This is a genomic window from Paenibacillus sp. N3/727, assembly GCF_022637315.1.
Classification (GTDB): Bacteria; Bacillota; Bacilli; order Paenibacillales; family Paenibacillaceae; genus Paenibacillus_AQ; species Paenibacillus_AQ uliginis.
Map to the genome: position 1 here is coordinate 6,259,042 of NZ_CP093336.1, position 57,671 is coordinate 6,316,712.

The window sequence follows — 57,671 nt, forward strand, 5'->3', positions numbered from 1 at the left end:
TTAAAATATGGACCATTACAAAAGCTTCTAGGGGTAATAGCTACCAACTCGCCATTTCGCTTTAAAAGACGCATCGCTAAGATTACGAAGGCAGAGTATAAATTGGAAGTTTCTATATCGATTCCTTTTAATAACTTCCGTTCTAACGAATTACTATGAAGTTTACGATAGGGTGGATTTAAGATCGCACAATCAAAACGTTGAAATTGTAGAACTTCAACTTCATTATTCCTTAGAAGAGTTATACTTTCTTCAATAAAATCGCGATTTAATATCTCCCAGTTCAGCTTTACCCCTATTTGTTTGCAAAAATGATTACAAAATTCCCGAGTTTTAAATAAAAAAGACAATAATATCGGGTCTTTTTCATATGCAACAATAGATATCTCTTTAGGTTTAATTTCTCCACAACACATTTCTACAATAAAAGCCGCACTTAGAGAACCTACTCCCGCTCCCGCATCGAGTAATCTTACCGTGCGTTTTCCTTCGTTAAACATAGATGCCATAAGACTTGCAATTTTAGAACTAGTAAAGAACTGTCCTAGTTCAATTTGTTTATCTGGATCTATCACAACACTAGACTCTCTGCGAATCTGGTCAACAAATTCAAGTAAACTATTTTTATCAAGCGTTTTGTTTTCCAAGTGCATAATCAACCTTCTCCTTACAGACAAAGAACCAATATTATTATACACTAAACATAAATTTTCAGTATTTGTAAATTTATCTTGACAAAGTACACTTTCACCCTACTTATGGTACGGTTCCCCCAATTAATCTTCACCGCCCGGTAAATTTGCTCCAACCAGCACCAGCCGCATCAGCTGGTGCGGCTGCGTCATGCGCCCGAAGCTCAGTTTGGTCTGGGTTCGCTTCAATACTTCCTCGGATAGCCCATTAGAGCTGCCGATCATAGGTGCCAAGCTTATCGATATGTGCAGCCAGATCCTCGCTGGATCACAGCTGGCCGCCGATGGCTAGGGCGATGACATGGGTGTCCTGCGGGCCGTCCAACCAGAAATAGCTCACCAGATTGATTTCATCGTGCTTGCTTAGCCTACCATCCACTTTGTATGGCTCTGTACGCAGCACTTCCCGTCCCTGAATGGTTATGGCTTTGAGCTTAACATTATTCCGTTCGCCATCAATTCTCGAAAAAGAAACCTGGCCGTTCTTTTTCATATTCTGATACATATCCCCGTTTAACATCTGATTAAATGCAACGCTTTGGATTCCGGAGGCAGCCTCTTTTTTCTGATCTTGATCGCCCCGACTATAAGAGACCTGAAACATCTTGCGCATGGAATCCTCATCATTTTCCACATGATTAAAATTCGCTTTACGGGAAACATAGGAACCGCTGGCGGCAAAATCCCTGGGCAGCTTTCGCGGAAAAGCTGCTTTACATGAACGCGCCGGATGTCCTCGGTATCATACAAATAGTTCAAGAATTTGCCGTGATATTCATTGTTTTCATGGAGCTTGTTCAGCTCCGGATCAGGATGCTTCATTGAAGCGATGATTTGCTCCAAATCGTCGCTGGACAACCCGTGGGATCTCAGTTGATAGCTTATGTCTTGATCCTTCCAGAGATAATAATATCTTTCCGGCTGCCCTTTCCAGGCGGTCATGCGAATCGTAATTTTTAAGCCTTCATTAATACCAGGTAAGGATAGGGATTTTTTCTCTATAACTCTCCCACCATTCTTCTGATCCGCTCCATCTTCCTCTATTTTGGCAATCGAATCGTAAAGCTCCTGAAGATCAGCGCCTTACACTATGTTTAACATGATGTTGCCAGAACTTCTGTTTATGTTAGCCTTAACGTACTTTAAGTTGACCTCCGGATGTGAAGAATATTTGAGCTGAACGCTGAGACCGCTATAAGCATATCCCTTCGGCAGGACAGATGGAACTTTATATTTAAACGGCGCCACCCGTGCCCCTTTTTCAAGGTTATCGTATACCCGAAATCCTTCATTCGCAAATAGCGTTTCATTCCCGCCGTCTTCGGCATGAACCCAGGCGGAAGATCCCGCCTCTGATACTCGTGCATTTGTCAGCGTTGCCGTACCAATCAAGAACACGAGGACAACCGCCATTATTGAAAATTTATAAGAACCCTTTTTAAAAGATTGAATCATTCGAATCCTCCTCATTATCTCTTTTTGACCGTCCAAACCTTTAAAATATAGAAGATGCGGCTGGCTTCTCCCGGCAGAATACCGTTTCAGAAATCCTATAATCGTCATGCCGTAAGGCACAGCCTCCTCTTCCCCAAGCACCTCTAGGACATAGGCATCACATGCCAACTCCCGGTCGGCCTTCATTTGCTGCAAAATGAACCAAACAAGCGGATTCATCCAATGAACGGCAAACACCAGGCTGCCGAGCATATTACAGTGATACATTAGATACCCTTTTTGGGCTTCGACTGGTACAATGTGCCTATATTCTCTTTTTCTGTTCTGCTATTGAGATGTTGTCCTTCTGAGAATCAGAGCTGATATGGACATAGCCAATAACAGATTTAATTGTTAGTTTCATAGAGTTCCTCCCATGAGTGATTTCTGCATATTTTCATATGCGAATCGTACTTAGTAGGAGATTCTTTGTGACGTATAAATCATTTGGACAATAATTTTTATGGGGGAGTCGTCTCTGTATGAAAAAAGAAGAACTCTTTGAAATATTAACGAAAGATAAAAACATCGTAGAAAAACTGCATAGGAGAGCAGTATATAAAAGAGTATTTGCCTTACTTATGTTAATATTTAGTTTGCTAGTATTGACTACACTTATTCAAACTATGTACTGGGGTATTTTTTTAGATAGTGATAAAAAGAACTATTGGGGCATGACTTTCATGGGGATTTGGATAATAACAATTTTCGGCCTAGTGATGTCTGACAGCTACAACCCATTATCAAAAGTAGGTAAATTTAATAATCAGTTTTTTGTTCTGATAGAAGTACTTATTTCAGAAATAGAAAAAAGCAAACGTTTGTCATATAACGTAAATGAACAAATGCTGCTTTTTAAAAGATACCTGCATAAAATGAACGAACATGCAAAATCACTTTATATATTTGAAAATTCTGAAATAGCTTCAATCACATCTAAACTTTCAAGTATTCCAAACAATAAGTTACGTAATATGTCTGAGTACAATAAAGATATCATATTGAAATTTTTAAAATCTTTAAACATCCTCTACGAGTGTAAAATGAACGAAAGACCATATAATGAGCAAGAGTATCAATTTCTAATAAATAACATAAAAGTAATCAATAATTTTGAACCGGCTAGGGTAAGTACTAATAAGCGAGGTTTCCAGATACTTGAGATTCTGCAGAAAAACAAAAAGACAGGTCTGATTTCAACTATTGTTGTATTTGGATTGTTTGGCTTGACGTTAAAGTTGATGGGTGCAAATGATTCGAACTACATTGATTATTTTATGTACTCAATTACGATCGTTAGTGCTATTTTAACAGTGCTTTCGTTAAAAGATAAGGAATAGCTGTTCAAATAATTACAATTATCAGGACATTATGATAGCGCGGTAGCAGCAGACTAGGCTTAGCAATTGGCTTTATATTTACTGAGATGGTACAGGTAAAACTAGCTATGACTTATTCAGATGAAACAAACTAACATTGAGGGGGCCTAATAGGCTCCCTTTTACGTGTATACGACCAAGCTTTTTAGGAACTACGGATTATTTATCGATCAGGTTGGTCACTTTCAGCATTCTTGCGATTCACTTTATTCCACCTGTATGTACATGAAAAGTTACCCTTGTTCCTGTACCTAACGTACTTTTGATATGAAGTCCTGTTCCAAAGTGCCGTTTTAATCGCTGATCCGTATTTATCAATCCGACTCCTGACTTACCATCTGCTTTTCTTTCTAATATTCGTTGCAATTGAGCCTCATCCATTCCGATCCCATCGTCTTCAACTGTTATTTCTGCATGCGATTCATAGACAGAAATCCGAATAACAATCTTGCCTCCGCGAATGCGCTTCATAACACCATGTCTTATCGCATTTTCAACTAGAGGCTGGATCGTAAGAAATGGGATTTTTAATTCCTCGCAGTCATCTATCTCCCAAATAACCTGCAGCCTTTCTTCAAACCGAACCTTTTCGATATATAGATAAGAGCGCACTAGACTTAGCTCCTCTTTGATTGGAACAAGTCCATCCATATTTTGAAATTTAAATTTATTCCTTAAAAAATTGCTGAACTCATCAAGCAAATTACGCATCTTATCCAAATTAATGTCACTTAAAGCTGTTACAGCATTTAATGCATTAAATAAAAAATGAGGCTGGATTTGCGCTTGAAGCCATGCAGCTTCTAATCGCAATTGTTCCCGAACGAATTGTTTAATCGTAATTAGTGACTCTATCCGCGATTTTATTTCTATTGCTTCCACTGGCTTAGTCACATAATCGTTTGCTCCCGCTAAAAATCCACTTTGAATATCTTTCGGTTGGCTTCTTGCGGTAAGGAGCAAAACAGGGAGCTCCGTGAGTGTAAACCGCTCACGAATCATTCGTGTCAGCTCGTAACCAGACATCTGCGGCATCATAATATCAGAGATGACTAGATCCCATTCCTTTGTATCCAGTATAGCCAACACTTCTTTACCGCTCGTTACCATCGTTACATTATATTCATCTGGTGGTAGTATTGCTTCAAGCACTTGAAGGTTAATAGGATCATCATCAACTATTAATATAAGCGGACGGTCACGATTCACTTCTAATAAAGTTGTTGGTTTCGTAGCCGGAGGGATATCCACCTTTTCCGAATTTATCGAGACTTTTTCCTGAATCGGCATAGATTGTATTACTAACTGTTCGAATAAGTTAGAAACATCTTCATCTTCATCTTCATCTTCCTCTTCCTCCGCTTTCAAACCTGCTAGCTTTAACGAAAATGTAAATTTTGAGCCTTCTCCTAAAACAGAGGACACATCTAACGTACCTCCATGAAGCTCAACCAGTTGCTTGCTTATACTTAAGCCTAACCCAAAGCCGCCTTCAATCATTGTCTCACTCGTGCTGGCTTGCTCGTACGGACGGAATAGGCGCTTAAGCATGTCCTCATCCATTCCGATCCCGGTATCAGTAATAACAATATAAGCTCTTCCGTCCTTTGCAAAAGCTTGAATCGAAATTATCCCTTCGTTCGTATATTTCACAGCATTATGAAGTAAATTGAAAACGATTTGAATAACCCGATTTTCATCCGCATTTACTGAAGGAAAATCTTCAGGAATTTGATTTACAATTTCTACAGACTTCACTTCTGCGTTAAATTGCAGCATATCAAGCACTCCAGTCACGATGGGCTGAATCAATATGACTTTTTTCTGTAGACGCGGATTGCCTTCCCGTAAACTCATCACATCAATCAAATCGTTCAATATCAATGTCAACCGACGTCCTACGGATAATACCGTTTCAAGCTCCTTGATGCTCCGTTCCTGCAATAAATGCTGTTCCCTTTTTAAAACGGATTGTGACATGTTAAGCATGCTATGCACCGGATTTTTAAATTCATGCGATGTGTTTGCCAGAAATTGATCCTTATGGTCATTCATTCTTTGCAAGGTTGCAGCAAGCTCTTTGGTGTTCGCATGCATGATAAAGTAGCCCTTAAACCATTCAGAGGCTAAACAACCCATCGCAATAATCATATCGAACGGATAGTAGACAAGACTCAAACCGCTATCCAGCAAGATTAACGACCAAAGAGAATGGTTCATCAACGCAAGAAAAGAGAAAAGCAGTAAAAGATTGCTCTTTAAACCTTTGATTACTTTTTTAAACATTGTAATCAACGTGATAACTGCAGCAATACCAACTAATAGATAATAAACCGGAAAGAGCATAATCACTTGAGATGGATCTAAGAACAAAATGATGCCGGCAGTCCCTAGATTCATTACTTTATAGACAGGGTACATCCTACGCCAATATGGAAGCTCGCGATGATTCGTACACTGGAGCAAAGCATAGGCTGCAATAACGAAAGCAATATTAGCCAGCCTAAAATCCCAATTAATTCCAATGTAAAATAATTGATGGAACAACTTCTCATCCGTACTAAAGACACTCGTGATCGTTACACATAATGCAAGCAAACTGAAATAAAGCAGCTTCTTTTCCTTATTTCCTAGTAAATACAAAATAAGTGCATAGACAGCATGCATAATAAATATAATCGCTGCCAAAAACTGCATAGAAACGGAAGCTTTCATCTCTTTGGCAATGGCTTCTTCTGAACCAAATTTAATGGATCGGACAATACCCCCGCTTCGACTATCCACATAATTTGCCGCCTGAATGACGAGTTCGATTACACCGTTTTCGTCTGCTGTAAAGGTTGTAGAATAAGGTAGGTCCTTCGAAATATATTCATCCTTTGTTGTCGCCACCTGTCCGGATTTAGTAAGCAATCGACCGTTTACATATAATTCTGATGCAGTGCGTACGCTGGGTACACGAATACTATAATTAAGGTTCTTTTCCGGATCCACCAAAATACGCAGGCGATAGGACGCGAATCCATATGGAGTCGTCTCTTCACCATGCCAGGCTTCATTCCATCCCCCCGGAACCGAAATCAGCCTGTGCTCCAGCTCGCCCGGTACATCCTGTCCGCTGCCATCCAGCAGCCATTGTGAGGGATAAAACTCCCATTCCCCGTCAAGTAAGAGAATGCCGCCGTTTTCTGCATCCCAATCGCGCAGATCGAGATGCCCATTCGTAATGGATACCTGCCGTTGATCAGGAAACACTTCCACCCACAACATGCGCAGGCCGGATAGAATAACTAATAATAAGCCTATTAACAATATAATATGGCTCTTTTTCATTTGGTTGCTTGGTGAGTCATTTGCCAAGAAGTATTCCTCTCCTAATCCGTTCTCTAATGTAGGGGCGATACTCCATAATTTACCACAGCCTTCATGAAAGAGAAATGGATGCTGGAGATGTCTTTATGTCTATTTTAGGGCTATATCTTCTTAGTAGACTCCTTTTCACTTTTACTTTCAATAATTATCCATTTGTGCTGATTTTTTGTATCTCTGTGGCAAAATAAAGCAGAGCTACGACCGGGAAAGCTATTCCCATCCATAACGCGGCACTCCAGCCCCCCGTGGCGTATATCCACCCCCCAATTGCGGATCCGATGGCACCGCCAAAAAAGAAAATAGCCATAAAAAGCCCATTCAGACGACTTCGAATTTCGGGACTCAGCGAGAAGAGCGCGCGTTGTCCAAGCACAAGATTTGCGGATACACCGGCATCCAACAATATGGCTGAAACGACGAGAACGGCTACTCCAATGGATGAACCCGTACGGATCATAAGCGGCAGCAACATCGAAATGACGACCGTAGCGAGTGCAATCCCCGTAGCGGGTTTAGTCCAGCCGCGGTCGGCCAATCGTCCAGCCATAGGCGCAGCTATTGCACCCGCGACTCCGGCAAGCGCGAACAACGCAATGGCTTTCTGGGAGAAATGAAAGGTCGGGCTGGATAATAGTAACGGAGCTGTTGTCCAAAATAAGCTGAACGTCGCAAACACACATGCATGATATGCAGCCCGACGACGTAAGAGCGGAGTTGTTCGCAGCAAGTGCCACATTGAACCGAGTAGAGCTGTATAGGATGTGTCTGAAGAAGGCCTTCTTGCAGGCAACACCTTCGACAGTACGATTGCCAAGAGAAAGACAGCTGTGGCAGACAAAGCGAATACGGCATGCCAATCAAAGAAGTCGGCTACCAGGCTCGACAAGGGGCGCGAGAGCATGATTCCAAGCAATAAGCCGCTCATGACATTGCCGACAACGCGACCGCGGGAAGATTCGGATGCAAGGTATGACGCAAAAGGGACGAGCACCTGCGCAGCGACCGACCCTAAACCGATGACAAATGAAGCGGCTAAGAATGGAACAGCTTGTTTCGATAATGCAGTGAATGCAAGGGCAACTGCTGTGAGAAACAAAGAAACGACAATCAGCCTTCGATTCTCAACGATATCTCCCATCGGTACGATAAATAACAAGCCGACGACGTATCCCATCTGCGTTAACGTCACGATCAAGCCGGAACTGTTTGCGGACAGCCCGATTGAGGAGCTAATGACCCCAACCAAGGGCTGCGCATAGTAAAGATTAGCTACAATGATGCCGCATGCGGCAGCCAGAAGTATGGTTAACCATGCCGGGATATTTTTCTCGATGGTTTGTTTTTTTAAATCACTCATCATGAGTTCCTCCTCCACATTTAAATACTAGACGTATAGTTTATTAATTTTATATGTGAATAATATACTGAACGTTTAGTTTTGTAAATAGGCGAGCACAACTTTATTTTTTATCCGTAATTGGTATACTGAACGTATAGTTTATTTTTGTACGTTAAGATATGTATTGGACGAAAGAGGATGATGACGATGAATGGAAAAAGAGGCAGGCCGCGTAATGTGGAGGCGCAAAAGTCGATCCTTTCCGCATCTTATGAGCTATTGCTGGAAAGTGGCTTTCAAGCCGTCACCGTTGATAAAATTGCCGAACGTGCCCAAGTTAGCAAGGCTACGATTTATAAATGGTGGCCGAACAAGGCTGCCGTGGTCATGGATGGTTTCCTGCATGCCGCTACGGCCAGATTGCCCGTGCCTGATACGGGTAAAACATTGAACGATATTCTAATTCACGCCACGAATTTAGCCGGGTTTTTGATAAGCCGCGAGGGGACCATCATTACGGAGTTATTGGGCGAAGGGCAGTTTGACTCGGGATTGGCCGAGGCCTACCGGGCTCGTTTTTTCCGTCCCCGCCGGCTTGAGGCAAGAGGTCTTTTGGAGAAAGGGGTTCAACGCGGGGAATTGAAACCTCATCTCGACATAGGCATCTGCATTGATCTCATTTACGGTCCGATTTTCTATCGTTTGCTTGTGACAGGCGAACCGATCGACGACTCCTATGTACGGCATTTAGTAGAAAGCGCATTTGAAGGAATCCGCTCTACCTGAAGCGGCAATTCAAGAATCTCATTGCATTGTGGATGCCATATAGAGTGACGATTAGTCACATCATGCCAAAAAAGAGCGTTCCCCCACTTGAGGGAAACGCTCTTTTATAAGTAAACCGTATTATTTCAAGCCCAGTACCTCAAAATCATAAATCCGTGTGGCCGTATCCCCGCCCTGAGTCGCCTTCTCGATCTGAAGACGCACGTACCGCGCGGAGGTAAGTTCGATGGCATGGCTGCTGATCGCTTTCGTATTGTCTTTGACCGATACGGCATCCTTCCATTCCTTGCCGTCCGAGCTTACCTGAATGGAGAATGCGTGCGTGTTGAACGCGGCCGGCTCGCCTCCGGCTTCCGCATGCTTAATCACGAATTCGCTGAGCTTATGCTCGGCTCCCAAGTCCACCGTCAGCGAGTGCGGCCCGTCTCCGACGGCACACCATTTAGTGGCGGAATTGCCGTCCACCGCAAATTGTGGCGCTTCCTTCTCGTTCACGAAGCTTGACGCGGACGTCTTCTTGCCAAGGGCAAGGTTTCCGACGCCATTCTCGGCTTCCCGGGTAACCGTGATAAGCTTCTTCTGAACCCTATCCTCGCCAACGCTGTTTTTAGCGGTCAACGTGACTTCGTACGTTCCTTCCTCGGGATATTTCACTTTAGGATTCTGCTCCGTGCTGGACGCCGGCTGTCCGCCAGGGAAGCTCCAGCTCCATGACTCCGTCACTTCTGAAGAAAGATCCGTGAATTGTACCGTTTCTCCCGGCGCAATCAAGGTCTTATCCGCCTTGAAGGCTGCATTCGGCTTCGGATATTCCGGCCAGTCAAAACTTACAGCGGCTGCTTTTCCCTGTTGGTAATGCCGGTTTACCGGAATCACGACCATTTTGGTTGCATTCTCCTTAAGAAGCCGCTTCATCTCGGGTACGTAATAAACGGTATTTCCCGTCATGCCCATCAACTCGTACTTGCCGTCCGGATGGACGCGATAAACCTGGTAGTACAAAACGTCTTCATCCTGTTTTGGCGCCTTCCACGACAAGCGCGCATCACCATATATCCCGTCGCGGAAATCGTTTTCGATTACCCGCAAATCAGTCACCTCGTGCGGCTTCTTCGCCTTGTCGTTCACCTGCGTAACCGCCAGGCGGCCGATATTGGCCCGATAATCCGCCAGATCCGCCGCGGACTCGAATTGAAGCGAGATTCCCGCAATCGTGCGGCCTTTATACTTGTTCAGCTTGACGCTTCCCTGCTTCCAATTCTGATCCGCGCCCGTGCTGGTCCACTTGCCCGGCTCGAAAAATTCGTACCGATCCGGCGCATCGGAGAATGCCAAGCCGATCTTCACCTTGGCGTCTTTCGCATTGTCCGTATAAACGACCGATATTTCCGTGGTGGGTTCCACCGGGATATTCGCCTTGTACAGCTTTACATGGGTGGAAGAGCCTTTGCTTACGGCACCTGCCACCTGAAGCGAGCTGCCTCCGTAATAGGATTTGCCGAAATCAAATCCCGGTTTCAGGGCCTCGCCTTTGCCGTTTATCTCCGTGATCCAGCGCCAGGTCGGCAAAATATCCTGCAGGCTCCGGTTGCTCCAGTCGCGGCTCCGCATCACTTTGCCGTCCACCGCAAACATATGGCCGTTACCGGTATTGAAATGGGTAACGAATTCGGAGTCGGTCAGCACGGTTTTTGCAACGACATCATGGGCAATCCCTCTCCAGGCGAGCGGATCGGTCCCCTCAGGCTGCGAGGTATTCGCCGGATTCATTCCGGTTCCCACCCAGAAAATCTGCTCCTTTTTCATGTACTCCTCATGGGTTTCGGAGCTGTTGAACGCCCAATCGGGACGGTAAATGCCAAGGGAGGTCGTAGCTCTCTTGCCCTCCGGGAACAGAACTGGCCAATTAAACTTGCCTTCGTAGCCTTTCGCCTCCACATCAATGCCGGCGTATAGATCATACGGGCTGCGGCCAAGCTCCGCCGCTTTGGCCGGGGAGTTCAAGAACGGAGTAATGTAATCGTATTTGCCGTTCTTCTCATCTTTGAACTGCCAGCGGAAATCGATAAACATATTGTCGGAAACCCGCTGATTTCCTGCCTGGAAGAACATCTCGTTCTTATTCGTCAAGGCCCCCTGCCACTTCACCGGTCCCTCCTGAATCATGGAATCGTACCAGATCACTTCCATGCCCGGCGCTTTCTTCTGCTGCAGGTAAGTCAAAAACTCAGCCATCTTGGCGGCATCTTCCGGAGTTCCGCCCTGGGTTTCCTGATTGATAAACCAGCCGTCAAATCCGTAATACGTCGCTACCTCAATCAGCTTGTCGGCAACCGGGAAAGAGCCGTCCTCCCGCTGCTTTAACAGATCATGCAGCCACTGGATTTTGCCCCCATGCTCGGTTTGCGGCAAGAAAACGGTTCCAAAAACGGGAACCCCATTCTTGTGGGCCGCATCGATCACGTCGCTGCTTGGAGGAACGATTAATCCCTCGCCTGCCGAGCCGCCCCACATCACCAGCTTGTCGATATACTGCCAATTGCTGAAGGTATAGGTATGGAACTTCTCCGAGCCTTGGGAAGGAGCTCCGCTTGTGCTTGGATACATGGAAGCAATCGATAAAACCTTCACTTCCTCCTTGGCATTGCTGTTTACCTTGCTGCCTTGGATACGCTGATCCTCCAGCTTAACCGTTCCCCGGTTAAAGCGAGCATCCTGATCCGTGGACGGCGACCATTCCAGCAGCGTGTTCGGATACCAATACGACGAGTGAGGCTGTGCCGCTTCGGCTTCTCCGGCAAAGCCCGTCAGGGATGTGGCAAGCAAAGCCGTGCTCATCAATAACGCCATTTTGCGCTTCCACTGGGTTCTGGTCAAATAATCCGGTTTGATTCGTTTCAATGGAAAAACCTCCTATGTTTACGATGACTTCGTAGTGAATCATGAATCTTTTCCAGCAAAAGAAGGAATGACAGAGAGAGACGGCTGTAAGGAACAGCCGCTTCTACCCTTCATACACTTTACGGATTACTTGTTTTGAGCCTTCCACTCATCAAACTGTTTTTGAGCTTCAGCGATAACTCTGTCGATCCCGGCATCCTTGAACTTTTGTTTTGCTTTTGGCAGATATTCGTCAGGATCTACGGAGCCGGTGTACAGCGCGGGAATAAATTCCTTGGCTACGTTCGTGATGGCCGCAACCTCCGTTTTTACCGGAGCCGTGTCGAAATTAAAGCCGAACGTAGGGGCCACTACAGCAGATGTGTTGAATTTCTCGAATGCTTCCCATTTGTCCTTAGGCTCGCCTTCGTGAAGGTAAGTCAGGAACATGTTGCCCAGCGCGAATCCAGGCATCGCGTAGTTCTCCTGCATCGCAGGCATATCCTCGATGTACGGCTCTTCAAGCTTCTTGTAATGCGTCCCTTCCAAGCCGGATTGAATCATATTCCGGAGTTTCACATCCGTGTTAAGCAGGTTCAGGAACATCATCGCCCGCTCCGAATTTTTGGAGTAAGAAGAAATAGCCATCATCGAACCTGCTGCGGAACTGGTGTAAATGACAGGATCATGCATCGGTCTCGTCACGATGTCATAACCCGCGTTTCTGGACCAGCCGAGCTCCGCGTATGGCTGCGTAATCTCGCGGTCCACGAGCCATTTACCGGTTTTGATGTTGTCAATGCCGTCCAGCGTCGCAACGTCCTCGCGCACGTAACCCGCTTTATAGTATTTGCGCATGGTCGTCAGAGCCGATTTCAGTTCAGGTGAATCCAGCAAATTCACAAATTTAAAGTCCTTGGTGTCGATGTACATACCGATCGGAATTTCATCGCCAAGCGGGAAGTCGAACGGCAAGTACGGCTTAAAGCCTTTCGGTACGGCAAGCGGTGTAATATCCGCAGGCTCGTTCTCTTTAATCGTTTTCAGAAGCGGCTCCAGATCCTCGATTGTCGTCACCTTGGAAATGTCCAGGTTGTACTTATCCAGATACTTTTTGTTGAAGCGCCATACAAACTGTTGTGCCAGTTCCTTGTTGGCCGGGATACCATAGTTCACGCCGTTAACCTTCGTTCCTTCCAAGAAACGGGGATCCAGCGCTTCCTTAATGCCTTTTCCATATTGATCAAGCAGCTCATTCAGCGGCTTAAACGCGCCCTTCGCCGCATTTGGAAGATAATCGAACGCCCACGAGCTGGTGAAGGCGATGTCGTAATTCTCGCCGGAGCTCGTAATGACCTGCATTCGCTGGCTGTAATCGCCCCAGTCGATCATGCTGATTTCGATCGTTGCATTGATTTTTTCCGTCAGATATTTATTGATTTCCTCTTGAACCATAGGCAGGTCCTTCTGGTTAGGCCCGATCATGTACATTTTTAGTTTGACCGGATCCAGCTTGGAGGCATCGACCGTGCCGTCGCTTTGAACGGCTGCCTCTTCCTTCGCAGGTTCGTTCGGCTTATTGCCGCCTTCCTTGCTGCCGCAGGCCGACAGTACAACGGTCAGCAGAAGCACAAGAGCAAGGGACAGTATAGAAACCTTTTTCTTAAACATGTGTTTTTCCCCCTGTATCACTTAATGGTTAATGCTATATTGACACCGCTTACACACTTGATGCATCAAAGCCGGATTTCTCCGGCAGTGTGCGATGCGGGTACAACCTTATGAAATTATCCTTTGACCGAGCCTACAGTCAGGCCTTGGACAAAATATCGCTGGAAGAACGGATACGCCATGACAATCGGCAGCGTAGCCAATACGACCATCGCCATCCTTACCGTCTCTGTCGGCAAGCCGGCTGCTACATCGAACGATCCGATATTCTGCGCATTCTTTGTTAGAAAGTCCATGTTCTTCTCGATCTGCATGAGCATGAACTGCAGCGGAGGCGTTGACTGTGGATTGTTATAATACAGCAAGGCATTAAACCAGTCGTTCCAGTAACCCAAAGAGCTGAACAAACCGATGGTTGCAATCCCCGGCAGCGAGACAGGCAACACGATTCTGATAAAGGTCAGAAATTCGCCGGCGCCATCGATTCTGGCGGACTCGATAATTTCATCCGGAATCGTCGTTTGAAAAAAGGTCCTCATGACGATGATGGAGAACGCGCTCAAGGATAGAGGAAATATCAGCGCCCAGATCGTGTTTTGCAGATGCAAGAACTGGGTCATCACGATATAACCAGGTACCATACCGCCCGAGAACAACATGGTGAAGAAGGCCAGAAAGCTGAAAAAACCTCTAAATTCAAAGTTTCGACGAGACAATGCATACGCATAAGTCGTAACCAGAGCCAGACTCACCAGCGTCCCCAGCACCGTGACCAGGAGCGTTAAGCCGAATGAGGACAGCAATTCGCTTCCCGTTTCGAAAATATATTCATACGCCGCCGTACTGAACTGGCTCGGCAGCAGCCTGAAGCCTTCCAAGACCAGTGTCTGTTCGTCCGTCAGGGAGATAATAATAACAAATAGGAACGGAAAGATACAGGAGAACGAGAAGATGCCGATCACGATATTGAAAATCGTATTCCACAACGGGGAGATGGCGTTATAGTCTCTCTTTCTTGAACGCTTTGCCGGCTGATCGGCGGTTTGCGTTGATAGCTGCGTCATTGAAGTTACACCTCCCTCGGATTAGAAAATCGCATGATCTTTTTCAATTTTTCGAACGATATAATTGGCGACCAGAATCAGAATCAGCCCTACAAACGATTGGTACAGGCCCGCTGCCGTGCTCATTCCGATGTCCCCCATATTGATCAGCCCGCGGTAGACGAAGGTATCGATTACGTTCGTAACTGGGTACAGCGCACCCGAATCCTTCGGAAGCTGATAGAACAATCCGAAATCGGAACGGAAGATGCCACCGATCGCCAGTATAGTCAGTATGATCATAAGCGGTTTCAGCAGCGGAATCGTGATGTACCGCACCTGCTTCCACTTGCTGGCTCCGTCGATGACGGCCGCTTCATAATAAGACTTGTCGATCCCTGTAATAGCCGCAAGATAAATAACGCTGTTGTAGCCTACGCCTTTCCAGATGCCGACAAAAATGATGATGAAGGGCCAATACTTTGATTCCGAATACCAACTGATCGGCTCTCCTCCGAAATAAGTGATGATTTGATTCAACGTCCCTTTGTCCACACTCAGAAAGGTGAACGCAAAATAACTGATGATAACCCACGACAAAAAGTGCGGCAGAAACATGCCGGTCTGATATACCTTGGCCGTCCGCTTGTTGACAAGCTCGCTCAGCATGATCGCAAAGCCGACCGCAATGATCAGGCCCAGGATGATAAAGGCCAGGTTGTACAGGATCGTATTCCTCGTAATGATATAAGCATCATTGGTTGTAAACAGATATTCAAAGTTTTTGAACCCTACCCATTCGCTGTTGAACACGCTGGCGAAAAACCCGTCCGGGCTTATACGGAAATCCTTAAAAGCGAGAACCGTGCCAAACATGGGCAAGTAAGCAAAGACAAGAAACCAAATGGTTCCGGGCAGTATCATCAGCAGCATAAACCGGTTGCGTATAACCTTTTTGATGAACCCCGACATGAGCACTCCTCCTCTTCCCCGTTAAATACAAGTGATGCGACTGTTATTGAAGATCCCCATGACCTTTGTCATCGCGGATTTTCTTATCACTCGCCCTTAACTAATATAATTGTGCCAAGAAAGCGCTATCGCCCTCAAGTTGAAAAATACTAGAACGGGATGGATAAATTAAAGAATCCTCCAAAAACAAACAACAAAAGAACAGGCCAAAGCTTATTAGCCTTGAGCCTGTCACAAAGGGTTCACTGTTTATTAGATCCGATAGATGGACCTCATCTCGGTTGGAGACACGCCCGTATATTTTTTGAACTGCCTGTAAAAGTACGAGCTGTCTGTATAACCTACGCTGAAAGCAATATCCGCCGTCTTCTGATCCGTATGTAAAAGGAGCTGCGTCGCTTTCTCGATGCGGTACTGGTTCAAATAATCCGAGAAGCTTGCGCCAACCTCCTGCTGAAAGAGCTGCCCCAAATAATTCGGATGCATCTGCAGCCGCTGGCTCAGCGTCTTCAGGGAAAGCTCTTCCGGATAATTGTGCTGCACCTGCTCCACAAGGAACGAAACATGCAGGCTATATCCCTGATCCGCTTCTTGCAGGCGCTCGAGGCTGCGTTCGACGATACGCCATACATGATTTCGGAGCCCCTGGAGCGTATTGATCCGGTGCATTGGCGTAAATACCTCGCTGTAATCGGGGTTTTTCTCCATATCCTTCGCCGCAATCATCAGTTGGACAGCCGCATTCAAGCAGGCTCCCCTCGGTACCGTCTGCGCCCCGCTGCCACCGCCAAGAACGGATTCTATATAGGCCTGCAAAGATGAAACGTCTCCTTCGATCAGCAGCTTTGCATAGGTATCCGGACGGACGGACGGCGAAGAAGCCTGAACGGACTCCGGTTCCGCAGGCGGATTATAAAGGGTCTTTTCATCTCCTGCAATCAGGCAGGCGTTGAAATGGCCTTTCCCTTTCCTGTAGCTCTCCTGAATATCTTTAAAATCATTGACTCCCGCATTTCCTTCGGAGCACCACATGCGCAAGCCGGTCAACTGCCGCAGCTTGGCCATGGAACTTCTCATACCCTCCCGCGCGGCATCCCTCCGCTCATTCATCGCGACAGACAAAACGACGATGTCGTCATCCGCATCGGGAAAACAGATCACCTCATGTTCTCCCCCAAGCTCTTTCGAAAAAGCCCGGCATAATTCATCGGCTAGGTTGGTCAAGCGGTAGAGCTGGGATACCGGACGTTCGTCGGATATGAGCCGCAGAACATAAACCTGGTAAGACACATAATTCAGCGGAATTCCGAGAAGTTCGGCTCTTTGTTTTAATTCCGAGCTTTTGATTTCGCCGTTAACCCATCGCTGCAAAATATTGCTACGGAGGATCTTCCAATCCTCCTCGGAGCGAAACCGTTTCAATTCCTCGCGCTCCCAATCACCCCGGATATGCTTGATAGTCGCTTCCAGCTCCTCGATGTTGATCGGTTTCAAAATGTAATTTTGAATGCCGAGCGTGATCCCTACCTTCACATATTCAAATTCTTCGTACCCGCTCAGTACAATAAATTTGGTGCGAGGATTTATCTCTTTTACCTTCTTGATGAGCTCGAGTCCGTTCATTCTTGGCATCATAATATCCGTGATCAGCAGATCCACGGGCTCTTCCCTCAACTTCTCAAGCGCCTGTATACCATCGTTGGCCGAACCCGACACGTGCAGATCGTACTCCTGCCAATCCACAATGGTGGCCAATCCCTGAGCAATCAAAGGCTCATCATCAACAAAAAATACCCTCCTCATGTCGTCTCCCCCTTGCGAAGCATCGGTATTTCCATGCGGACCTCGGTTCCCTGTCCCTCCGTGCTGTTTATGGTCACTCCGTAATCGTTTCCGTAATTCAGAATGATCCGTTCATGTACGTTCATCAGCCCGATCGACCGGTAACCCTTGTCGGGAGGCTGAAGTTCTTTGTCGAGTGTCTGGCGGATTTGGGTCAACTTTCCTTCCGATATGCCCGTTCCATTGTCCGAGACGATGATAACGATCCGTTCCCCTGCCCGATAGGCTCGGACTGAAATTTTATTGCTGTCTTCGAGCGGACGGAATCCGTGGACGATATAGTTTTCCACGACCGGTTGGACCAGAAGCTTGATGATGCTGCAGTTTAGAATTTCCGGGTCCACCTCGATTTCCGCCTCCAGCCGTCCGTCATAGCGGATGCGGAACAGGTCCAGATAGACCGAGCACATGTCGATCTCCTCCTCGACGGTAACAATCGTGTTCTTTTTCACCATGCTCTTGAACATGACCGACAAGCTGTATATCATTTGGCCCACTTCCTTCGCCCCCACGAAATATGCCTTCATGCGTATCGATTCCAGCGTATTGTATAGAAAATGGGGATTAATCTGGGATTGCAGTGCAACCAGCTCGGCGTTCTTCTGCTTGATTTCCGAGGTATACATTTTATCGATATATTGCTCCAAGCGGTCACCCATGTCGTTAAACCGGTGGGAAATCTGCTGAAGCTCGTCTTCTCCGGACATCTGGATACGCGTCGACAGATCCCCTTCGCCGATCCGGTTCATGGAGCGGATGATCCGCTGAACTTTTTTGGAATACTTCCGGATGATCGTAAACGTAATCGCAAAACTGGCCACCATAAACACGAGGGTGACCAGGATCAGCCCGGTCCTTAAACTCTCCGTGCTCTCTTTGATTAAGGATTGCGACACAATCCCCACCACCGACAAGCCCGCATTTCCGACATTCAGCATGTTCACTTTGGAAGGCTCGTCCAGCTCAACCCAGTCTCCGGATTTTTCCTGATCTAAGTGATAGGGATAGGTTTGACCGTAGTACACATCCTCCGAGTCGTAAATAACGGTTCCCTGGGCGTTCAACACCAAAATCCGGCCTTTTACCGAAGCGCGGCTCTCCAGCCAGGATGAAATTTGCCGGGCGTCGAACTCCACGTTCAACATCCCCACCCGATTCAGGGTCCAAGGGTCCTTCAGCTCTCTCGAGTAGGAATACGATCTTGGACTGGAACCTGCGGATGAATTTGAAAACTCGTTTTGCGGCATGGTATCCCAGCTGTGCTGCTCCCGGCGGGCGAACCAGGTCTCCCACTTGTTTTTGGAACCGGATTCATTATTCAGCTGCTGGTTGGTCCGGCTGATATACATATAGAAATTGTTCGGATAACTGTAGATGGACACGCTTTTGGCGCTTAGCTCCTGCTCCAGGTAATTTTTCAGCAAGGTATTGAAAGACCTCAAACGCTGCTCCCCCGTCTTGGTGTACAAATCCAGACGGTATTTCAAGTAACTCTCATATTCGTGGTTCAAAAAATAGATCAGCTCGTCGCTCAACGTGGCATCACCGTAAATCTGCTGAAATATATTCTGTATGCTCTCATACTGCCTGCTCAAATAGATATTCAGGACATGCGCGGATTTGAGATTCGCATCGGTCTGCTCACGGAGTATGCGCTGCGTCTGGTATTGATAAACCAAGGTCGCAGCAATCGCGAACAGCACGATCATGACGGTCGAATAAAGCACGACGATTTTGTTGAACATTTTTCGCTTCAGATGGTTTAAATAGAATTGGCGCAGTCTGAAAATATGAAACACACCCTGTTCTATAATGGTCACTTCGGCACCCAGTGTACACCGTTTCCGTAAACCCGGCAATTGAAATTTGCACCTTTACGAAAGAGCACCGTTTTACTGTCACAGCATTGATGATTACGCAGGATACGGGGGACGGCATTCCGTTCGTCCTGACCGAACGCGGTATGGAACCACTATACTACGAACTGGACTGAACAAGTCGGCCCAGCTCACCCGCATTTATGATATCGAAAGCAGCGGGAGGTTTTGGCGAAGGGAACGCGCGGCAACGTGCTACAGATTTTCGAGGATAAACACTCGCCAATGAGGCATGGGATTGCGCTGCTTCGAAGTATCGTCCATCTATAGACTAGAGGAATGGTTTCCTTTCTTGGTTCACATCACAGCCCAATGATCGAGGTACTTGAACAGCTACTGTTTCATTAGATTTCATTCCTCACTCCATGAGATGAAAAACATTGTCGTTTCTTGCATGTATAAAAAAGCCCCTAAGTCAATTTAAGGGCTAGAATTTCTTATAAATCATCGATCTTAATAAGTATTCGGGTAGAGTTGAAATGAAGTATAGATTTCGGGAAGCAGACAGGGTTATCTGATTTGAATCATTTACATGTAGGTGGTCGATTCGAAGTCACAATTATTTTATAATCATTATGTAGAACAATTATATTAGGGTGAAAAATTTATGAAGAGTCAATTAAGAAATATTACCATTGATAGTCAGGCATTTGTTTATTGGTATTCGGGTGGGAAAAGTTTCACATTAAATATTTCTCCAAAGGAAAACAAAAATATCAAAATCACACTTATTTTCGAATCAAATCCACCAGATGAAGATCCTCTTACATTCTGGGCTTTTTACAATATTACAGTACAAAAAAATGATTTAGAAACAACAATACACCTAGGCAAGCCAAAACATATAGCTGAGATTATTTCATATCTAATGAAACAAAGAAAAGAATTATTTACAAAAGGACAGCCTCATATTTTAAATAATGCATGGGATTTATTAATGGAAATGGGATATTCAAATTTTAATCCGGTTTGGGTTGGCGAATGGTAGAACATCGTCAGGAACGATGGTTTTTTAGCTTAACGGGTCTATCGGTGAAAATGAGATGAGAGTTCCGTGCGGTTAATCGCTGATCCGTATTTATCAATCCGATAGAGGAATTTTGGGGCGCTATTTCCGGACGAAGCGGCTGATGGACCTCTGTCAAGAAAGTGGACACCAAATAACGTTGCCAAGCGATGCTTTTGTAATACGCTGCTTCAAACCGGTCTGGGGATAAATGGCCCAGTGAACTGTGGATTCGCTTCCGGTTTGTAAAAGAGCTTGATGTACTCAAAAACCTCTTGCTGCGCCTGGGCTTTTGTCCGAAATTTGGTGCAGTAAATAAACTCCTTCTTCAACACATACGCTGGCCAGATAGAGCCGTCCCTCACGGCAAGGGATGTACGTAATGTCCGTTACCCATACCTTGTTCGGCGCTGTCGTGGCAAAGTTCTGGTTGAGCACGTTAGGCGCAATCAGGCTCGTGTGATTGGAGTCCGTCGTGGTGACTTTGAACTTCTTGGATACGCAGGAGCGCAGACCGTGCTCGTTCATGATTTTACCTACTAGTCGCTCAGATACGCTCCATCCTTCACGGCGTAGAAGCTGTGTAATCTTCGGGCTGCCGTATCCGCTTGTGGGAGTCCAGGAAGAGCCAGGTAATGCGCGCCAGCAACGTTTTACGACGGCGTTGGTAGCTATTTTCATTATTCTTTTCTTGCGCCCATTTGTAATACCCGCTTTTGGACACTCCGAGAACGCTGCACATCTTCTCCATTTGAGCGGATCGGGTCTTACTCTCCTTGGTATTCAACAACAAATCGAGGGGCGCTGAATTATAAGCGCCCCCCTAAAATCATTTATATTATCTGCACTAGAACTTGTTCCTACATTTCTTCTTCAGTGTTAACGCCCTCCGCTATTTCCCGGGATATATACTGCATAAACTTCGTGAAGTAGCGTTCGGGCCTCCCAGCGTTTAGAGTCTAAATAAGAAATGTTCTCGCGCCCGTATGCGCCTGACAAAAACGATAATACTTGGAGCCATCCCAGAACCCGTCGTTTTCCTCTCCTGCCGGATCCAATGCCCGAATCATAGGGTGCTGCAAAACTTCCTTCAAGTAACGCCTATCAATGCCCGGCAAATACAGCTCGGCCACATTGACGCAGGTTAGCAGCATGATCCAGTAATAGGTAATGTCGGACAACTGCTCCTGTGGCTCATCGGTAATGTCCTCCCATATCGCCCCTTCATCCGCCGTTTTTCTTTGCAGACTAACGGTTTGCTCTTCTTCTAGGTAAATAAAATAGTCGTTACGGTCATCCGTAATGTAAATGCCAGGGTTCAGTTTGCCCGCCTCCGCATCAACATGCTCCCGATTAACTTTGAAGTAGGTACCTTGCTCCTCAAAATCAAAATAATGCTTGTCATCCGGCATCAACACACACCGGGTCAGTTTCGTTATATTGTCTTCATTGAGCGTGCTATCGGTAAAGCATAGCTGAACAGCCCTCTTTCTCTGGAGCGCCTCATTCAGACTTTTTAACGCAGAGCGGCCTTCTTTAAGAATGACAATAAGCATGCCGAATGAAAAACCGACCTCTTCGTCCTCTATATCCAGGAAAACTTCGTCGACGAGCACTTCCCGAATGTCCACAGGAAGCCCCTGACAAACGCCGTCCCCCTCCCAGACGTTTACCGTACATACGATCCATTGTTGTCCGCTCGTCTTGAACCGGTATTCGTCATCTTGGATTAACGCCGTTGCAGTTAGATTGCCTTTAACGATGATTTCTCCATGGTTATAGGAGCCGTACAAAATTTCTTCGACCAACAAATTGCCCCTGATGTAGATTTCCTGGCCGCCCACCGCCATATTTTTAGCAGTCAGGTTCCCCATCACCATAAGCCCTATGGCGCCATGACGATCAGACAAACTGAAATTTAGTTTGTTGTCACATATCCAGCCTTTTTCTAATTTCGTTGTTTTTAATAGGGTAGATTCTTTCTATTGGTAAATTTTTAGAGTTTAGTTTTCCCTGCTTTCGCTGTACATTCCATTTCTTCACAAGCGGTGTCAAATCCTCAATGCGGTAAATTCCATCGGCCAGAAATTCTTTTAAAGTGGTTCCTTTTAGACCGATTTGAATTGCTGCACGATTTATGGAATTGCCATTCACATTTCTATCGGGATCCCATTGGCAATAAACTGTTGTTTCCTCAAATGCTTTTTCCCATTGAGTTGAACCTTTGTAAATCATTGAGTCTGGTGAAGTTAGCACCGCTTCCCTCAACAATTCATTAAATTTTTCCATATATACATCCAAAGCCAAAATACATTCCTGATTTTTCTTTGTTCCCCAATTAGACCGATACATCATCCACAAAAAGGAAGGTTTTATCCATGTCATGCGATTGAGATTAAAGTTTTCGCCAAAAGTCTGTAAGGCAACTGCTTCTTTTGCAATTACTGGATTATAAGCCTGATAAACCCGAATACATTGTCTATCGTATTGTGCAAATACCTCTTTTATATATTCCATGTTGTCTCCCTAAATTCCGATTTGTCGCACTGCGTCTTATCTGCCTTATGTGTAATGTGTCTATCCTATCAAAAAAGTCAAAATCGGCTAAACGCTTTTTCTCACTCTCGACAGCTTTCAACTTTTTCTTTGGTGGAGCTAGGCGGAATCCAAAAGCAGACTGAACGTAGCAAGCGACCTGTCTTCCTCCTAAACTATATCCACTTATGTAGGGTAACCCCTTCGCTACTAACAAGACGTATTCTCATGCTAAACTAAGATTTAGAAATATGGCTTAGGCGTTCCCTTGGTAAATGTAGCTCTAAATCACTAAGTTCTCACCAGCAACACACAGCACTCCACGTGTATCGAGTATGGTTATACCTAAGCCCCAATCCACAGATTCAGTATCGTAGTCTCTACCATCAATTCCATTCTCCGCTTTGCCTCTACTTATGATACGGTTCACCCCGATTTATCTTAACCGCACGGTACACCTGTTCCGTCAATACCAACCGCATGAGCTGATGGGGCAGCGTCATGCGCCCGAAGCTCATGCGCTGCTGCGCGCGGCGCATGACGTCATTGGCAAGCCCGTGGCTCCCGCCGATGATGAACACGACATGGCTCGTCCCGTAGGTGCCCAGCCTGTCCAGCTCAGCGGCAAGCTCTTCCGAGCTCCAGAGCTTGCCATCGATCGCGAGCGCAATGACATGCGCCTCGCTCTTCACATGCGCGAGGATGCGCTCGCCCTCGCGTGCCTTCACAGCCAGTACCTCCGCCTCACTCATCGTCTCCGGTGCTTTCTCGTCGGGTACCTCCACGACTTGAAACTTAATATAAGGCGTCAGCCGTTTCGCATACTCGGCTATACCCTGAACCAAATACTTCTCCTTCAACTTACCTACCGCAATAATTTGAATAAACATAACTACCTCCTAAATATATAAATACGCCCCTATATGGCGTCTTCACTTCTAAGTTATTTTCCGGCTTATTATATCACGAATGCGAATAAATCATCTTCCCGTCGCACTTCATATTACAACCGTCCGTAAAAAAAAGGTTACCCCTGCGGCATATACGGCCTTCGGAATAACCTTCATTTTTGGCTTTACTCACTCTCTTGAACCAGCATTTACCCCTTTTCAAAGTCCCGTTCATCTATTCTACATGACTACCATTATATGCTGGCAGGTTCTCATCCCTTATCTAAGTCAAAGTACCTCGCTTACAGCAGTCTTGTTGTTTTGAATTCGAAGACTCCTTCTCTGGGTCGTGAATAATACGAAGTACCCCAGCGTTGCGAAGATACAGATGATGACGTCAACAACGATCAAGTTCTGATAATTTTGAAAATAATCGAAGAATATGCCTCCTATCAGTGCGCCCAATGCAGCGCCTCCCTGATGGAAGAGAAGTAGAAAACCGGTTTGTTTCCCTTTACCGTTTGCAAACTCATTGATAATAAGGAGGCCCCCCGGTATTGCGCTTAAGTAGGTAATTCCGAACGCTATAGCAAAAAGAATAGGTGAAACTCCCAAGTGCATAAAGAGAAAGACAAAGCCCATAATACGTATGCCATACAGAATGGACATCATGATTAATTTATTGTATCGGTCCAGAAAATAGCCAAAAGTGAGCGTCCCCGTGATTTCCATAATGCCAAGTATACTCATGGATAGGGCGATCATGCTTGGTGATACATCTGCCAACTGATGTATGGCTACCAAATTCATCTCGACAGTTCCCATATTGAGACCGCAGGTGAACAGTGCAATCGCGACCACGATAAAGATAGAAAGATGAACAAATTTCTTGGGCGATGGAATGACATTAAGTGGTATAGCTTCCCCTTCGACTTCTATTGAACTATCCGCTAAAGCTTTCTTCATATTTTCTTGTTGTGGACCCTTAATTCCCAGCCAAATTACAGGGAATGTCACAAGAATACCTAGAGCAAAAGAAGCCATAAAGGCATCATTCCAAGTCAGCCAGCCCACCGATACGAAAATTGGCGTAATAACCGCTAATCCTACAGAGGAGGCGCTCCCTAGTAGTGCCATTGCTTTAGCCCGATGATGACGAAACCATTGAAACATCAACATATAATTCGTCGTCGTCCCAATACCAGCCAAACCACAGATAACACCGTATCCAATAAAAAAAACGATAGGATGATGTCCTAATATGACAATGCCAGTGCCCAATGTACTCATGGCTGCACTTAACAACAGTACCCTCTTAGGACCATAACGATCCACGAGCCAGCCCCCCAAAGGTGCACATAAGGCTGTAATTAATAAATTGGTTGACCACGCCATCGAAATGAATCCCCGGCCAATCTGTAAATCCTCTGATATTTGCACCTGAAAAAAAGCCATGCTGAATCGAGTCAATCCACCAATAACTCCAATAATCCAGAGTGATCCTAATCCAATCCAAGCATACCTAGATTCCTTGAACCATGTCATGGCCATTGTTCTTTCCACCTTCGCCGTTTATAAAAGATACCGATCGGTATCTTTTATAATAACATAGAACCGTTCTTTTGCAAGAGCGCAAATTCATTTGATATACTACATGTACAAATACGATTAAATACGGAGGCTCACGATGGAAAAAGGTGAAAAAACTCGTAAATACATCATAGCTAAAGCCGCTGAACTTTTTAACCAGAAGGGATATTCGGGCTCATCCTTGTCTGATATAACAGAGTTGACAGGCATCAAAAAAGGCGGCATCTACCGTCACTTTTCCAATAAAGATGAGATTGCTTATGAAGCCTTTAGCTATGCGGGTAGTATTGTCGGGGCCCAGCTTGCCCATGCAATTAATCAGCAAGAAACGGCCTCTGGGAAGCTATTAGCTTATTTACATGTGTACGAGAACGTAGTTGAAGCGCCGCCCTTCATCGGAGGGTGCCCGCTCCTCAACACGGCTATTGAAAGCGACGACTGTCATCCAGGCTTACGAGAAAGAGCTCAACAAGCCCTAATAGGTACGCTGGAATCCCACAAAAGGATTATATCCGAAGGTATACAAAGCGGTGAATTCAAAGCAGACCTCGATATCGATGCGCTAGCTACCTTCGCCCTTTCCATCATGGAGGGTGGCATCATGATGAGCAAACTCGAAGGCAATAATCGACATATACGCATGAATATAAAGAGCTTTGCTACTTATTTAAAAATGGTATGCCTACGCGAACCCAAGTAATGCTCACCATAATGAGGAATCTTTGTTTTAGGACAAACAACGTTTCTCTATTAGCGACTGTTATAGGTGGGATCGCCCACTTGCATCGAGCACTTGACCGGTTACCCAGCGGACCTTATATTCGTTTGGAAATTTCAAAGAATATATTACACATCTAATGGGAGGCATACTGCTATGAAAGAACATGACGCAAAGTACTATGTATCAAAACTTGGACTGAATCCACATCCAGAGGGTGGATATTATAAAAGAACATTTGAATCTCAGGAACAAACTTCAGATCAAGAATTAACAGTAGATTTTGAAGGGAAGAGAAAGCTTTATACGAGTATCCTCTTTCTATTAGGTTCTAATGACATCTCACATTTCCATCGTTTGAAATCCGACGAATTATGGTATTATCACGCTGGAAGTCCTTTAACGGTTCATGTTATTGAAGAAAATGGAGATAAATTAGGAATAAACTTGGATATAGGCGAAGTCCCTCAAGTGCTAGTTCCAAAAAATTGTATCTTTGGTTCATCTGTTACGGATGAAGATACATTGAACCATCAGCGCTACTCACAACTTCCGTACCAAATTGAAGCGTTCCTTTGCCATCAACAGTATCTTTGATAACTTGTACGCGCTGGCCCGCCACCACTAAATCCCAATCCTCACTTTTGGCGTTCGGGACAAACATTCGTAATTCCTCCATACGCTTTTCTTTAGATAACATAACTTGCTGGATCAGGTATTTTGTCAATGGAACGTTTTTTACCCCTGATGCCAACATAGTTAAGAGATTATCCGGTTTTATGGAAGTTATCAAATCAAACATGGAGCCGGTTTTTAAGAACTTTGGTGAGAAACCTGCAAATGGTCCAAAGAGCAACGTTTTTTTGTTATCGATAAATCTTGTGTCAAGCTGCGGAATAGACATTGGAGGAGCACCAACCGCAGCTTTACCATATACTTTTGCGTGATACCCTGCACCAGATACTTCTCCTTCAACTTGCCAACACTTACAATCTGTATATTCATAGCGCTACCGCTCCTTAACTCTGCTGTTATGACGTTCATTCTAACATGATTTTTCACTAATTCTATCTTCTAAGCCCATCTCGGTGCGGATGACACAACAAAGCCATTGACAAATACTTACAAGGATGATGAACTAGGATTAAGTGAAACAAGTAATGGAATGGAGTTGATTCGATGTTGGACAATATATCTCTAAGCCCGATTGAGATAAATGAGAAAGAATTTCGAGTAGTAGGTACATTCGTAAAAGGCTATGAAATGGATGAAGTCAACGAGTACCTCGATACTATAATCAATGATTATGATATTTTTATTACAACCATTACGTCATTACAAGCACAGATCGACGAGTTAACCCAAGCCCTATCCGGTCGTGCAAGTACAGGTACCGCTAATGTGGAGCAGCTAAACTACAGGGTTACGCTTTTAGAAAGAGAGCTATCCTATATTAAATCTAGGCTGTAGCCTAAGTAATAGATCGGGAATCGCTAACACTGCTCGGCTGGCTCTATGAATAGAAAAAGAGTCACTCTTCACTGAGTGACTCTTTTCTTGAGCGTGAAATCATCACGCTTCCTCATCGGTTTCATCTATTCAATAATAAAATATTCTCACACAATCAAATATTCCGCATGCTTCTCGCACTCCGCGCACTTCACCGGTGGGTCCCAGTCCGAGAACTCCGTCTCCTTCAAATCGACAATATCCGGGGCATCCTCATATTCATCCACGAAATTCTCGATCGCTAGCTCCACATGTTCCTTGCATACGACGTACATTTAATAAGCATCCTTTCTGTCTTTCGCATCCTGTTATGCACCATGTCCTCTAATCTTAAAAGTATGGCCACTATTCTGTTCTACCACACTATGTGAAAAAAAGAAATGCTTTTGTCGAAACAGCCAAGAACTCCGCAGGATTCCTGCATTTTCCCTGTACACCCTTCCTCTTATTCCCCTGGCTTCTCTTCCAGTGGCACCTTCAAGCTCTGTTCCTTCCCGCCACGATAAAAAGTCACGTTCAGATCGTCGCCGATCTTCGTTTGCTTATAGAGGAATTTACGCAAATCCAGCGTTGTATGAATCGGCTTGCCGTTGAACTTCGTAATGACGTCATTCAGCTTGAGGCCCGCTTCCTTTGCCGGTCCCAGAGCATCGAGCACAATAACACCTTCCGTGACCGTCTTCGGTAGCTTCAGATCCTTCATTTCCTGCTTGCTCATCGGAACATAAGGATTGCTAAGGTCTATGGTATACACGCCAAGATAAGGACGCGCGATCTTCCCTTTCAACATCAGTTCCTTCACGATTTCAGTCACATCGTTGGTAGGAATCGCAAAGCCAAGCCCCTCTACGCCCTTATCGGCAATCTTCATCGTGTTAATCCCGATCACTTTACCGTTTAGATCTACCAGTGCGCCGCCGCTGTTGCCTTCATTAATCGCCGCATCCGTCTGGATTACCTCGGTCTCCCAGTCGAACACACCATCCTGGTTCAGCGATACGGGGATAACCCGGTTTGTATAACTGATAATTCCCGATGTTAGCGTATCTCCAAGACCAAGCGGATTACCGATGGCAATGACCGTCTCACCCAGGCGCAGCCTAGAGGAGTCACCAAGCTCTGCTACTTCACCAATACCTTTGCTGTCGATCGACAATACAGCAAGATCGCTGACGCGGTCTGTTCCAACAAGCGTTGCTTCTTTGGTGTCCCCTTTCACGGTTACCACTTCAAGCGAATCGGCACCTTCAATGACGTGGTTATTCGTAATGACGTAAGCCTTACCCTCAACTTTTTTGAATATAACGCCAGATCCCAATTTCGATTCATCCAAACCGCCACCGAAGTCTTCACCAAAGTCAAAGTCAAAATCTTCGCCTAAATCGAAATCCTCAGGCAGTTCTTCCGGCATGTCACCTTCTTCAGGGATAATGCCTTCTTCCAATTCACTGCTATCTTGCTCTTCCGGAATGATTGGCTCCGGATCCTTATGAGTAACGACACTAACGACCGCAGGGCGAACCTTCGCTGCTGCATTCACCAGGCGCTCATACGGATCCCCCTCAGTCTGTGAAACCGGCTGGCCATTCATTATTGCTATTCTCGACGAAGTGGACGGATGTCCCGTCAGCAGACTGAACAAAAGAACGGCGATTAGTGCACTGCATACCGAACTGATCGCTGAGATCTGAAAAGTAGACAGACTTTTGCGCCGACGGCTTGCACGCCACTTGATCCGCCCAGGACGTTCCTCGCTGGTCTTTTTACTGCGTCTGGATACTTTCGTCGAATAAAAATCATCTTTAAACAATCCCATTGCGATCCCTCTCCCCTTGTCGTTACACGCCAAGACACCACTGCAGCTCGAGAACTCCCGTTATATCCGACTGATCATCTTGCCCATATAACAACCCTCACCTTCGGGACCCATTAATCCACTCTCCAGGTCCCACCATGGCCCAAGACCATAACTGAGGTTCAATTGTAAACACCCTATATAGTTATAAACACTTATGTAAGCAAAAAAGTTGCACTTAACGGTGAGTTAAGCACCTTATCAGCCATAATTATTTAAAAATCTAAAAAATTACATACCTATTTATACCACCATGCCAGGTACTATAAACGCCTAATTTGATCAATATCCACAAGAAGGATGCACTCTACTCCGATGTTTATTCTTTCTTATCTCTTGAAAAAAAACAATTTTTTTGCGAAAAACAAGAATGATTTTCCACAATGGGGACTACAATAGAAACAAGCCTCTATGAATGGCGAATGAGAGACTGCCAGATTCATAGATTGTGACCCGCGTCCTTCGTTCATTGTAACATAATGACGGGGGTTCAAGTCATCTATTATGGGTAAATTAAAAGGAAAATTAAGGTGGTTGGAGAGGCTGAAGTATGATCCTGCAAATGGACTTATTATGCTTCCGTATGATTCATAAAAGGAGGAATAAATCGTGGAACGTTATAGCCCAGGTACGGCTATGGACATCGTACATATGGCAGCAAAACTAGGGGATTTAAAGGACGAGCATTACCGCAATACCCTCGCCCTAAGCACGATCATCGAATTACTGATCGACAAAGGCCTCCTGACCCGCGAAGAGGTAGAGCACAAAGCCGAAGAGTTGAATCAGTTCATGTCGCATCCATCGTATCCAAGCGTATAGTTAACGTACGTGAACATCGTTTGATCCTAAGACAGACCGTGTTCAGGCTGAGGTTGTTTTGCAATATATATGAACACAGGCCTGCACAGGATATCTCTGCCTAATCTTTCAGCCTGTCCCAAGGAGTAGAGCGGTCATAATAGGTATCACACAATTTAAATTCGCTGTCTTTGAAAAAGCATCCGTTATCTTCCATCGTATCGCGCACCGTCATTTTGGCCAAGTCCATCATGTTGTGATCCCGACTGAGGTGGGCCAGATATGCACGCTTGGTATCCCCAGTCAGCAGCTCGCTGAGGGTATCACCGGCCGACACATTTGATAGGTGACCCATATCGCCGAGAATCCGGCGTTTGGTGTTCCACGGATACCGTCCCATACGCAGCATCTCAATGTCGTGATTAGCCTCAAGGACCAACACATCCGAGCCTTCAATCGCTTTTTTCACCTTGTCGCTCACATAACCGAGATCTGTCGCTACACCCAGCTTCTCGTCTCCGTCATAGAAACAATAACCCACCGGCGCGGCTGCGTCATGGGAGATTTCAAAAGGCTCCACACGTAGCGTCCCGAAATCCTTCACCTCATGGCTATCCAGCACAATCCGATTCTCCTCTGCAATTTTGCCGACAGACCGGTTTATCGCTTCCCATGTCTTCTCGTTGGCGTAAATCGGCAGATTGTACTTACGTGCCACCGCTCCAAGTCCTTTAATATGATCGGAATGCTCGTGTGTGACCAGAATCCCGTCAATTTCTTCCCCGGACATGTCCCGTTCCTTCAACAGTTCGTCAATCCGCCGCGCACTCAGCCCGGCATCAATTAGAAGTGTCGTATCCCCGTTGCGAACAACTGTTGCGTTGCCCGTCGAGCCGCTCGACAGCACGGTAAAAGATATCCCCATAGGTCCGTTACTCCTTTATTTTATCCGTCTTGGGTGTGAACACATCTCCACTAATCCCCTGAACGTATATCATTTCTCCATTATCCAGCGTAAACCGCCATGCCGGTGCCGCCAGCTCCACATCTGTGTTAAACATCTGCCCATAATAACCGAGCTGTATATCTTTGACCACCGACTTCGGCGGAATGAAATTCCGTTCAATAATCGTTCCAAGTGCCTTGGATGCAGACAATACCTTTTGTTCCTCCACTTCGCTAGTGGATTGAATTTCTAGCACCGGCTTACGGTAATACTCTATCTTTTGACTCTCATAGAACAGCTCCAACTCGACATTAAACAACGGCCATTCCCCGTTTACCAGCGGACGGAACACAAAGGCGTTTTCTTTATCTGACAGCGGATCATGACGGAACTGGTTCAGGTTCGGAATTTGTCCGGCCAGTGCGGTCTGCAGCTCCTTTTGATCCGAATAGATCAGCTTGGTGTCAACCGGCTGGTTCAGCTTGACCGGCTTGCCTTGCGCCCCGACACTATACGTATAAGCGATCTTCGGCAGCTGCGGTGTCTCCGGCGGAATCGGGCTCAGTACCTGAATCCGATTCTCTTCCATAACCCTCTGCGTACTTTCAGACAAGGAGGTGAAGTCCAGACTGGAGCCTATCTGCTCCCGATAGTCGATCCACAACTGGTAACCCAGCACCATATTCAGTAGCAAAAACGCATAGATTAACACATTTTTGGCCCGTCCCCAATCCATGTACTTCCCTCCTTCACGTTTTATCTATTCCAGCACCTGCATACTTCCGTTCAGAAGCTGAACGGCCCATACCGGCTTAAGCCGCAATCCATTCTCGTTTACGAACGGCAAATAGGCCGGTTCCAGATCCACAATTTTCATGCTATCAGGCAGCTTGTCCAGCTTCTCCCGCAGCTCATCTCCTGCAGGAAGCTTCACGATTTTTTTCTTCTGTTCTTCTGTTTTTACGTACAGCAGTGAACGCTCATAAGAGGTTACCGTGCCCTTCTGCAGCTCCAGCTTCATGATACCGTAATTGAAACCAAATGTATTCAGAATCGGATAACCCCGGTGATACTGTTGGAACTCTACCAACGTCCGGTCTTCGTTATCCTCGGATTGGCTTAACCGGTAGCTGCCGTTCCAACCACCATGCTGGTTCACAAAATCAATCGCTGACAGCACATCCTTGCCGGGGCTGCTTTCACCCGATGGCGGCGCAGCCGGATCTGTGTAACTCATCCAGTTCTGCCCTTGATCGACCTGCAAGCTGCGTTTGCTGTCCGTATAAATTTCAGAACCGTCCCGCTCCCGGATATTCCGTGTAATGCTCGGATCAAAAAATAAGCTCCGCTGCATCTGCTCCACCGTGTACATCCCGATTGGCATCTCCAGACTTACCATATCAAACGGTTCCTCCGGCATATAGAACGATGTTCCTTCCTGCAGGGTGTACGGGACCCAGTCCAATCCGAAATCGACAAGCTGATGAATGTCTTGTACCGTCAAGTCAGCTTGGGCGGCCTCGTAGACGACATCCCCCTCCGTGCTGAAGAACAGCGCATGCACCTTAGGTTCTCCTTCTATGCTGTACAACCACATTTTGTGGATGCTTTCCCCTTCGAACAGTGAGTCTGGCGTAATCTGCATCACTTTTTGAAGAAGTGTCACCGGTATACCGGAACCAAAGCTCAGTTCAATGCCCTTACTGCTGGCACGAAGCTTGGACCAGTCCATATTGTTCAACGTCCGGCGCTGAAAACTTTCGAACGTCCGGCCCTTCAGCCGGTTATTGACAAGATCATAGAACATTTGACCAGGATAGAATACCGTATGCTTATCCTCACCAAGATGAATAATCATTTTTTTCGGATAAATCAGATTCTCCGCCTTTGCTTCCGGCCCCATATCTTCCGTCTTGATGTAAGAATTCTCGGACTTCACAACAGAGCCGCTGCCAGGGAGACGGTAAATAAGAAAATAACTTTGTACCAGACTACTCAGTACTAACACAAGCAGCAGCGCGGTTTTTAATCGTTCCTTCACGTTGTCTCCCTCCCTTCCTCATTCAGAGGCAGCGTGAAGGTTACCTTCGTGCCTTTTTCGAGCTCTGACTGTAAATATATAGACCCACCATGTATCCTTACAATTTCCCGGGCAATGGACAAACCGAGTCCAGTGCCGCCCATATTCCGGGTTCGGGCCTTATCCACTCGGTAAAACCGTTCGAATATCCGGTCCAGATCCTTTTTCGGTATGCCAATTCCGGTATCTGCTACAGACAGAGACAACATACCGTCCTCTGTCACATCAGCCTCCATCGTAATTGTGCCGCCGTCTGGCGTATATTTAAGTGCGTTCGAAATTAGATTGTCGAGCACCTGGTCGATTCCGTCCCGGTCAAGCATGGCGACGGATACAGCCGGTCTCGCATCAATGACTGTATGCACATTTTTCTGCTGCATTTGAAAAGAGAACCGGTCCTCTACATCCTCGAGCATCTCCACAATGTCCACCGGCTGTTTGCGCATCGCAGCCTCCTTGGAGTCGAAGCGCGACAGATGAAGCAGATCGGTGACCAGTCGGATCATCCGGCCTGTCTCATTTTGGATGACACCGACAAAACGTGGCGCCAGCTGCTTGTCTTCCAGCGCTCCATCTTCCAGTGCCTCGGTGTAACTCTTGATCGTTGTCAGCGGCGTCCGGAGTTCATGCGACACGTTCGCTACGAATTCCCGACGTGAGGCCTCCAGCTTCTCCTGCTCCGTAACGTCTTGCAGTACGGCAATCGTACCAGTGATGCCAATCTCCCGCCGATGAATGGGCGTAAACGTTACTCGCATCATGAATGGCTGCCCGCCTTCGCGAGGTGTAATATCCAGCAGCTTCGAATCGCTGCCACCGCGAACCAGAGACTCGGCTTCCAACTCCTCCAATCCAAGCAGTGAGACAATTTCCCGGCCTGCCAGTTCCTCCCCTTCCACGCCAAGCATCTGCCCAGCACGGCGGTTCATCAAGATAACCCGCCCTGCTTCGTCCGTCGCAATAACTCCGTCACTCATGTTAGTGAGAATGGATGCGAGCTTTTCCTTCTCTTCTTCATTCTGCGACAAAGCCTCACGCAGTCGGCTAGTCATGTAATTGAACGTTTGGCTCAGCTGTCCAATCTCATCGCTTCCGAATACCGGCGCCTTCTCTGTAAATCGACCTTCTGCTACCGCCCTTGCATGGCGGGTCAATTCCTTGATCGGATGGGTAATCGTATGGGACAAAATGACCCCGAGTACCGCGGTCAGACCAAGAGCCAGCAAGATACCTGAAATAAATATGCTGTTAATCCGCTCCATGGTCGCATACAGCTCACTCATACTTGCTACGATATAGATGGCACCGACAATTTTATCGTTATGGATGACAGGCTTTGCTACCACTTTTTTGCGAGTTCCATCGTCGTCAATAATATATTCCTCGTTATCGACAATGCCCTGAAGCGCCCGGCTGACGACCGTCTGTGTGTTTTTTTTGTTTACATAGTCTGAGTGCGACAGCATTGACGTTATCAGTACCTTGCCCGTAGCATCCAGAACCTGAATCTCAGCCCCGTTCATGTTGAACAGATTGTTGACCATGACTTGTAGGCTCTCATTCCGGTCCTCATCCGAGTCCACTTCGCCAGCCAGCGTCTTGGCCGCAAGAACGGACATCAGCTCCGCACGCCCCTGTAAATCAGTCGTAAAATTACTCGTTAAAGAGTTCTTCATGGCACTCACAAAATAGACGCCAATCAGCTGCATGGCGATCAGAATCAGCAGCACATAAATGATGATGACCTTCGCCTGAATGGTCCGGAAGAAGGACAGCCACTTCATTATAGGCCTCCGTTTTTGGAACTTCGCATCAAATAGCCAAGCCCTCGCCGGGTCAAAATATACTCCGGCTTACTCGGATTTTCTTCGATCTTCTCACGTAGCCGGCGTATCGTCACATCAACCGTGCGTACATCCCCGAAGTACTCATAACCCCATACCGCCTGCAGCAGATGCTCTCGAGTCATCACCTTGCCGGCATTTTTGGCCAAATAATAGACCAACTCATATTCGCGGTGCGTCAAATCGAGCGCTTCTCCGCTTTTATATACCATATACATGTCTGTATCAATAAACAGCTCAAACAAACGAAGTCCCTGCTTGGCTTCTGCATCTGCGGACCCGCTCGCATCCGCCAGACTATCACTCTTGTGCTGACGCCGCATTTGCGCTTTGACCCGCGCCAACAGCTCACGTGTGCTGAACGGCTTGGTTACATAATCGTCTGCACCGAGCTCAAGACCCAGTACTTTATCGATCTCTCCATCCTTCGCAGTCAGCATGATGATCGGGATATGCAAGTTCGCGGCACGTACCTCACGGCACACGTCCATTCCGTCTTTACCTGGCAGCATCAGATCGAGCAGCATCAGGTCAGGACGCTTCGAGAGCGCAAGTTCTACGGCACTGATTCCGTCAAATGCGCAAATAACCTCATAGCCCTCTTTTTCAAGATTAAACTTCAAAATATCGGCGATGGGCTGTTCGTCATCCACCACCAGAATGGTTCCCTGCATATAACTTCTCACCTCATACCTTCACTTGAACGATCTTCGTTCTATTTTATCATACCTAGCGTTCCGGTACATCTGCCTACCGTCGCAGTAAACTCCCGAAACAATAACATGGCCGCTCCGTGAAGGAGCGGCCATGTTATTTATGATATATGAACCAATAATGGCTTATGTCGTCATTGATAAACCCAGTATAACATAGGATTATAAATATTTCATCGGGTTTTGCTGAACTCCATTTTTACGAATTTCGAAATGGAGGTGAACCCCGGTCGAGCGGCCCGTGCTGCCCATAATGCCCAGCGTGCTGCCTTGTCCGACCGATTGTCCGTTACGGACAGAGATGCTGCTCATATGACCGTACAGCGTCTGATAACCATTGCCGTGATCAACGATGACGGCGTTACCGTAACTACCTTGGTATCCGGCGAATACAACCGTGCCGCCGGCTGCGGCCATAATTGTACGACCGCCAACCATATCCGTACCTTCATGGGTACGACCCCAGCGCTGACCATACGAGCTAGTAATGCGCGCGCCGCTGACCGGCCATGCAAACATACGACCCGAACTCTCGGATACCGTCGCTGATGGGGTTGCTGGAGTTACTACCTTTTTCTTCTCTGGAACTTTGGTTCCTTTATATACAACCTCAGGTAGAGAAGGCTGCACAACCTGTTGGCCTGTCCACTGCTTGGAGACAATCTCGCCATTCTCCTTGGTCACCACATAGTCGACCGTCTTCACTCCGTCACGTCCAGAGCGAACTACTTTACGTTTACCCAGCGGTAGCTCATCGCTTTTGCGAACAATGGTCTCAGGTTTGCTGGCCATCTTCTCCGTTACTGTTTCGACCGTGCGAACTGTCAACGGAGCGACGGGTCTGCTCAGCTCAAGCTCTGATCCGATCTGAAGGTATTTCTCCTCCAATCCCGGATTAAGTGCCATAACCTCAGCACGCTTCATGTTATGTGACTGTGCGATCGAAGAGATCGTATCTCCTTCTATCACTGTATAAATAACGGGTTCCTCTTTGGTGCTGGTCAGTGCCTCAGCAGCACCCTCAACATCCAGCACTTTATTCGGATCCGTCTTCGTAAAAGAAACGGTAATATCTTCTTTAATCTCAACAGACTTTACGCTGTCGCTTTCAGTCGCACTTTTCTTTCCTGCGAAAGCCGAGGTTTGCTTAATTACAGGTTTTCCGGTCTTCGCAACTGCTTCTGCCGGAGCATACTTTTCCTTAGCCGCTTGAACTGCAGCCTGGGCGGCCTTCTGATCCTTGACAATAGCAACCGTTTCACCGTTAACTTTCAGTTCTACCCCGCGCGCGTACGCCTTCAGCATACCATCCAGCTTCGCCAGCGTTTCCTCACTCTTCACAACCGGCTTATAATCCCGGTCTGCTTTCGTTGTGACACCGTCGGTATTCAGAACCATCATGGTATCCGGGTATTTCTCCTGATAATACTTCTGTTTCGTTTCAAACAGCTTGTCTAGCTGTTCATCATCCTCGATGGTGCCTATATTCTGCCCGTTTACATATACGTGATAGAACGGCAATGTATTTGCGTTTACATATTCGCGTCCGGCGAAAAAGACCGATCCTGCAACAAGCACTGCACCTGCTGGGATCAAGATCCACTTGCGGGACGAAATCCATCCTTTTTGCTTTGTATCAGCCTGAACGTCGGATTCATGTCTGGAGTTTTCGTTATCCTTGGCGGAACGGCCAGCGTTAAGACTTTGCTTAATGCTGTTATACCACCTCGTATCTTTAAAACCTTTCATGTTCTTCTCCTTTTTCAGTCCTATGTCCTTATGTACGAACCAGCTATTATGTAGGTATACGACGAACGGACAATATTTTTACCACATCTTGTATAAATCATCATTTTATGATTCGTCAAAAGGTTTCAAAATCTTAACCTTTTCAACACCAGTTAACTTTAACATAGCTTTTACAGTCTGATCAAGTCTCCAGATCGCAGAAAAAACCCGCGCAGGACGCGGGTTTCGTCAATATTCCTTATTTTGTAATTTTATTCTGGTGACAAAACAATGTCAAACCTAAGCCTGCAGGCAACTACAGCCTATTTTTGAAGCATGGTCATCAATTTTTCAAACTCGTCTTTGCTCAAATATTTGGAAATGCCATTCTCGATCTCATCCAGCTCGGAGGCTGTCAATCCGTCTTCCATGGCTTCGGATATTTTTTGCATCTCCGCCTGCGGCAGCTTGCTCATCAACAGAGTAAAAATCTCTTCCTTCTCTTTCGTGGTAAGACTGCTTTTCTTATCAACCATTTCATCTGGGGTCATCACTATCTGCTGATCCCCTTGACCGGCTGCCGATTCACCTGCACTTCGGCCCATTACTGGCAGAGAATCTTCCGGTGGAGCTTCCCCCTCTACCGCCCGGTCATCGCCATTCTCATTGCTGTCATCAGAAGCTTCTCCGGTCGCTCCAGAATTTTTCCCTTCCATATCGTTATCCTGCTTGGAGCTTCCTTCTGACGAGGAGCGGTCCTTTTCCTGCGTACTCGATGAGCCGGATGCTGCGTCGTTACTTTGGCCTCCAGCCGAATTATTCTCCACGGTACCTTCTGTACCTGTGTCTACCTTGTCCTGTCCACTTGAACCGTTAAACCCGAGTAAATTTTTCATGATGCCTCCTACCCCCATCGGCTGAGCCTCCAACTGGATATTAAAGCTCGCCAGTACCGATTGAAGATAGCTATTCACAACAATACCTGTGGTCAGAATCGTTAGTGTACTTATAAGCACTGCCGTAAGACTGATTTTAAGCAGCCATTTCATCAGCTTCATGTGCTCTGCCTCCTTCTCATGCATGTTCCGAAATGACATGATCATCATTTACCTACTTTATCCAGTATGGACGGCATGCCGGAGGTTCAACCTCTTAAAATGTCCTCTCTTCAACATTTTTATAACACTTTTCTACGGACATCCCTTATGCTTTATATGGTTTTGGGCCAAACTAGGCTCGTGCTATGATGACTATGATTATTTCATACATACCATTTTAGGGGGTCTGTCCAGCTATGGTTCACATTTTAATCGCAGATGACGATTCTCATATTCGGGAATTACTACGATACCACCTTCAGCTTGAAGGCTATACCGTGTTTGAGGCGACCGACGGAGAAGAAGCCTCTGCCTGTCTTGTCAAAGAACAAATTCATCTGGCCGTTGTCGATGTGATGATGCCGAATAAGGATGGATATCAGCTTACTGAGGAAATCCGGAATGACTACGATTTTCCGGTGATTTTACTTACAGCCAAGGACCAGCTCCTCGATAAGGAAAAGGGCTTTGCCGTCGGGACCGACGATTATGTAACCAAGCCCTTTGAACCAAAGGAATTGTTGTTCCGCATCAAGGCGCTTCTGCGTCGCTATCAGATGGTCAGCGCCGACAAAATCCATCTTCACGATACCGTCATCGACCGGAAAAGCTATGAGGTATACGGCCACGGTAAGGTACTGATGTTGCCGATGAAGGAATTCGAGCTGCTCTCTCAGCTCGCAAGCTATCCGGATCGCACATTCACACGCGATGAGCTGATCCAGCTCATTTGGGGCTCCGATTTTGACGGCGATGACCGAACAGTAGATGTGCATATTAAACGGCTAAGAGAACGATTCGCAGATCGAAGCAGAGACTTTAGTATCCGCACAGTGCGGGGGGTCGGGTATAAGCTGGAGGTTGGTACCACGTGAAGACTCTCTATTCCAGGATCGTCGTTACAACGATCTGCATTATGGTGCTAAGCAGCGTATTCGCATTTCTTTTGTCCAATATGTATTACCAATACAATTTGAAGGCTTATAATGACCAGAAAATTACGGATATGGCCTATGATATCGAAAATTTTTACAAGCATAATCCCGAGGTTGGTATTGAAGACTATCTGACTCACGTCGGAAAACTAGGTTATCAGATAGTTCTTGCGGACGGTGATGGACACGAAATGTTTTATGGCGGAGAGTTTAGTCGTAATTCACTAGAGCCGGAGGTGATTAAGGAGGTCGTAAGCGGCGAAACTTATCACGGGATTCTGAACTTCCCATCCAAACTGTTCATTACCGGGTTCTTTGATAATGATCTGATGAACTCGATCGGTGTTCCTATCGTAATTGACGGGGTCACCCACGCCCTTTTTCTCAGACCGGATGTGATGGTCCAGTTCGGCGAGATGCGCATCTTTTTCTCGATTATTATGATCATTTCCATTCTGCTGAGCATACTGCTCGTCGGTATTATTACCCGTCACATCGTCAAGCCGATCGTACATCTGACGGATGCTACCAAACAAATATCCCAAGGCAAATACAATCTGAAGCTGAACGTCAAACGGCGGGATGAAATCGGTAAACTGGCCGAACACTTCTCTCATATGGCCAAAGGCCTGGAGCAGTTGGAGCAGATGAGACAGGAATTTGTGTCTAACGTTTCGCACGAGATCCAGTCGCCGCTTGCTTCTATTCAGGGATTTTCTCAGACTCTGCAGACGAAGAACCTCTCAGAGGAACAGCGAAACCGTTATTTATCGATTATTGAGGAAGAGAGCCGGCGAATGTCCCAACTGAGCAAACAGCTGCTTATGCTTGCTTCACTGGATAAAGAAGAACACATCTTAGAGAAATCAACTTTTGATCTGGCCACCCAGATCAAACAGGTGCTGCTCGTTACGGAATGGAGCTGGCGCAGCAAGGATTTGGCGATTGATATGGAGCTGCCGTCACTTTTCATACATGGCGATCAACAGTTGCTGCATCAGGTGTGGACCAATCTCATTACAAACAGTGTGAAGTTTACCGATTCAGGCGGATCGATCTCTTTACGCATTTCACGCCTAGACGATATGTGCTGCATCGAAATATCAGATACAGGCATCGGCATAGCAGAATCGGATTTACCGCATATTTTCAACCGTTTCTATAAAGCAGATACCGCCCGCGACAGGAAAGAAACCAGCACAGGTCTCGGACTGTCCATCACCCAAAAAATTATCGACCTGCATCGCGGTTCCATTGAAGTTACGAGTCAATTGGGCAAAGGAACGACGTTCCGTGTGCTTCTTCCCGCTGTTTAATACGTTGCTCAGGCTCCGTTCATACTCCGTTCACATTGGAATCCTACACTGTAGTCATAGCCGAGTTTAACTTGGCCGTATCTACAAGAATGGAGATGAAGCAACCATGTTTCTTGCTGTGCGTGAGCTCAAACATTCGAAGCTGCGATATTTATTAATCGGGTTTATCATGGTCCTGATTGCCTGGCTCGTTCTGTTTGTAACCGGTCTGGCCCAAGGGCTAGCATCAGATAATGCATCCTCGATCCAAAATATGAAGGCTGACTATCTCGTCGTACAAAAGGAAGCTGACCAGCGTCTAAACCGCTCGGTTTTGACCGAGCAGGATTGGAACGATATCAGGGAACATACCGGTGAACAAGCGGCTACCCCGTTAGGTGTCCAGATGACTACTCTAACACGGAGTAACTCTACCGCTAAGGTGGATGCCGCATTTTTTGCTATCGATACGGAGCAGATGCTAGCACCTACCGTGGTGGAAGGCTCGATGATCAGCCAGACCAAAGCTGACGAAGTGCTGGCCGATCGCTCTTTGAAGGAAGAGGATTTCAAGCTGGGTGACCAGATCATCGATCAAACTTCCGGCAAAGCCTTTACTATCGTTGGTTTTACCGAAGGTCAGTCCTTTAGCCACGCGCCGGTTCTTCATATGAACTATAAAGGCTGGGAATCCATTCACAACACGGACTCAGGCCGCGGGATGTTCTTTAACGCCATTGCATTGAGTGCAAGTTCGGATCAGGCCGACCAGCTGGTCCAGCAGGTTCCAGGCATTGATGTCATTAGTAAAGACCAGGCCCTGCAAGGAATTCCGGGCTATAAAGAAGAACAAGGGTCGCTCATGATGATGATCGTATTTCTGTATATCATTGCCGCCTTTGTGCTCGCTGTATTCTTCTATGTCATTACCATTCAAAAGATGAACCAATTCGGCGTGCTCAAGGCTATCGGAGCCCAATCCGCTTACTTGGCCAGAAATCTGATTTTGCAGATTATGTTCCTGTCCGTTGTCAGTCTGATCATCAGTATTGCCCTTACCTACGGTGTAGCGGCTCTAATCGGTAACAGCATCCCGTTTGATCTGTCACCGTCCGTTGTGCTTGGTTCGGCTGGGCTGTTCCTGTTCGTGTCTCTCATCGGTTCTCTGTTGTCACTTTATCGGGTTGTCAAAATTGATGCTATCGAAGCGATCGGGAGGGCTGCATAATGGGTGATAAACTGATACTCGACCATGTAAGCAAAGAGTTTGGAGACGGGGATACTTCCGTTAAGGTTCTGGATGATGTTTCACTGCAGGTAAAGGCAGGCGAGTTCGTAGCGGTGGTCGGCCCTTCCGGCTCCGGGAAAAGCACCTTTCTATCGATTGCGGGGGCACTCCTATCGCCCACAAATGGCCGGATTATGATTGGAAACAAGGAAGTGGGCAAGTTGTCGTCCAAACAGATGAACAAGATTAGGCTGGACAATATCGGATTTATTTTTCAGTCTTCAAACTTGATTCCTTATTTGACTGTTCGAGACCAACTGCTGCTCATTCCAAAGCTTGCGGGGAAACCTAAACGCAAGAGTGAGGAAAGAGCTGATGATCTTTTAAAAAGGCTCGGTCTTTCGCATCGTATCGATCATTATCCGGAAAGCCTGTCAGGCGGAGAGCGTCAGCGTGTGGCCATTGCTCGGGCATGGATGAACGATCCGGAGCTTATTCTGGCAGATGAGCCTACGGCGAGCCTGGACTCGGAACGCGGACGGACTGTCGTTCAGATGCTGGCCGATGAAGTAAAGCTACGCCAGAAGGCCGCTGTTATGGTCACCCATGATAAGCGTATGCTTGGTTTGTGCGACCGTGTCATCTACATCGAGGACGGCAAGCTTTCCGAGAAGCCTATATGATGAATAAAATAAACAAGCCAGTCTTCTTGAGCATAAGAAGACCGGCTTGTTCTGAATCTACAGCATGGATCGTTATACACAACGGCAAGCGGCTTTCCGTGGGATCCCCAAATCCATCGTAAACATGTTAGCCTGAACCGCTTGCAGCGTCTGTGATTGGTATTGCTCCCCGTCTTACAGCCCAGGTGTGATATACAGAAAGTAACTGGGTTAAGCGCTTTCAAATCATCACCCTCAAACGGAGTTATATACTACATTATATTTCCTATACTACTTTTTCCCAAGGGGTACTTTCTCCATGTGCTGGGATAAATTCCTCTATTTCCACCTTGTCACAGGATCTCATCTAAAAAAAAGAAGCCTGCCAATTCCCCTGGCAGGCTTTAAAAAACATATCCATTCCATTACTTTTCCTCACCGCGTGAAAATCCGATTAAACCCTCTGGTGTTACATGGCGGCGGTCAACCCTTGCTTATTCGTAAATCGGAAGGACCTGGTTTGTCTGTTCGCGGTTCCGTCCTACTGAGAAGATCGCAATCGGAATCCCTGTCAGTTCAGATACACGCTCTACATAACGACGCGTATTCTCTGGCAGATCCTCCAGTGTCTTCGCACCGGTAATATCCTCATTCCAGCCTGGCAGCTCTTCATATACTGCTTCGCACTCAGCCAGCATTTTCAGGCTTGCCGGGTAATGTGTAATTTCCTCACCGCGGTATTTGTAAGCTGTGCAAATCTTCACGGTTTCCAGACCGCTCAGTACGTCAAGTGAGTTCAGGGACAAACCTGTAATCCCACTTACACGACGGGCATGACGTACAACGACGCTGTCGAACCAGCCCACACGGCGTGCACGCCCAGTCACTGTACCGTACTCATGACCTTTTTCACGGATATAATTGCCGATCTCGTTATTCAGCTCTGTCGGGAATGGGCCGTCTCCGACACGCGTGGTGTAGGATTTAGCGACGCCGATCACCTGCTGGATCTTTGAGGGTCCAACACCAGAACCGATACATACGCCGCCGGCGGAAGGATTCGAAGATGTAACGAACGGATACGTACCTTGATCGATGTCCAGCATTACGCCTTGCGCACCTTCGAACAACACTTTTTTATCCGCATCGATTGCATCATTAAGAATAACGGAAGTATCGCGCACATAACAGCGGATTTCTTCAGCATAAGCAAGATACTGAGTCAGCGTTTCTTCGACATCCAGCTCTTCACCGCCGTACATTTGCTTGATCACATCATTTTTCTCTTTCATCATGTGACGCAGCTTTAACTCGAATTCCTCGGCATCCATCAAGTCAGCAATTCGGATACCATTCCGTGCCGCTTTATCCATGTAGCAAGGTCCGATACCTTTGCGGGTTGTACCGATCTTGTTAGGGCCTTTACGATCTTCCTCAAGTGCATCGAGTACCGTATGGTAAGGCATGATAACATGCGCGCGGTCACTGATGACCAAATTGTCAGTGCTAAATCCATTATCATGAATGTATTTAATCTCTTCAATAAGTGCGGCCGGGTTAATAACCATACCGTTACCGATCACACAAGTCTTGTCTTTATAAAATACTCCGGATGGAATTAAGCTGAGTTTGAACTTTTTACCGTCAATCAGAATGGTATGGCCGGCGTTATTACCGCCCTGGTAGCGGGCCACCACGTCAGCGCTCTCCGCCAAATAATCCGTGATCTTCCCTTTTCCTTCATCTCCCCATTGTGTTCCCACAACGACTACCGTTGACATATTCATTCCTCCGCTCGGTGATTTAAGAAACCACCCTAGATTATCTCACTTCACCTATTATTTCACTTGGCTTCAATTCTTATGAACTGCTATACAACTACTGCCCCTGCGGCAGCAATCTAAGTTTAACAGCCCCTTTTTTCAAAGTCAAATAAAAAAACGAACAATCATACATTAACGCATACGATTGTTCGTGATTAGGACGACTTATATGAGGAATAACCCTCGCTTATGTCATAGTATTATGAAAATTGATTAATTCGGGTGTTCTAACCGGCAAAAGCATCGGCATGCGTTCGTTCATAATTGACGAACTTGTTAAAGTTCTTCAAGAACACCAGCTCTACCGTACCTACCGGCCCGTTACGCTGCTTGGCGATAATAATCTCAATGATATTCTTCTTTTCTGTTTCCTGATTATAGTAATCATCCCGATACAGAAACGCGACGATATCGGCATCCTGCTCGATCGAACCCGATTCCCGCAAGTCACTCATCATCGGACGTTTATCCTGACGCTGTTCCACACCCCGGCTGAGCTGTGACAGTGCAATAACCGGCACTTCTAACTCACGCGCAATCTGCTTCAAGGTACGGGAAATTTCCGATACCTCCTGCTGCCGATTCTCGCCAGCCTTACCGCGCCCGTGAATGAGCTGCAGGTAGTCGATGAGAATCATACCAAGTCCCTTCTCCTTCTTGAGACGGCGACATTTGGCGCGGATATCTGCTACAGTTACGCCTGGCGTATCGTCAATATAAATCTCCGCTTCTGACAAGGCGGCAATGCCCATCGTCAACTTAGACCAATCCTCATCACCCTTGAAGTCACCGTTACGCATTACCCCTGCGTCAAGGTTCGCCTCGGCACAGATCATACGCTGAACCAGCTGAGGCGCGGACATCTCCAGACTGAAGATGGCCACGGTCTCTTTAGCCCGGATGGCTACGTTTTGGGCAATGTTCAATGCGAACGCCGTTTTACCAACCGACGGACGGGCCGCTACAATGATCAAGTCATTGCGCTGAAATCCGCTCGTCATTTTGTCCAGATCTACGAATCCTGATGGAATCCCTGTCGTATTCCCCTGGTTTTGGTAAAGACCCTCAACCTTCTCGAACACTTCCATCAACACATCGCGAATTGCAATAAACCCGCTGCCTGTTCGGCGATTGGATATTTCCAAAATCCGCCGTTCGGCCTCACTCAGCATACCGGATACATCTTCGCCCCCGGTATATCCTTCACTTACAATCTGGGTTGCCGTGCGGATCAGACGACGAAGCATGGATTTCTCTTCGATAATCTGTGCGTAATAATCTACGTTAGCAGCTGTGGGTACGGCATGGGCCAATTTGGCCAAATAACTTACGCCGCCGATCTCCTCAAGCTCGCCTTTATCTTGAAGCCGGGAAGTGAGTGTCACCAGATCGATCGGCTGGTTCTCTTCTCCAAGCTGCACCATTACTTCGTAGATCATCTGGTGCGTCTTATCGTAGAAATCCTCGGTCTGCACCCGCTCCATCGCTGTAATCAGCGCCTCGCTTTGCAGCAGTACAGCACCAAGCACCGCCTGCTCTGCTTCGAGGTTCTGGGGAGGTATCCGATCGAAATAGAGTTCTCCGCCCATTTTACTCCTCCGTAATTTGAACCTTGAGTGTCGCTTTGACCTCAGGGTGGAGCTTCACCGGTACTTGCGTCACACCCAAATGACGAATCGGCTCACTCAATTCAATTTTGCGTTTATCGATCTTGATCTTTTGTGCAGCTAAAGTTTCTGCGATCTGCTTGCTTGTAATGGCACCAAACAGTCGCCCGCCTTCACCGGACTTCGCTTTCACGGTTACAGTCATTTCCTCAAGCTGTTTACCGAGAGCGACAGCTTCTTCCTTCTCTTGCTGCTTACGCTTTTGCTCGGATGCATTTTGCTGCTCCAACGTTTTCATATTGCCCTCGGTAGCAGGACGAGCTACCCCGCGCGGAAACAAGAAATTCGCTGCATAGCCTTCTGATACCTCTTTAACTTGGCCTTTCTTGCCTTGGCCCTTCATATCCTTAATAAAAATGACTTTCATTCGAATAACCCCTCTTTCGCTTCAATGTCCGCCAGTACTTCCAGCAGTGCGTCTTCTGCTTCCTCAATCGTCATATCCAGCTGTACTGCGGCGTTCGTTAGATGACCGCCTCCACCAAGCCGTTCCATAACGACCTGGACGTTCATGCGGCCCATGGACCGTGCACTGATTCCAATCTGACCATCGGACCGTTGTCCGATGACAAAGGAAGCCTGAACATCTGTCATATTCAGCAGCATATCTGCTGCCTGTGCAATGAGCAGCTGAGGTATTTGTTCACCTTTATGCGTCACTGCGAGCGCGACGTGCCCATATACCATTCTAGCATGTTTTACGATCTCAGCCTTAGCTATAAATTCTGTCAGATCTTCTTTTAACACCCGCTGGATCATCGCGGTGTCCGCACCATGACGTCTTAAAAACCCTGCTGCCTCAAACGTACGCGATCCGGTATGCAGCGCATAATGCTTCGTATCTACTGTGATTCCGGCGAGAAGAGCTGTAGCTTCCAGCGGAGACAATGACACCCGGTCATGAATATACTGAAGCACTTCAGTCACCAGCTCACAAGCTGATGAAGCATACGGCTCCAGGTACACCAATACAGCATCATTAATAAATTCCTCACCTCGGCGGTGATGATCAATAACAACGACCCGGCTCGCCTGCTTCACAAGCCGCGGCTCCATCGTCATCGATGCTTTATGGGTATCGACCACAACAAGCAGCGTATGCTGAGTTAGCATCTGCATTGCCTGCTCCGGTGAGATAAACCGGCTCATCAGATTCTCGTCCTTGCGGACCTCATCCATAATCCGCCGCACCGAAGGATTTACCCCTTCCAGAACAATATGTGCCTCCACCTTATACAGCTGGGCTGCTTTCAGCACCCCAATTGAAGCTCCGATGACATCCATATCTGGCATTTTGTGTCCCATGATGATAACTCGGTCGCTCTCCTGCATCAGATCACGCAGCGCATGTGAAATCACACGTGCACGAACTCGGGTTCTCTTCTCTACAGCGTTTGACTTTCCACCATAGAAAGACAGCCGCTGACCGGCCTTTACTGCCGCCTGATCACCTCCGCGTCCGAGAGCCATGTCAAGACTTGACTGGGCCAGCTGGCCAAGCTCTGTTACATCTTCCGAACCAAAGGCAAGCCCTACACTTAGTGTCAGCGGCACTTTCAGATCAGCAGTCATTTCCCGGACTTCATCGAGAATAAGAAACCTGCTGTTCTCAAGAGCATCCAGGGATTTCTTGTTCAGCATCATCAAGAAACGCTCAGAGGAAAGTCTCCGTAGATAAATATTGAACTCACGAGCCCAATCCGTGACTTCACTGCTCACCTTAGCCAAGAGCGCGGTACGCTGCTGATCATCCATACCCTGAGCCGCTTCATCAACGTTATCCATCATCAAAATACCAAGGGCAAGCCGCTCATCCTCATAACGCTGACGCAGTACGACAAGCTCCGTGATCTCATCCAGGTAAATAAGTCTCTCTTCCGGTATAACGGTAGCCCCATAATACTTTTCATCATGGCATAGCTCGAGCCGCAATTCCTTCGGACATCCCTCTCTGGAATCCTTCTTTTCCCGCATAGCATCCGTAAGCTTGGGGAACAGCTCATTAAGCGGCAAACCCACCAATGTTTGATGAGGGAACATATTCACAACGAACTGATTATGCCACTCTACCGTCTTATCTTCACTGTACAGCACAATTCCGAATGGAAGAACACTGACTGCCTCGCCCTCGACTCGTCGTATACGAAACGATAGATCGCCAATATACTCCACAAGGTCACTGCGGAACTTCATCTCTGCCTTCAGCATCGCATAGCCGCTTAAAATTGCAAGCAGCAGACCGATGATACCGAGCCAAGTATTATAAAAAGACAGAAAAATAACAAGCAATAGCACCAGCGCAAACGCCCAGACGGTATGATAGCCGTGCCAGCGTTTCTGCAGAAATTTAGGCATGACTAATCACCCTATCCATTTTTTTTACTTATTGACTGCCGCAGTGGGAACGCCAGGTCCAAAATACCGAGGATAATCATCGGCGGGAACAACACAATCGGGATAGCCGCAAGAAACGGAACAACCGGATGCCATTTCTTCTCATGTGTAAGATAAAAGAAAAATCCGAGTGCCTGAATCATGAAGCAAATCTGTAGCAAAGGCATGGCATTTATCACAATCATCTCTACAAAGCCGCTGCCGGAATCCTTGCTGGCTACACTCATAATCCAAACGATCAAATAATACCAGATCAAAGAACGGGGCAGCATCCACTCACGTGCCTTCTTCAGTGCAGGTACCGAGATACCCATACTATTCAGAATTGGGCGGGCCAAAGCATGCGTCACGACCGTCATCAAGAAAGAGCTAATAATTAACGCAAAAGGAACCATGCGCATCGTTCTCTCACTTAAAGCGTCTGTATGTTCTGGGGTCCATGCCATCTGACCGGCCAATCCGCCGTTAACTCCCATCTGTTCTAATGGTGCTGTCGTCACCTGTACAATTTCATCCACATATTCTGACAGGTTAAGCTGGAAAAACGCTGTCCCGATCATTAGCAACAGAAGCATTTCCAATAGCATGGCTGCCATACCGTATTTTAGGACGCGCATGGCTGGAGCCCGCTTCCGGTACCAATACCCCATAACGAGTCCCGGAACCAAGAAATAAGCCGCGAGCATCGCGTATACTGGATGAATCAAGGCTACCATTAGCCAGACGGGTGCCAGGTGAAGAATAAACGATTTTACATTTAGTACCGTGAAGAGAATTGCAACCGGCAGAATCAGAAGAAATGCGGTTACAATCGAAAATGGTGTAAGTAGAGAGAGCAGCAGAAGCAAATAAATAACGCTCCAAACCACTGTTGTCCAACGCTGTTTCATGTGTTCACCTCTTACGCAAATGTTCTTCTAGCGTGGAAATATCCTGATACCAATCTTCCAACTGATGTCCTTCTTGCTTATGCTTTTTCAACTTTTCAATCAAGAGATCATCTAAATCCCGATATGACATGCCAAGTCTACGGCCTAGTATGTAGGAACTCATCATCAAGCTGGCCAAGCTGTCGCCCACCTTTGCTGTGCTTCCCTCCCACAGCGCTTTGAACAATCGGGATACGTTATCAACCACTTCGGTCTTAAGCCACTCAATTACCTTGGCGCGTTTAGCCACATCCAAATCCTTCGGCATGTTTGACAAGTCCCATCTCTCCCTGAAAAAAGCTTTATTCTCCATTATAGCATAAAAGCCCATTCCCCACACATCAGGGCCCGGCGGCAGGGCCGTCCCAAGCCTAAAGGCAGAACAGGCCTGCTTCGCAAATAAAGCGACGGCAGGCCTGTGATTTGAGAACCGGCAGACAATCATGTCTTAGGATGCCCCGTGAGATTCCAATGTTTCCTCTCTGGATACAAATTTCTCACAGTATTCAATAATTTGGCTCCGTCTAACGATGCCGATAAACCGGTTCATATCGTCTACAACGGGTACGAAGTTCTGTACCTTGGCCAGGTTGATCAAATCCTCCATATTTGCCTCAATGGATACAGGTTTGATATCCATACGAAGCGGAACGTCTTTAAGAAAAAATTTCGATGCACTCTCAAATGTAATTTTTCCATCCGAGTTTTTCATGTGCCACAATAGGTCGCCCTCTGTCACCGTACCGGCATACTGTCCGTTCTTATCCAATACCGGCACGGCAGTATAACGATGATATTCCATCCGCTCTAGCGTCTGCCGCAATGTGGAATCCATCGTTAAACAGATGACTTCCTGTTTCGGCAGCAAAAAAAACGCGATATTCATAGTTATGAATCCTCCTTATGAGCGTAAACGTGAGGCCCGTCAATAAAATAATGATGTGTCATTAGATAGCTATGCTGCAAGACATGTACTTCATGAGCACTTTTGCAAGCGCTTTATAAATACATACGTAAACAGACGATAACTGTTTCATAAAGGACACAAAATCAGCAGCCAGACAATCCGGACTGCTGATTGAGATTTGATACTATGTCCGATCGGGGATTCCGGGGTTTATAGTATATTCAGTATATCGTCTTACTCTACTTCTCCGTATTATCAGACTTCTCCGGCTTCATCAGCTGATCTTCAGGGGTTGCTGGATTCATCCAGTTATCAATCATCTGCCGTGCTTCCGTAACGTCTTCATCATCGGCATCATTATAGTAAACCCCATTTAATCTCATACCTTCACCCATAATCGTAAAGCTGGTCATTTCCGGTTTACCTCCCGTTAACAACTGCTTAGCTAGGTCAATAATGAACTTGGGCTGCATATCCGTTTGAAAGTTTTCACCCATGATGTCAATCAATTCAGGCACCTTACCAATCTGGTCGATCTGCATTAGCCGCTTGGCTGCCGCATCCAGGAACACCTGCTGACGCTTCGTCCGGTTAAAGTCACTGTCTTCCCGGTACCGTACGTAATTCAGCGCTTCCTCACCCGAATAAATCGGTTTGTTGGCTTCCACGGTGAATTTCTCGTGGTCTTTCCCTTTGTTTACAATATCCTTACCAATCGGCAGCTCTACACCGCCCATCGCGTCGACAACATCCTTCAAGCCTTGAAAATTGATTGACGCATAATAGTCAATTTCTTCATCAAGGAAGGCCTCCATCGTATCTTTAGCCATCTGATGACCGCCAAAAGCAAAGGCATGCGTAATCTTATCCTTCTTATCTTTGCCGATAATATCCACGTACGTATCACGAGGAATGGAAACTAGCAGTACGTTGGATTCTTTAGGACGTACCACCGCCAATATCATTGTATCGGAACGGGCAGGTTCATCCTCGCGCTGGTCACTACCTAGTAGCATGATACTAAACGGCTCACTCTGAAGGACTACAGGCTCAGGCGTTTGATCGCTATGCAGCGGTTTGTACGTCTTTTGCAGCGAGCTTTCTACCTTCTCCGACATAAACAAATCAAATGCCACTACCGCGAGCTGTGCCCGAAATAGATAACCCAAGCCACCTATCAACACAACTGCAGCAAGGGCAATATATAATATTTTCCTCTTCATGGGATAAATTCCTTCTTTTTTATAAAATAAAAAACGTATTTGTATGAGATAAACCAAAGATAGCGGAAGTATCTGCTGCTGTTTGGCTCGCCTCCTTTCCTTATTTAACGGCTATGCGTGTACTATTGACACATGACCGAAGCCCTGTTTTTTAACGCAGGGAAGTAGCAGCATATGGTCTATTGTAAACCAGAGGCACGCTCTGTGTGAAGTCCAAGTCAACAGTTCTATAAAACTACCAATTATGTGAGGACTATATTAAAAGAGTTTAACTATCCCATTTAACGAAGAAAAAGCAGCCGAAGGTACCTGTACATGGAACCAATCATTCAGCCGCTCTTTCAGAGTTAATGTTTTGGAAAATCCATAATCAAATAACTTTCGGGTCTCTACAAACCGCGCTTCCTTGCTTTTGGTCCCTAAGACAACCGCTATGAGGCGGCTCCCGCCTTTTTCTGCCGTTCCAGTGAAGCAATAACCAGCATTCTCCGTATACCCTGTTTTTAGACCGTCTGTCCCTTCATACGAATAAGGACCCGCAAGAGAAGGAAGCATCCAATTCGTCGTACTCAAATACAGATCCCGGCCCTTCAGCTTCATCTGTGTCTTGCTTGATGTATTTAAAATATCCGGATGACTGTTGATAAGATGAGCCGCAAGTTTTGCCGTATCCGCGGCCGTCATGCGGGTCTCTCCTCTAAGGTCCAGCTTCCGGTCAGATCCTTTACCGCCGTTTTCCAAGCCTGACGCGTTAACGAAGTAGGTTTGATTTGAAAGCTGAAGTTCCTTCGCTTTAAGATTCATTTGTTTAACAAAATCACCCTCTGAGCCGGCAAAATGTTCAGCGAGCGCTACTGCCGCGTCATTAGCAGAGTATAAAGCCATGCTTTGGAACAACTCACGTACAGTAAGCTCCTCTCCTTCATTCAGAGATAACCGCACTCCGCCCACATTGCTTGCATAATCGCTAATTCTCACCTTTTCATCCCAACTATGGGTTCCATCATTAATTTTATCCAAAATGATCAGCTCGGTCATCAATTTTGACATACTTGCTGGAGGCAGAGGCACATCACCATTTTGACTGAATAGAATACGACCTGTATTTAAATCCATCAGAACAACCGCCTTAGCTTCCACTTCCGGTTTAATACCGACTCGTTCTGTATTCGCTGCAATGACCAAACCTATTGGGATCATAATAAGCACACCCATCACATACCATAACCAGCGTTTTTTCATATGTAAGCCCTCCATAATATTAGACGTATGAAACGGCTGTTTGGTCTGCAATTTTTTCAATTTTTTTATTTTTTTATTTTTTTTAACAAAAACGTCTATCGACGTAACTCAATGAAGACAGACCGCATTTAGCGGTAGTTTTTCTTGCGAGATAAGGATGCTGTTTACTCCGTTGTTTATACTTATTTCTAAAAAACAGCGAATAGGTTTCCCTATCGCTGTTTTTTCTAATAATGGATATTTATAAGGTTATTTTATACATAATGACAAGCTACATAGTGATCGTCACCCATGTTACGGTACTCCGGTATCTGTTGTTTGCACAAGTCAGATGCAAGAGGACAACGGGTATGGAATTTACAACCTGAAGGCGGATTTGCTGGGCTTGGAATATCGCCCTTCAAAACGATTCGATCACGCTTATATGTCGGATCAGGAACCGGAATTGCCGATAGAAGAGCTTTCGTGTACGGGTGAAGCGGATTCCGAAACAATTCTTCCTTGCTTGCCATCTCTACCATGGACCCCAGGTACATAACACCGATACGGTTACATAAGTGTTCTACAACACTGAGATCATGAGAGATGAACAGATAAGTGAGTTGTTTCTCTCTTTGGAGATCACTCAGCAGGTTAATAATCTGCGCTTGAATGGATACGTCAAGTGCGGATACCGGTTCATCGGCTACGATGAAATCCGGATTCAGGATCAATGCCCGCGCGATACCGATCCGCTGACGCTGCCCACCTGAAAATTCATGCGGGAACCGGTCATAGTGATAGCCAGACAATCCGCAAATCTCCAACGTTTCAATAACGCGGGCCTTCAAATCTTTACGATTGACAAGCCCGTGATCGAGAAGCGCCTCACCGATCGCATCCCCTACCTTAATTCTGGGGTTGAGTGAGCTGAACGGATCCTGAAATACAATTTGCATTTTAGGACGCATTGCGCGCATCTTCTCTTTAGATAATTTATGGATGTCCTGGCCATTAAAAACAACTTGTCCATCCGTTTTCTCAAGCAGGCGAAGAATCGTACGACCAATGGTACTTTTCCCACAGCCTGATTCTCCAACGAGTCCAAAGGACTCACCGCGATTAATCGAAAAGCTTACGCCGTCAACGGCTTTTACGTTTCCAACCGTCCGCGAGAACACACCACCCGTAATGGGGAAATATTTCTTCAGATCAGTAACTTCAATTAACGCTTGACTCATTTCGCTTGCCCCTCCTCTTCGTACAGCCAGCATGCAACCTTATGACCGTTAGGATCAATGCCAAGCGGAGGTTCTTTCTCAACACAAATATTCATGCAAGACTCACATCTGTCGTGGAAATGGCAGTTATTACCGAGCTCAATCGGATTAGGTACTTGCCCCGGTATCGAGTACAAACGGTCCTGCTTTTGGTTAATGATTGGCTTGGCCTTTAAAAGTCCTTTAGTGTACGGATGCTTCGGGTTCTGGAACAGCTCAATAACAGGAGCCTCTTCAATTACTTTACCGGCATACATAACAACTACATAATCGGCCATTTCCGCCACGACTCCAAGGTCATGCGTAATCAACATGATAGAAGTGTTGAATTTTTCCTTAATATCACGCATCAAGTCCAGAATTTGTGCCTGAATCGTAACATCAAGTGCCGTTGTCGGCTCGTCGGCAATGAGCAGCTTTGGATTACAACTGAGCGCAATCGCGATCATAATCCGTTGGCGCATACCACCACTGAGTTCATGTGGATACGATTCATAAATTTTCTCGGCACGAGGGATTCCGACAAGATTAATCAGTTCAATTGCACGTTTACGTGCTTCCTTACGGTCAACCAATTGGTGCAGAATGATCGGCTCGGCAATTTGCTCCCCGATCGTTAATACGGGATTCAAGGAAGTCATCGGCTCCTGAAAGATCATTGCGATCTCGTTACCACGAATCATGCTCATATCCCGTTTGTTCATTTTAAGAAGATCTTTACCTTCAAATACGATCTCTCCCCCAACTGGAGGTACATCATTCAAACGCATTAATGACATGGCCGTCACACTTTTTCCGCAGCCTGATTCACCGACTACACACAGCGTCTCGCCTTCACGAATCTTGAAACTGACATCGTCAACGGCTTTCACGATACCTGCGGATGTATGAAAATGCGTTTTTAAATTGCGGAATTCTAATAATTCTTTAGCCATTATCGCATCTCCTACTTCTTCATTTTAGGGTCAAGTGCGTCGCGAAGTCCGTCGCCGATCAGATTGATCGCTACAACGGTGATAAGAATACACATACCTGGTGGAATCCACAGCCACGGTCTCTTATTAAAGTCAATCATATTGTTCGCAGCCGATATCATGTTACCCCAGGACGGAGTCGGTGGAACAACCCCGATGCCGAGGAAACTAAGAGCCGATTCGTAAAGAATAGCTCCGGCCACACCCAAGGTAGCGGATACGATAATAATCGGTACGGTATTCGGCAGCAGATGACGGAAAATTTTGCGACGGTCCCGTAGGCCTAAAGCTTCCGTTGCCTGCATAAATTCCTGTTCGCGAAGCGTCAATATTTGGCCGCGTACGAGCCTTGAAAGACTACTCCATCCCAGTACACCGATAAGCAGCATTAGGAAATAAATACGGTTTTCCGGTTCAACCTTAAGGTCAGACAATACCGCACCCATGATAATAAGGATTGGGAGAGACGGCATAGCCAAGAAAATATCAGCGATACGCATAATAAGTGTATCTACGCCTTTACGATAGAATCCAGCCAGTGCTCCGAGTGTTGAACCGATAATAACAGAAATACCGGTAGCTACGAGACCAACCGTAAGTGAAATTCTACCTGCCAGCATCATACGAAGCATAACATCACGGCCCAGTTTATCTGTACCGAGCCAGTGCTCTGCACTTGGTGCCAGGTTCTTATCTTTTACGCTATATTCATAGAGTGAATAAGGCGAGAATAGCGGTCCAATAAAGCATAGTAGAAACATAAATATCAAAATAATAAGTCCTATTAAAGCCAGTCGGTTTCGTGCGAACCGGCGAATCGCCATTCGCCATGGGGAATCTGGCTGCTTCTTAGGAACTTGTAGATTCGTTTTTATTGGTGCAGCCTCAACGGACAAATGAATCTCCTCCTACTTTAAGCGAATTCTTGGATCAGCCGTTCCGTACAACACATCGGAGATCAGGTTACCAACGAGTGTCAGGGCAGATGTAAACAACGTAAATCCGAGCATGAACGGATAGTCACGCATAGTGATCGATTCCAGATATACCTGTCCAACCCCTGGCCATATGAAGATCTTCTCCAAAATGATAGCACCACCGAAAAGTGCAGGCAGTTCAAATCCCATCAGAGTAATGGCCGGAAGCATCGCATTACGAAGCGCGTGCTTAAATATGACGGTACGCTCTTTCAATCCCTTGGCCCGTGCTGTACGAATATAATCCTGACGGATCACTTCCAGCATGCTGGTACGGAAATAACGAGTCAAGCTGCCTGTACTCAGCATTGTCAATACGACAATCGGCAAGAATCCATGCTTGGCAACGTCAACAAAGTATGCCCATCCTGTAGCTTCCAAACCAGCTGTAGTCATACCGCCGACAGGGAACCACCCGAGATCCAAGGCAAAAATCTTAATGAGAAGTAGTCCGAGAAAGAAAGATGGGAGCGACATACACAAAAATACGAACAATGTGATCATCTTATCCAAGAAGGAATATTGGAATTTTGCAGAAAGAACACCTGCAAAAATAGCAATAATCCAGCTTAGCATCAAGCTGAAAAAGGCGATAATAAATGAGTTCCAGACATAATTGCCAATGACTGTTGTAACGGGCTGCTTGTGCTGTAGAGAATCTCCAAAGTTACCTTGCAACATATTACCGGCCCAAGTAAAGTAGCGCTCTACTGGAGGTTGGTCTAAACCGTAAATGGCCCGAAGCTGAGCCGCTCTTTCTGCGGACATGTTCGGGTTGTTCTGTGCCGTAATATAATCACCTGGTACCAAAGCGGATATTGCAAATACAAGAATAGATATCCCGATCAAGGTCGGGATGATCTGCAGCAGCCTCCGAATAATGTACTGCTTCATATTATTCCTCCCGGCATATAAGTGGATATGCCCAGCTCTTGCGAGCTGAGCATATTATCCTGCTGTTATTGTTCCAATTCAACTTTGTACAGATCAAGTGCAACGTTTTTGTACGGTGTAATATTCAGATTTTTAACTCTGGAGTTAATACCCCACATATCACGTCTTTGATATACCAAGATGTCTGGAATATCTTTGTTCAGCTCTTGGTACATCTTCTTGTAAGCTTCCTTACGTGCATCAAGTTCCATAGCTGCCAGACCTTCTTTGTTATACTTGTCTACCTCTTTGTTGGAGAATCCGATATCATTCTGTGCTCCGCCTGTAAGATATACAGTGGAATCTGGATCTGGAGTCAAGCCCCAAGCTGCGAAGAACATATCGAAATCGCCGTTGTCTTTCTTATCCATGATTGCGTTGAAATCCAGTGTTTCGGAAGACAGTTTAATACCAAGTTCTTGGTAGTTCTGAGTCATAACTGGAATCAAAGCTTCTACAACCGGGTTGTCAGCTGTAGCGGAGAAATTGATTGCAAGCTTTACTCCGTCTTTCTCACGGATACCGTCTGCGCCTGGAACCCAGCCAGCTTCATCCAAAAGTTGT

General features: G+C 46.4%; 49 protein-coding genes and 5 pseudogenes (2 of these 54 only partly in view). 11 read left to right on the forward strand and 43 right to left on the reverse strand.

Annotated features, from left to right (window positions below; translation table 11 throughout):
- The 3 genes and pseudogenes from MNQ98_RS29170 to MNQ98_RS29180 all read right to left on the reverse strand — a co-directional run.
- Positions 1-653: the start of an Eco57I restriction-modification methylase domain-containing protein gene (locus MNQ98_RS29170; protein ID WP_241931307.1), read on the reverse strand. It extends 883 nt beyond the left edge of the window; the window shows 653 of its 1,536 coding nt (coding positions 1-653); its start codon is at positions 651-653; its stop codon lies off the left edge, out of view.
- A 99-nt stretch (positions 654-752) separates the two neighbouring features.
- Positions 753-1,002 (reverse strand): annotated as a pseudogene (locus tag MNQ98_RS29175) (23S rRNA (pseudouridine(1915)-N(3))-methyltransferase RlmH); the annotation flags it as partial.
- A gap of 773 nt (positions 1,003-1,775) precedes the next feature.
- Complete coding sequence (locus MNQ98_RS29180) at positions 1,776-2,414, reverse strand: M56 family metallopeptidase (protein WP_241931308.1); 639 nt, start codon at positions 2,412-2,414, stop codon at positions 1,776-1,778.
- A gap of 254 nt (positions 2,415-2,668) precedes the next feature.
- Between MNQ98_RS29180 and MNQ98_RS29185 the strand changes: the two genes are divergently transcribed.
- The gene (locus MNQ98_RS29185; protein WP_241931309.1) at positions 2,669-3,526 is read left to right on the forward strand and encodes a hypothetical protein; all 858 of its coding nucleotides are present in this window, start codon (positions 2,669-2,671) and stop codon (positions 3,524-3,526) included.
- Positions 3,527-3,766: 240 nt separating this feature from the next.
- Here MNQ98_RS29185 and MNQ98_RS29190 read toward each other — a convergent pair whose 3' ends face one another.
- Together MNQ98_RS29190 and MNQ98_RS29195 are read right to left on the reverse strand one after the other, a co-directional pair.
- Positions 3,767-6,898, reverse strand: a complete 3,132-nt coding sequence (locus MNQ98_RS29190; RefSeq protein ID WP_481856805.1) for an ATP-binding protein — start codon at positions 6,896-6,898, stop codon at positions 3,767-3,769.
- Positions 6,899-7,082: 184 nt separating this feature from the next.
- Positions 7,083-8,294 carry an MFS transporter gene (locus tag MNQ98_RS29195; protein WP_208920966.1) on the reverse strand — a complete coding sequence of 404 codons (1,212 nt, stop codon included), beginning with the start codon at positions 8,292-8,294 and terminating at the stop codon, positions 7,083-7,085.
- Positions 8,295-8,483: 189 nt separating this feature from the next.
- Here MNQ98_RS29195 and MNQ98_RS29200 point away from each other — a divergent pair, with 189 nt between their 5' ends.
- Complete coding sequence (locus tag MNQ98_RS29200; protein WP_241931311.1) at positions 8,484-9,062, forward strand: TetR/AcrR family transcriptional regulator; 579 nt, start codon at positions 8,484-8,486, stop codon at positions 9,060-9,062.
- 120 nt (positions 9,063-9,182) lie between these two features.
- Here the strand turns inward: MNQ98_RS29200 and MNQ98_RS29205 are convergent, their stop codons facing one another.
- The 6 genes from MNQ98_RS29205 to MNQ98_RS29230 all read right to left on the reverse strand — a co-directional run bounded on the left by MNQ98_RS29205 (position 9,183) and on the right by MNQ98_RS29230 (position 19,329).
- Complete coding sequence (locus MNQ98_RS29205) at positions 9,183-11,963, reverse strand: endo-beta-N-acetylglucosaminidase (RefSeq protein WP_241931312.1); 2,781 nt, start codon at positions 11,961-11,963, stop codon at positions 9,183-9,185.
- 126 nt (positions 11,964-12,089) lie between these two features.
- On the reverse strand, positions 12,090-13,613 hold the full coding sequence (locus MNQ98_RS29210) for an ABC transporter substrate-binding protein (protein ID WP_241931313.1): 1,524 nt from the start codon (positions 13,611-13,613) through the stop codon (positions 12,090-12,092).
- Positions 13,614-13,729: 116 nt separating this feature from the next.
- On the reverse strand, positions 13,730-14,677 hold the full coding sequence (locus tag MNQ98_RS29215) for a carbohydrate ABC transporter permease (RefSeq protein WP_241931314.1): 948 nt from the start codon (positions 14,675-14,677) through the stop codon (positions 13,730-13,732).
- 21 nt (positions 14,678-14,698) lie between these two features.
- On the reverse strand, positions 14,699-15,628 hold the full coding sequence (locus MNQ98_RS29220; protein ID WP_241931315.1) for an ABC transporter permease: 930 nt from the start codon (positions 15,626-15,628) through the stop codon (positions 14,699-14,701).
- Between the two features lie 252 nt (positions 15,629-15,880).
- A complete protein-coding gene (locus tag MNQ98_RS29225) occupies positions 15,881-17,431 on the reverse strand; it encodes a response regulator transcription factor (protein ID WP_241931316.1) in 1,551 nt (516 codons plus the stop codon).
- Complete coding sequence (locus MNQ98_RS29230) at positions 17,428-19,329, reverse strand: sensor histidine kinase (RefSeq protein ID WP_241931317.1); 1,902 nt, start codon at positions 19,327-19,329, stop codon at positions 17,428-17,430. Before MNQ98_RS29230 ends, MNQ98_RS29225 begins: the two co-directional genes overlap by 4 nt.
- Positions 19,330-19,954: 625 nt before the next feature.
- Here MNQ98_RS29230 and MNQ98_RS29235 point away from each other — a divergent pair.
- Entirely contained in the window at positions 19,955-20,335 is a 381-nt protein-coding gene (locus MNQ98_RS29235) for a hypothetical protein (protein ID WP_241931318.1), read from the forward strand.
- A gap of 209 nt (positions 20,336-20,544) precedes the next feature.
- Here the strand turns inward: MNQ98_RS29235 and MNQ98_RS29985 are convergent, their stop codons facing one another.
- The 7 genes and pseudogenes from MNQ98_RS29985 to MNQ98_RS29270 form a co-directional block, all read right to left on the reverse strand.
- The gene (locus MNQ98_RS29985; protein ID WP_481856700.1) at positions 20,545-20,718 is read right to left on the reverse strand and encodes an IS3 family transposase; all 174 of its coding nucleotides are present in this window, start codon (positions 20,716-20,718) and stop codon (positions 20,545-20,547) included.
- Positions 20,693-20,845: pseudogene (locus tag MNQ98_RS29245) on the reverse strand (IS3 family transposase); the annotation flags it as partial. The pseudogene MNQ98_RS29245 and the gene MNQ98_RS29985, both read right to left, overlap by 26 nt.
- A 51-nt stretch (positions 20,846-20,896) precedes the next feature.
- Positions 20,897-21,034: pseudogene (locus MNQ98_RS29250) on the reverse strand (hypothetical protein); the annotation flags it as partial.
- A 278-nt stretch (positions 21,035-21,312) separates the two neighbouring features.
- Entirely contained in the window at positions 21,313-22,227 is a 915-nt protein-coding gene (locus MNQ98_RS29255) for a hypothetical protein (protein ID WP_241931319.1), read from the reverse strand.
- 55 nt (positions 22,228-22,282) lie between these two features.
- Positions 22,283-22,870 carry a DUF4291 domain-containing protein gene (locus tag MNQ98_RS29260; RefSeq protein ID WP_241931320.1) on the reverse strand — a complete coding sequence of 196 codons (588 nt, stop codon included), beginning with the start codon at positions 22,868-22,870 and terminating at the stop codon, positions 22,283-22,285.
- Positions 22,871-23,298: 428 nt separating this feature from the next.
- Complete coding sequence (gene rlmH / locus MNQ98_RS29265) at positions 23,299-23,778, reverse strand: 23S rRNA (pseudouridine(1915)-N(3))-methyltransferase RlmH (protein WP_241931321.1); 480 nt, start codon at positions 23,776-23,778, stop codon at positions 23,299-23,301.
- 288 nt (positions 23,779-24,066) lie between these two features.
- Positions 24,067-25,329, reverse strand: coding sequence for an MFS transporter (locus MNQ98_RS29270; RefSeq protein ID WP_241931322.1), 1,263 nt, complete (start codon positions 25,327-25,329; stop codon positions 24,067-24,069).
- Positions 25,330-25,465: 136 nt separating this feature from the next.
- Between MNQ98_RS29270 and MNQ98_RS29275 the strand changes: the two genes are divergently transcribed.
- Positions 25,466-26,068, forward strand: a complete 603-nt coding sequence (locus tag MNQ98_RS29275; RefSeq protein ID WP_241931323.1) for a TetR/AcrR family transcriptional regulator — start codon at positions 25,466-25,468, stop codon at positions 26,066-26,068.
- A gap of 174 nt (positions 26,069-26,242) precedes the next feature.
- Positions 26,243-26,683, forward strand: coding sequence for a cupin domain-containing protein (locus MNQ98_RS29280; RefSeq protein ID WP_241931324.1), 441 nt, complete (start codon positions 26,243-26,245; stop codon positions 26,681-26,683).
- Here the strand turns inward: MNQ98_RS29280 and MNQ98_RS29285 are convergent.
- Both MNQ98_RS29285 and MNQ98_RS29785 read right to left on the reverse strand, forming a co-directional pair.
- Positions 26,610-27,035, reverse strand: a pseudogene (locus MNQ98_RS29285) (malate:quinone oxidoreductase); the annotation flags it as partial. The gene MNQ98_RS29280 and the pseudogene MNQ98_RS29285 overlap by 74 nt on opposite strands.
- Positions 27,008-27,091 (reverse strand): annotated as a pseudogene (locus tag MNQ98_RS29785) (23S rRNA (pseudouridine(1915)-N(3))-methyltransferase RlmH); the annotation flags it as partial. The pseudogenes MNQ98_RS29285 and MNQ98_RS29785, both read right to left, overlap by 28 nt.
- Before the next feature lie 174 nt (positions 27,092-27,265).
- Between MNQ98_RS29785 and MNQ98_RS29290 the strand changes: the two are divergent.
- Positions 27,266-27,556: a DivIVA domain-containing protein gene (locus MNQ98_RS29290; RefSeq protein ID WP_241931325.1), complete on the forward strand. Its 291-nt coding sequence runs from the start codon at positions 27,266-27,268 to the stop codon at positions 27,554-27,556.
- 146 nt (positions 27,557-27,702) lie between these two features.
- On the opposite strand, the gene MNQ98_RS29295 is transcribed toward MNQ98_RS29290, so the two are convergent.
- Both MNQ98_RS29295 and MNQ98_RS29300 read right to left on the reverse strand, forming a co-directional pair.
- Positions 27,703-27,870 (reverse strand): CxxH/CxxC protein, encoded by a 168-nt coding sequence (locus MNQ98_RS29295; RefSeq protein WP_208916916.1) that lies wholly within the window; start codon positions 27,868-27,870, stop codon positions 27,703-27,705.
- A gap of 170 nt (positions 27,871-28,040) precedes the next feature.
- Positions 28,041-29,411, reverse strand: coding sequence for a S1C family serine protease (locus MNQ98_RS29300; protein WP_241931326.1), 1,371 nt, complete (start codon positions 29,409-29,411; stop codon positions 28,041-28,043).
- Positions 29,412-30,086: 675 nt separating this feature from the next.
- Between MNQ98_RS29300 and MNQ98_RS29305 the strand changes: the two genes are divergently transcribed.
- Positions 30,087-30,272 (forward strand): hypothetical protein, encoded by a 186-nt coding sequence (locus MNQ98_RS29305; RefSeq protein WP_241934078.1) that lies wholly within the window; start codon positions 30,087-30,089, stop codon positions 30,270-30,272.
- Between the two features lie 100 nt (positions 30,273-30,372).
- Here MNQ98_RS29305 and MNQ98_RS29310 read toward each other — a convergent pair whose 3' ends face one another.
- The 7 genes from MNQ98_RS29310 to MNQ98_RS29340 all read right to left on the reverse strand — a co-directional run bounded on the left by MNQ98_RS29310 (position 30,373) and on the right by MNQ98_RS29340 (position 38,620).
- Complete coding sequence (locus tag MNQ98_RS29310) at positions 30,373-31,176, reverse strand: MBL fold metallo-hydrolase (protein WP_241931327.1); 804 nt, start codon at positions 31,174-31,176, stop codon at positions 30,373-30,375.
- A gap of 7 nt (positions 31,177-31,183) precedes the next feature.
- Complete coding sequence (yycI, locus tag MNQ98_RS29315) at positions 31,184-31,933, reverse strand: two-component system regulatory protein YycI (protein ID WP_241931328.1); 750 nt, start codon at positions 31,931-31,933, stop codon at positions 31,184-31,186.
- Positions 31,934-31,957: 24 nt separating this feature from the next.
- Complete coding sequence (locus MNQ98_RS29320) at positions 31,958-33,238, reverse strand: YycH family regulatory protein (protein WP_241931329.1); 1,281 nt, start codon at positions 33,236-33,238, stop codon at positions 31,958-31,960.
- Positions 33,235-35,061 carry a cell wall metabolism sensor histidine kinase WalK gene (gene walK, locus MNQ98_RS29325; RefSeq protein ID WP_241931330.1) on the reverse strand — a complete coding sequence of 609 codons (1,827 nt, stop codon included), beginning with the start codon at positions 35,059-35,061 and terminating at the stop codon, positions 33,235-33,237. Before walK ends, MNQ98_RS29320 begins: the two co-directional genes overlap by 4 nt.
- A complete protein-coding gene (yycF, locus tag MNQ98_RS29330; protein ID WP_241931331.1) occupies positions 35,061-35,795 on the reverse strand; it encodes a response regulator YycF in 735 nt (244 codons plus the stop codon). Before yycF ends, walK begins: the two co-directional genes overlap by 1 nt.
- 201 nt (positions 35,796-35,996) lie before the next feature.
- Positions 35,997-37,583: a M23 family metallopeptidase gene (locus MNQ98_RS29335; protein ID WP_241931332.1), complete on the reverse strand. Its 1,587-nt coding sequence runs from the start codon at positions 37,581-37,583 to the stop codon at positions 35,997-35,999.
- A 302-nt stretch (positions 37,584-37,885) separates the two neighbouring features.
- On the reverse strand, positions 37,886-38,620 hold the full coding sequence (locus MNQ98_RS29340) for an ICP22 family protein (protein WP_241931333.1): 735 nt from the start codon (positions 38,618-38,620) through the stop codon (positions 37,886-37,888).
- A gap of 236 nt (positions 38,621-38,856) precedes the next feature.
- On the opposite strand from MNQ98_RS29340, the gene MNQ98_RS29345 reads away from it, so the two are divergent.
- From MNQ98_RS29345 to MNQ98_RS29360, 4 genes are all read left to right on the forward strand, one after another.
- On the forward strand, positions 38,857-39,534 hold the full coding sequence (locus MNQ98_RS29345; protein WP_241931334.1) for a response regulator transcription factor: 678 nt from the start codon (positions 38,857-38,859) through the stop codon (positions 39,532-39,534).
- Positions 39,531-40,910: a HAMP domain-containing sensor histidine kinase gene (locus tag MNQ98_RS29350; protein ID WP_241931335.1), complete on the forward strand. Its 1,380-nt coding sequence runs from the start codon at positions 39,531-39,533 to the stop codon at positions 40,908-40,910. The genes MNQ98_RS29345 and MNQ98_RS29350 overlap by 4 nt, the downstream gene beginning before the upstream one ends.
- Before the next feature lie 106 nt (positions 40,911-41,016).
- On the forward strand, positions 41,017-42,117 hold the full coding sequence (locus MNQ98_RS29355; RefSeq protein ID WP_241931336.1) for an ABC transporter permease: 1,101 nt from the start codon (positions 41,017-41,019) through the stop codon (positions 42,115-42,117).
- Positions 42,117-42,800 carry an ABC transporter ATP-binding protein gene (locus MNQ98_RS29360; protein WP_481856701.1) on the forward strand — a complete coding sequence of 228 codons (684 nt, stop codon included), beginning with the start codon at positions 42,117-42,119 and terminating at the stop codon, positions 42,798-42,800. The genes MNQ98_RS29355 and MNQ98_RS29360 overlap by 1 nt, the downstream gene beginning before the upstream one ends.
- 473 nt (positions 42,801-43,273) lie before the next feature.
- On the opposite strand, the gene MNQ98_RS29365 is transcribed toward MNQ98_RS29360, so the two are convergent.
- The 14 genes from MNQ98_RS29365 to MNQ98_RS29430 all read right to left on the reverse strand — a co-directional run.
- Positions 43,274-44,560 (reverse strand): adenylosuccinate synthase, encoded by a 1,287-nt coding sequence (locus tag MNQ98_RS29365; protein WP_241931337.1) that lies wholly within the window; start codon positions 44,558-44,560, stop codon positions 43,274-43,276.
- 269 nt (positions 44,561-44,829) lie between these two features.
- The gene (gene dnaB / locus MNQ98_RS29370) at positions 44,830-46,191 is read right to left on the reverse strand and encodes a replicative DNA helicase (RefSeq protein WP_208916890.1); all 1,362 of its coding nucleotides are present in this window, start codon (positions 46,189-46,191) and stop codon (positions 44,830-44,832) included.
- 1 nt (position 46,192) lies between these two features.
- Positions 46,193-46,636: a 50S ribosomal protein L9 gene (gene rplI / locus MNQ98_RS29375; protein ID WP_208916888.1), complete on the reverse strand. Its 444-nt coding sequence runs from the start codon at positions 46,634-46,636 to the stop codon at positions 46,193-46,195.
- A complete protein-coding gene (locus tag MNQ98_RS29380; protein WP_241931338.1) occupies positions 46,633-48,624 on the reverse strand; it encodes a DHH family phosphoesterase in 1,992 nt (663 codons plus the stop codon). The genes rplI and MNQ98_RS29380 overlap by 4 nt, the downstream gene beginning before the upstream one ends.
- Before the next feature lie 11 nt (positions 48,625-48,635).
- Positions 48,636-49,553 carry a DUF2232 domain-containing protein gene (locus tag MNQ98_RS29385; RefSeq protein WP_208916884.1) on the reverse strand — a complete coding sequence of 306 codons (918 nt, stop codon included), beginning with the start codon at positions 49,551-49,553 and terminating at the stop codon, positions 48,636-48,638.
- A 4-nt stretch (positions 49,554-49,557) separates the two neighbouring features.
- On the reverse strand, positions 49,558-49,860 hold the full coding sequence (locus MNQ98_RS29390; RefSeq protein ID WP_208920954.1) for a MazG-like family protein: 303 nt from the start codon (positions 49,858-49,860) through the stop codon (positions 49,558-49,560).
- A 180-nt stretch (positions 49,861-50,040) separates the two neighbouring features.
- Complete coding sequence (locus MNQ98_RS29395; protein ID WP_208916881.1) at positions 50,041-50,478, reverse strand: CBS domain-containing protein; 438 nt, start codon at positions 50,476-50,478, stop codon at positions 50,041-50,043.
- Positions 50,479-50,738: 260 nt separating this feature from the next.
- Positions 50,739-51,722 carry an LCP family protein gene (locus MNQ98_RS29400; protein ID WP_241931339.1) on the reverse strand — a complete coding sequence of 328 codons (984 nt, stop codon included), beginning with the start codon at positions 51,720-51,722 and terminating at the stop codon, positions 50,739-50,741.
- 258 nt (positions 51,723-51,980) lie between these two features.
- Complete coding sequence (locus tag MNQ98_RS29405) at positions 51,981-52,964, reverse strand: D-alanyl-D-alanine carboxypeptidase family protein (RefSeq protein ID WP_241931340.1); 984 nt, start codon at positions 52,962-52,964, stop codon at positions 51,981-51,983.
- 254 nt (positions 52,965-53,218) lie between these two features.
- Entirely contained in the window at positions 53,219-54,184 is a 966-nt protein-coding gene (locus MNQ98_RS29410; protein WP_241931341.1) for an ABC transporter ATP-binding protein, read from the reverse strand.
- The gene (locus MNQ98_RS29415; protein WP_241931342.1) at positions 54,181-55,158 is read right to left on the reverse strand and encodes an ABC transporter ATP-binding protein; all 978 of its coding nucleotides are present in this window, start codon (positions 55,156-55,158) and stop codon (positions 54,181-54,183) included. The genes MNQ98_RS29410 and MNQ98_RS29415 overlap by 4 nt, the downstream gene beginning before the upstream one ends.
- A gap of 11 nt (positions 55,159-55,169) precedes the next feature.
- A complete protein-coding gene (gene opp4C / locus MNQ98_RS29420; protein WP_241931343.1) occupies positions 55,170-56,093 on the reverse strand; it encodes an oligopeptide ABC transporter permease in 924 nt (307 codons plus the stop codon).
- 12 nt (positions 56,094-56,105) lie between these two features.
- Complete coding sequence (locus MNQ98_RS29425; protein ID WP_241931344.1) at positions 56,106-57,068, reverse strand: ABC transporter permease; 963 nt, start codon at positions 57,066-57,068, stop codon at positions 56,106-56,108.
- A gap of 65 nt (positions 57,069-57,133) precedes the next feature.
- Positions 57,134-57,671 carry the 3' end of an ABC transporter substrate-binding protein gene (locus tag MNQ98_RS29430; protein ID WP_241931345.1) on the reverse strand. It continues 1,229 nt past the right edge of the window, so 538 of the gene's 1,767 nt are visible here — the last part of the coding sequence; the start codon falls outside the window, past its right edge — the gene reads right to left on this strand; it ends in the stop codon at positions 57,134-57,136.

Excerpts from the sequence above, each read along its gene's own strand:
- MNQ98_RS29180 (WP_241931308.1), bottom strand. The coding sequence starts at position 2,414 with ATGTATCACTGTAATATGCTCGGCAGCCTGGTGTTTGCCGTTCATTGG.
- MNQ98_RS29185 (WP_241931309.1), top strand. The coding sequence starts at position 2,669 with ATGAAAAAAGAAGAACTCTTTGAAATATTAACGAAAGATAAAAACATC.
- MNQ98_RS29190 (WP_481856805.1), bottom strand. The coding sequence starts at position 6,898 with ATGAAAAAGAGCCATATTATATTGTTAATAGGCTTATTATTAGTTATT.
- MNQ98_RS29195 (WP_208920966.1), bottom strand. The coding sequence starts at position 8,294 with ATGAGTGATTTAAAAAAACAAACCATCGAGAAAAATATCCCGGCATGG.
- MNQ98_RS29200 (WP_241931311.1), top strand. The coding sequence starts at position 8,484 with ATGAATGGAAAAAGAGGCAGGCCGCGTAATGTGGAGGCGCAAAAGTCG.
- MNQ98_RS29210 (WP_241931313.1), bottom strand. The coding sequence starts at position 13,613 with ATGTTTAAGAAAAAGGTTTCTATACTGTCCCTTGCTCTTGTGCTTCTG.
- MNQ98_RS29215 (WP_241931314.1), bottom strand. The coding sequence starts at position 14,677 with ATGACGCAGCTATCAACGCAAACCGCCGATCAGCCGGCAAAGCGTTCA.
- MNQ98_RS29220 (WP_241931315.1), bottom strand. The coding sequence starts at position 15,628 with ATGTCGGGGTTCATCAAAAAGGTTATACGCAACCGGTTTATGCTGCTG.
- MNQ98_RS29225 (WP_241931316.1), bottom strand. The coding sequence starts at position 17,431 with ATGAGGAGGGTATTTTTTGTTGATGATGAGCCTTTGATTGCTCAGGGA.
- MNQ98_RS29235 (WP_241931318.1), top strand. The coding sequence starts at position 19,955 with ATGAAGAGTCAATTAAGAAATATTACCATTGATAGTCAGGCATTTGTT.
- MNQ98_RS29255 (WP_241931319.1), bottom strand. The coding sequence starts at position 22,227 with ATGGGGAACCTGACTGCTAAAAATATGGCGGTGGGCGGCCAGGAAATC.
- MNQ98_RS29260 (WP_241931320.1), bottom strand. The coding sequence starts at position 22,870 with ATGGAATATATAAAAGAGGTATTTGCACAATACGATAGACAATGTATT.
- rlmH (WP_241931321.1), bottom strand. The coding sequence starts at position 23,778 with ATGTTTATTCAAATTATTGCGGTAGGTAAGTTGAAGGAGAAGTATTTG.
- MNQ98_RS29270 (WP_241931322.1), bottom strand. The coding sequence starts at position 25,329 with ATGGCCATGACATGGTTCAAGGAATCTAGGTATGCTTGGATTGGATTA.
- MNQ98_RS29275 (WP_241931323.1), top strand. The coding sequence starts at position 25,466 with ATGGAAAAAGGTGAAAAAACTCGTAAATACATCATAGCTAAAGCCGCT.
- MNQ98_RS29280 (WP_241931324.1), top strand. The coding sequence starts at position 26,243 with ATGAAAGAACATGACGCAAAGTACTATGTATCAAAACTTGGACTGAAT.
- MNQ98_RS29290 (WP_241931325.1), top strand. The coding sequence starts at position 27,266 with ATGTTGGACAATATATCTCTAAGCCCGATTGAGATAAATGAGAAAGAA.
- MNQ98_RS29295 (WP_208916916.1), bottom strand. The coding sequence starts at position 27,870 with ATGTACGTCGTATGCAAGGAACATGTGGAGCTAGCGATCGAGAATTTC.
- MNQ98_RS29300 (WP_241931326.1), bottom strand. The coding sequence starts at position 29,411 with ATGGGATTGTTTAAAGATGATTTTTATTCGACGAAAGTATCCAGACGC.
- MNQ98_RS29305 (WP_241934078.1), top strand. The coding sequence starts at position 30,087 with ATGGACATCGTACATATGGCAGCAAAACTAGGGGATTTAAAGGACGAG.
- MNQ98_RS29310 (WP_241931327.1), bottom strand. The coding sequence starts at position 31,176 with ATGGGGATATCTTTTACCGTGCTGTCGAGCGGCTCGACGGGCAACGCA.
- yycI (WP_241931328.1), bottom strand. The coding sequence starts at position 31,933 with ATGGATTGGGGACGGGCCAAAAATGTGTTAATCTATGCGTTTTTGCTA.
- walK (WP_241931330.1), bottom strand. The coding sequence starts at position 35,061 with ATGAAGTGGCTGTCCTTCTTCCGGACCATTCAGGCGAAGGTCATCATC.
- yycF (WP_241931331.1), bottom strand. The coding sequence starts at position 35,795 with ATGCAGGGAACCATTCTGGTGGTGGATGACGAACAGCCCATCGCCGAT.
- MNQ98_RS29335 (WP_241931332.1), bottom strand. The coding sequence starts at position 37,583 with ATGAAAGGTTTTAAAGATACGAGGTGGTATAACAGCATTAAGCAAAGT.
- MNQ98_RS29340 (WP_241931333.1), bottom strand. The coding sequence starts at position 38,620 with ATGAAGCTGATGAAATGGCTGCTTAAAATCAGTCTTACGGCAGTGCTT.
- MNQ98_RS29345 (WP_241931334.1), top strand. The coding sequence starts at position 38,857 with ATGGTTCACATTTTAATCGCAGATGACGATTCTCATATTCGGGAATTA.
- MNQ98_RS29355 (WP_241931336.1), top strand. The coding sequence starts at position 41,017 with ATGTTTCTTGCTGTGCGTGAGCTCAAACATTCGAAGCTGCGATATTTA.
- MNQ98_RS29360 (WP_481856701.1), top strand. The coding sequence starts at position 42,117 with ATGGGTGATAAACTGATACTCGACCATGTAAGCAAAGAGTTTGGAGAC.
- MNQ98_RS29365 (WP_241931337.1), bottom strand. The coding sequence starts at position 44,560 with ATGTCAACGGTAGTCGTTGTGGGAACACAATGGGGAGATGAAGGAAAA.
- dnaB (WP_208916890.1), bottom strand. The coding sequence starts at position 46,191 with ATGGGCGGAGAACTCTATTTCGATCGGATACCTCCCCAGAACCTCGAA.
- rplI (WP_208916888.1), bottom strand. The coding sequence starts at position 46,636 with ATGAAAGTCATTTTTATTAAGGATATGAAGGGCCAAGGCAAGAAAGGC.
- MNQ98_RS29380 (WP_241931338.1), bottom strand. The coding sequence starts at position 48,624 with ATGCCTAAATTTCTGCAGAAACGCTGGCACGGCTATCATACCGTCTGG.
- MNQ98_RS29385 (WP_208916884.1), bottom strand. The coding sequence starts at position 49,553 with ATGAAACAGCGTTGGACAACAGTGGTTTGGAGCGTTATTTATTTGCTT.
- MNQ98_RS29390 (WP_208920954.1), bottom strand. The coding sequence starts at position 49,860 with ATGCCGAAGGATTTGGATGTGGCTAAACGCGCCAAGGTAATTGAGTGG.
- MNQ98_RS29395 (WP_208916881.1), bottom strand. The coding sequence starts at position 50,478 with ATGAATATCGCGTTTTTTTTGCTGCCGAAACAGGAAGTCATCTGTTTA.
- MNQ98_RS29400 (WP_241931339.1), bottom strand. The coding sequence starts at position 51,722 with ATGAAGAGGAAAATATTATATATTGCCCTTGCTGCAGTTGTGTTGATA.
- MNQ98_RS29405 (WP_241931340.1), bottom strand. The coding sequence starts at position 52,964 with ATGAAAAAACGCTGGTTATGGTATGTGATGGGTGTGCTTATTATGATC.
- MNQ98_RS29410 (WP_241931341.1), bottom strand. The coding sequence starts at position 54,184 with ATGAGTCAAGCGTTAATTGAAGTTACTGATCTGAAGAAATATTTCCCC.
- MNQ98_RS29415 (WP_241931342.1), bottom strand. The coding sequence starts at position 55,158 with ATGGCTAAAGAATTATTAGAATTCCGCAATTTAAAAACGCATTTTCAT.
- MNQ98_RS29425 (WP_241931344.1), bottom strand. The coding sequence starts at position 57,068 with ATGAAGCAGTACATTATTCGGAGGCTGCTGCAGATCATCCCGACCTTG.